Origin of the sequence: Stenotrophomonas sp. GD03958 (assembly GCF_029839005.1) — a bacterium.
GTDB lineage: Bacteria > Pseudomonadota > Gammaproteobacteria > Xanthomonadales > Xanthomonadaceae > Stenotrophomonas > Stenotrophomonas hibiscicola.
Genome location: NZ_JAOBZT010000012.1, coordinates 1 through 55,892, shown reverse-complemented (window position 1 = coordinate 55,892; position 55,892 = coordinate 1). Strand labels below are relative to the sequence as shown.

The 55,892-nt window shown below is 67.1% G+C and carries 54 protein-coding genes, 1 tRNA gene and 2 riboswitches (1 of these 57 running past the window's edge); of the genes, 24 read left to right on the top strand and 31 right to left on the bottom strand.

The annotated features are described in order from the left end of the window. Together cml and N5C25_RS05905 are read right to left on the bottom strand one after the other, a co-directional pair. Nucleotides 1-698, bottom strand: the 5' portion of a protein-coding gene (gene cml, locus N5C25_RS05910) for a CmlA/FloR family chloramphenicol efflux MFS transporter (protein ID WP_279936600.1). It extends 490 nt beyond the left edge of the window; the window shows 698 of its 1,188 coding nt (coding positions 1-698); the start codon lies at nucleotides 696-698; the stop codon falls past the left edge of the window. Nucleotides 699-952: 254 nt separating this feature from the next. After that, on the bottom strand, nucleotides 953-1,405 hold the full coding sequence (locus N5C25_RS05905; RefSeq protein ID WP_279936599.1) for a PA2169 family four-helix-bundle protein: 453 nt from the start codon (nucleotides 1,403-1,405) through the stop codon (nucleotides 953-955). A 472-nt stretch (nucleotides 1,406-1,877) separates the two neighbouring features. On the opposite strand from N5C25_RS05905, the gene N5C25_RS05900 reads away from it, so the two are divergent. Further along, a complete protein-coding gene (locus N5C25_RS05900) occupies nucleotides 1,878-2,519 on the top strand; it encodes a glutathione S-transferase family protein (RefSeq protein WP_279936598.1) in 642 nt (213 codons plus the stop codon). 23 nt (nucleotides 2,520-2,542) lie between these two features. Here N5C25_RS05900 and N5C25_RS05895 read toward each other — a convergent pair whose 3' ends face one another. Together N5C25_RS05895 and N5C25_RS05890 are read right to left on the bottom strand one after the other, a co-directional pair. Continuing rightward, a complete protein-coding gene (locus N5C25_RS05895; protein WP_251102867.1) occupies nucleotides 2,543-2,950 on the bottom strand; it encodes a hypothetical protein in 408 nt (135 codons plus the stop codon). Nucleotides 2,951-2,999: 49 nt separating this feature from the next. Continuing rightward, complete coding sequence (locus N5C25_RS05890; protein WP_021204106.1) at nucleotides 3,000-3,419, bottom strand: H-NS histone family protein; 420 nt, start codon at nucleotides 3,417-3,419, stop codon at nucleotides 3,000-3,002. 118 nt (nucleotides 3,420-3,537) lie between these two features. On the opposite strand from N5C25_RS05890, the gene N5C25_RS05885 reads away from it, so the two are divergent. Next, nucleotides 3,538-3,930, top strand: coding sequence for a DoxX family protein (locus N5C25_RS05885; RefSeq protein ID WP_279936597.1), 393 nt, complete (start codon nucleotides 3,538-3,540; stop codon nucleotides 3,928-3,930). A gap of 18 nt (nucleotides 3,931-3,948) precedes the next feature. Here N5C25_RS05885 and N5C25_RS05880 read toward each other — a convergent pair whose 3' ends face one another. Then, nucleotides 3,949-5,601 carry a serine hydrolase domain-containing protein gene (locus N5C25_RS05880; protein ID WP_262213103.1) on the bottom strand — a complete coding sequence of 551 codons (1,653 nt, stop codon included), beginning with the start codon at nucleotides 5,599-5,601 and terminating at the stop codon, nucleotides 3,949-3,951. Between the two features lie 807 nt (nucleotides 5,602-6,408). On the opposite strand from N5C25_RS05880, the gene N5C25_RS05875 reads away from it, so the two are divergent. After that, nucleotides 6,409-6,936, top strand: a complete 528-nt coding sequence (locus tag N5C25_RS05875) for a hypothetical protein (protein WP_279936596.1) — start codon at nucleotides 6,409-6,411, stop codon at nucleotides 6,934-6,936. Continuing rightward, nucleotides 6,933-7,445: a hypothetical protein gene (locus tag N5C25_RS05870; protein WP_155030172.1), complete on the top strand. Its 513-nt coding sequence runs from the start codon at nucleotides 6,933-6,935 to the stop codon at nucleotides 7,443-7,445. The genes N5C25_RS05875 and N5C25_RS05870 overlap by 4 nt, the downstream gene beginning before the upstream one ends. Nucleotides 7,446-7,553: 108 nt before the next feature. On the opposite strand, the gene N5C25_RS05865 is transcribed toward N5C25_RS05870, so the two are convergent. From N5C25_RS05865 to dtd, 4 genes are all read right to left on the bottom strand, one after another. Beyond that, nucleotides 7,554-7,629: transfer RNA gene (locus tag N5C25_RS05865), tRNA-Ile, on the bottom strand. 124 nt (nucleotides 7,630-7,753) lie between these two features. Further along, nucleotides 7,754-9,127 carry a type II toxin-antitoxin system HipA family toxin YjjJ gene (yjjJ, locus tag N5C25_RS05860; protein ID WP_251102869.1) on the bottom strand — a complete coding sequence of 458 codons (1,374 nt, stop codon included), beginning with the start codon at nucleotides 9,125-9,127 and terminating at the stop codon, nucleotides 7,754-7,756. A 283-nt stretch (nucleotides 9,128-9,410) separates the two neighbouring features. Further along, on the bottom strand, nucleotides 9,411-11,264 hold the full coding sequence (gene rpoD / locus N5C25_RS05855; RefSeq protein ID WP_019660768.1) for an RNA polymerase sigma factor RpoD: 1,854 nt from the start codon (nucleotides 11,262-11,264) through the stop codon (nucleotides 9,411-9,413). A 91-nt stretch (nucleotides 11,265-11,355) separates the two neighbouring features. Further along, entirely contained in the window at nucleotides 11,356-11,796 is a 441-nt protein-coding gene (gene dtd, locus N5C25_RS05850) for a D-aminoacyl-tRNA deacylase (RefSeq protein ID WP_019660769.1), read from the bottom strand. A 60-nt stretch (nucleotides 11,797-11,856) separates the two neighbouring features. Here dtd and N5C25_RS05845 point away from each other — a divergent pair, with 60 nt between their 5' ends. From N5C25_RS05845 to N5C25_RS05830, 4 genes are all read left to right on the top strand, one after another. Beyond that, a complete protein-coding gene (locus N5C25_RS05845; protein ID WP_021203245.1) occupies nucleotides 11,857-12,777 on the top strand; it encodes a lauroyl acyltransferase in 921 nt (306 codons plus the stop codon). A gap of 65 nt (nucleotides 12,778-12,842) precedes the next feature. Continuing rightward, entirely contained in the window at nucleotides 12,843-13,979 is a 1,137-nt protein-coding gene (ribA, locus tag N5C25_RS05840) for a GTP cyclohydrolase II RibA (RefSeq protein WP_019660771.1), read from the top strand. A gap of 75 nt (nucleotides 13,980-14,054) precedes the next feature. After that, nucleotides 14,055-14,555 carry a PH domain-containing protein gene (locus tag N5C25_RS05835; RefSeq protein ID WP_279936595.1) on the top strand — a complete coding sequence of 167 codons (501 nt, stop codon included), beginning with the start codon at nucleotides 14,055-14,057 and terminating at the stop codon, nucleotides 14,553-14,555. After that, the gene (locus tag N5C25_RS05830) at nucleotides 14,552-16,090 is read left to right on the top strand and encodes a PH domain-containing protein (RefSeq protein ID WP_279936594.1); all 1,539 of its coding nucleotides are present in this window, start codon (nucleotides 14,552-14,554) and stop codon (nucleotides 16,088-16,090) included. Before N5C25_RS05835 ends, N5C25_RS05830 begins: the two co-directional genes overlap by 4 nt. Before the next feature lie 130 nt (nucleotides 16,091-16,220). On the opposite strand, the gene N5C25_RS05825 is transcribed toward N5C25_RS05830, so the two are convergent. Further along, nucleotides 16,221-17,279, bottom strand: a complete 1,059-nt coding sequence (locus N5C25_RS05825) for a CDP-glycerol glycerophosphotransferase family protein (protein WP_134730038.1) — start codon at nucleotides 17,277-17,279, stop codon at nucleotides 16,221-16,223. On the opposite strand from N5C25_RS05825, the gene N5C25_RS05820 reads away from it, so the two are divergent. Beyond that, nucleotides 17,278-18,084, top strand: coding sequence for a glycosyltransferase family 2 protein (locus N5C25_RS05820; RefSeq protein WP_021203241.1), 807 nt, complete (start codon nucleotides 17,278-17,280; stop codon nucleotides 18,082-18,084). The genes N5C25_RS05825 and N5C25_RS05820 overlap by 2 nt on opposite strands. A gap of 30 nt (nucleotides 18,085-18,114) precedes the next feature. Here the strand turns inward: N5C25_RS05820 and N5C25_RS05815 are convergent, their stop codons facing one another. From N5C25_RS05815 to def, 5 genes are all read right to left on the bottom strand, one after another. Beyond that, nucleotides 18,115-19,371, bottom strand: a complete 1,257-nt coding sequence (locus N5C25_RS05815; RefSeq protein WP_058978737.1) for an O-antigen ligase — start codon at nucleotides 19,369-19,371, stop codon at nucleotides 18,115-18,117. A gap of 152 nt (nucleotides 19,372-19,523) precedes the next feature. Continuing rightward, nucleotides 19,524-21,233, bottom strand: coding sequence for a glycosyltransferase family 39 protein (locus N5C25_RS05810; protein ID WP_279936593.1), 1,710 nt, complete (start codon nucleotides 21,231-21,233; stop codon nucleotides 19,524-19,526). Between the two features lie 23 nt (nucleotides 21,234-21,256). Then, a complete protein-coding gene (rsmB, locus tag N5C25_RS05805; protein ID WP_019660778.1) occupies nucleotides 21,257-22,588 on the bottom strand; it encodes a 16S rRNA (cytosine(967)-C(5))-methyltransferase RsmB in 1,332 nt (443 codons plus the stop codon). Nucleotides 22,589-22,591: 3 nt separating this feature from the next. Next, complete coding sequence (gene fmt, locus N5C25_RS05800; protein WP_010481179.1) at nucleotides 22,592-23,515, bottom strand: methionyl-tRNA formyltransferase; 924 nt, start codon at nucleotides 23,513-23,515, stop codon at nucleotides 22,592-22,594. Nucleotides 23,516-23,635: 120 nt separating this feature from the next. Continuing rightward, the gene (gene def, locus N5C25_RS05795) at nucleotides 23,636-24,148 is read right to left on the bottom strand and encodes a peptide deformylase (RefSeq protein ID WP_058978741.1); all 513 of its coding nucleotides are present in this window, start codon (nucleotides 24,146-24,148) and stop codon (nucleotides 23,636-23,638) included. 126 nt (nucleotides 24,149-24,274) lie between these two features. Here def and N5C25_RS05790 point away from each other — a divergent pair, with 126 nt between their 5' ends. From N5C25_RS05790 to N5C25_RS05750, 9 genes are all read left to right on the top strand, one after another. Continuing rightward, on the top strand, nucleotides 24,275-25,408 hold the full coding sequence (locus N5C25_RS05790; protein ID WP_279936592.1) for a LysM peptidoglycan-binding domain-containing protein: 1,134 nt from the start codon (nucleotides 24,275-24,277) through the stop codon (nucleotides 25,406-25,408). Between the two features lie 166 nt (nucleotides 25,409-25,574). Further along, complete coding sequence (dprA, locus tag N5C25_RS05785) at nucleotides 25,575-26,702, top strand: DNA-processing protein DprA (RefSeq protein WP_251102875.1); 1,128 nt, start codon at nucleotides 25,575-25,577, stop codon at nucleotides 26,700-26,702. 43 nt (nucleotides 26,703-26,745) lie between these two features. Then, nucleotides 26,746-27,219, top strand: coding sequence for a DUF494 family protein (locus N5C25_RS05780; RefSeq protein ID WP_005411195.1), 474 nt, complete (start codon nucleotides 26,746-26,748; stop codon nucleotides 27,217-27,219). Nucleotides 27,220-27,258: 39 nt separating this feature from the next. After that, complete coding sequence (locus N5C25_RS05775) at nucleotides 27,259-28,011, top strand: pilin (protein ID WP_251102876.1); 753 nt, start codon at nucleotides 27,259-27,261, stop codon at nucleotides 28,009-28,011. 49 nt (nucleotides 28,012-28,060) lie between these two features. Next, on the top strand, nucleotides 28,061-28,993 hold the full coding sequence (locus N5C25_RS05770) for an RDD family protein (RefSeq protein WP_019660784.1): 933 nt from the start codon (nucleotides 28,061-28,063) through the stop codon (nucleotides 28,991-28,993). A 192-nt stretch (nucleotides 28,994-29,185) separates the two neighbouring features. Beyond that, on the top strand, nucleotides 29,186-31,669 hold the full coding sequence (locus N5C25_RS05765; RefSeq protein ID WP_279936591.1) for a DNA topoisomerase I: 2,484 nt from the start codon (nucleotides 29,186-29,188) through the stop codon (nucleotides 31,667-31,669). 97 nt (nucleotides 31,670-31,766) lie between these two features. Next, entirely contained in the window at nucleotides 31,767-32,357 is a 591-nt protein-coding gene (locus N5C25_RS05760) for a Sua5/YciO/YrdC/YwlC family protein (RefSeq protein WP_019660786.1), read from the top strand. Between the two features lie 43 nt (nucleotides 32,358-32,400). Next, complete coding sequence (locus tag N5C25_RS05755; RefSeq protein WP_021203232.1) at nucleotides 32,401-33,078, top strand: DUF4124 domain-containing protein; 678 nt, start codon at nucleotides 32,401-32,403, stop codon at nucleotides 33,076-33,078. A gap of 35 nt (nucleotides 33,079-33,113) precedes the next feature. Further along, a complete protein-coding gene (locus N5C25_RS05750; RefSeq protein ID WP_058978746.1) occupies nucleotides 33,114-33,860 on the top strand; it encodes a hypothetical protein in 747 nt (248 codons plus the stop codon). Nucleotides 33,861-33,954: 94 nt separating this feature from the next. Here the strand turns inward: N5C25_RS05750 and N5C25_RS05745 are convergent, their stop codons facing one another. Next, nucleotides 33,955-34,731, bottom strand: coding sequence for an SDR family oxidoreductase (locus N5C25_RS05745; RefSeq protein WP_021203230.1), 777 nt, complete (start codon nucleotides 34,729-34,731; stop codon nucleotides 33,955-33,957). Between the two features lie 111 nt (nucleotides 34,732-34,842). Here N5C25_RS05745 and N5C25_RS05740 point away from each other — a divergent pair, with 111 nt between their 5' ends. After that, entirely contained in the window at nucleotides 34,843-35,055 is a 213-nt protein-coding gene (locus N5C25_RS05740) for a hypothetical protein (protein WP_279936590.1), read from the top strand. A gap of 112 nt (nucleotides 35,056-35,167) precedes the next feature. Here N5C25_RS05740 and sppA read toward each other — a convergent pair whose 3' ends face one another. The 4 genes from sppA to N5C25_RS05720 form a co-directional block, all read right to left on the bottom strand. Then, nucleotides 35,168-37,090 carry a signal peptide peptidase SppA gene (sppA, locus tag N5C25_RS05735; protein ID WP_279936589.1) on the bottom strand — a complete coding sequence of 641 codons (1,923 nt, stop codon included), beginning with the start codon at nucleotides 37,088-37,090 and terminating at the stop codon, nucleotides 35,168-35,170. Nucleotides 37,091-37,206: 116 nt separating this feature from the next. Further along, nucleotides 37,207-38,571: an MATE family efflux transporter gene (locus N5C25_RS05730; protein WP_155030195.1), complete on the bottom strand. Its 1,365-nt coding sequence runs from the start codon at nucleotides 38,569-38,571 to the stop codon at nucleotides 37,207-37,209. A gap of 206 nt (nucleotides 38,572-38,777) precedes the next feature. After that, a complete protein-coding gene (locus N5C25_RS05725; protein ID WP_058978756.1) occupies nucleotides 38,778-39,353 on the bottom strand; it encodes a DUF3106 domain-containing protein in 576 nt (191 codons plus the stop codon). Beyond that, the gene (locus N5C25_RS05720) at nucleotides 39,346-40,350 is read right to left on the bottom strand and encodes a hypothetical protein (protein ID WP_058978758.1); all 1,005 of its coding nucleotides are present in this window, start codon (nucleotides 40,348-40,350) and stop codon (nucleotides 39,346-39,348) included. Before N5C25_RS05720 ends, N5C25_RS05725 begins: the two co-directional genes overlap by 8 nt. A 412-nt stretch (nucleotides 40,351-40,762) precedes the next feature. Between N5C25_RS05720 and N5C25_RS05715 the strand changes: the two genes are divergently transcribed. Continuing rightward, on the top strand, nucleotides 40,763-42,940 hold the full coding sequence (locus N5C25_RS05715; RefSeq protein ID WP_279936588.1) for a primosomal protein N': 2,178 nt from the start codon (nucleotides 40,763-40,765) through the stop codon (nucleotides 42,938-42,940). Nucleotides 42,941-43,022: 82 nt separating this feature from the next. Here the strand turns inward: N5C25_RS05715 and N5C25_RS05710 are convergent, their stop codons facing one another. Continuing rightward, nucleotides 43,023-43,643 (bottom strand): glutathione S-transferase, encoded by a 621-nt coding sequence (locus tag N5C25_RS05710; protein ID WP_019660796.1) that lies wholly within the window; start codon nucleotides 43,641-43,643, stop codon nucleotides 43,023-43,025. A gap of 79 nt (nucleotides 43,644-43,722) precedes the next feature. Here N5C25_RS05710 and N5C25_RS05705 point away from each other — a divergent pair, with 79 nt between their 5' ends. Beyond that, nucleotides 43,723-43,914, top strand: coding sequence for a hypothetical protein (locus tag N5C25_RS05705; protein ID WP_146256769.1), 192 nt, complete (start codon nucleotides 43,723-43,725; stop codon nucleotides 43,912-43,914). 34 nt (nucleotides 43,915-43,948) lie between these two features. On the opposite strand, the gene N5C25_RS05700 is transcribed toward N5C25_RS05705, so the two are convergent. Next, on the bottom strand, nucleotides 43,949-44,728 hold the full coding sequence (locus tag N5C25_RS05700; protein WP_010481148.1) for an NYN domain-containing protein: 780 nt from the start codon (nucleotides 44,726-44,728) through the stop codon (nucleotides 43,949-43,951). Nucleotides 44,729-44,851: 123 nt separating this feature from the next. Between N5C25_RS05700 and N5C25_RS05695 the strand changes: the two genes are divergently transcribed. Continuing rightward, on the top strand, nucleotides 44,852-46,132 hold the full coding sequence (locus tag N5C25_RS05695) for an NAD(P)/FAD-dependent oxidoreductase (protein ID WP_279936587.1): 1,281 nt from the start codon (nucleotides 44,852-44,854) through the stop codon (nucleotides 46,130-46,132). Nucleotides 46,133-46,232: 100 nt separating this feature from the next. Here N5C25_RS05695 and N5C25_RS05690 read toward each other — a convergent pair whose 3' ends face one another. Beyond that, nucleotides 46,233-46,688, bottom strand: a complete 456-nt coding sequence (locus N5C25_RS05690) for a hypothetical protein (RefSeq protein WP_262213077.1) — start codon at nucleotides 46,686-46,688, stop codon at nucleotides 46,233-46,235. A gap of 181 nt (nucleotides 46,689-46,869) precedes the next feature. After that, complete coding sequence (locus N5C25_RS05685) at nucleotides 46,870-47,145, bottom strand: GIY-YIG nuclease family protein (RefSeq protein WP_019660799.1); 276 nt, start codon at nucleotides 47,143-47,145, stop codon at nucleotides 46,870-46,872. Between the two features lie 40 nt (nucleotides 47,146-47,185). Continuing rightward, a riboswitch (glycine riboswitch) is annotated at nucleotides 47,186-47,275 on the top strand. Nucleotides 47,276-47,288: 13 nt separating this feature from the next. Then, nucleotides 47,289-47,392: riboswitch (glycine riboswitch) on the top strand. Between the two features lie 84 nt (nucleotides 47,393-47,476). Between N5C25_RS05685 and N5C25_RS05680 the strand changes: the two genes are divergently transcribed. Continuing rightward, on the top strand, nucleotides 47,477-48,094 hold the full coding sequence (locus tag N5C25_RS05680; RefSeq protein ID WP_005411215.1) for a trimeric intracellular cation channel family protein: 618 nt from the start codon (nucleotides 47,477-47,479) through the stop codon (nucleotides 48,092-48,094). Between the two features lie 182 nt (nucleotides 48,095-48,276). On the opposite strand, the gene N5C25_RS05675 is transcribed toward N5C25_RS05680, so the two are convergent. The 7 genes from N5C25_RS05675 to N5C25_RS05645 form a co-directional block, all read right to left on the bottom strand. Further along, nucleotides 48,277-49,350 carry a 3-deoxy-7-phosphoheptulonate synthase gene (locus tag N5C25_RS05675; protein ID WP_058978773.1) on the bottom strand — a complete coding sequence of 358 codons (1,074 nt, stop codon included), beginning with the start codon at nucleotides 49,348-49,350 and terminating at the stop codon, nucleotides 48,277-48,279. 258 nt (nucleotides 49,351-49,608) lie between these two features. Next, on the bottom strand, nucleotides 49,609-49,869 hold the full coding sequence (locus N5C25_RS05670; RefSeq protein ID WP_058978775.1) for a hypothetical protein: 261 nt from the start codon (nucleotides 49,867-49,869) through the stop codon (nucleotides 49,609-49,611). Between the two features lie 105 nt (nucleotides 49,870-49,974). Next, nucleotides 49,975-50,313: a DUF6616 family protein gene (locus tag N5C25_RS05665; protein WP_058978777.1), complete on the bottom strand. Its 339-nt coding sequence runs from the start codon at nucleotides 50,311-50,313 to the stop codon at nucleotides 49,975-49,977. A 47-nt stretch (nucleotides 50,314-50,360) separates the two neighbouring features. Beyond that, nucleotides 50,361-51,101, bottom strand: coding sequence for a DNA alkylation repair protein (locus N5C25_RS05660; RefSeq protein WP_058978778.1), 741 nt, complete (start codon nucleotides 51,099-51,101; stop codon nucleotides 50,361-50,363). Next, a complete protein-coding gene (locus tag N5C25_RS05655) occupies nucleotides 51,098-51,598 on the bottom strand; it encodes a MarR family transcriptional regulator (RefSeq protein ID WP_279936586.1) in 501 nt (166 codons plus the stop codon). Before N5C25_RS05655 ends, N5C25_RS05660 begins: the two co-directional genes overlap by 4 nt. A 199-nt stretch (nucleotides 51,599-51,797) precedes the next feature. Further along, on the bottom strand, nucleotides 51,798-53,447 hold the full coding sequence (gene groL, locus N5C25_RS05650) for a chaperonin GroEL (protein WP_005411226.1): 1,650 nt from the start codon (nucleotides 53,445-53,447) through the stop codon (nucleotides 51,798-51,800). 84 nt (nucleotides 53,448-53,531) lie between these two features. After that, entirely contained in the window at nucleotides 53,532-53,819 is a 288-nt protein-coding gene (locus N5C25_RS05645) for a co-chaperone GroES (RefSeq protein WP_005411227.1), read from the bottom strand. A 311-nt stretch (nucleotides 53,820-54,130) separates the two neighbouring features. Here N5C25_RS05645 and N5C25_RS05640 point away from each other — a divergent pair. After that, nucleotides 54,131-55,892, top strand: a 1,762-nt coding sequence (locus N5C25_RS05640) for an endonuclease (RefSeq protein WP_279936585.1), incomplete at its 3' end; no start/stop codon positions are given.

The window sequence follows — 55,892 nt, the reverse complement described above, 5'->3', positions numbered from 1 at the left end:
AAGAACACGAAGAACGTGCCCATGCCCGCGCTGAAGCCCAGCGTGTAGACCCAGAACGCGCCGCTGCCGAGGATGCGTCGTGCCGCCGGTCGCGCCCCGTCATGGCACTGCGGGCGGGTTTCGTGCCAATGCCGCACCGCGCGCAGGCCGGCGATCGTGCCCAGTACGCCGAGCAGAACGAAGATCGCGCGCCAGCCGACGGCACCAGCCAGCAGTGCGCCCAGAACAGGCCCCAGCGCCGGCACGAAGGCCAGCATCGAAGCGAACAACCCATACAGCGAGGCGCCTTCGGGTGTATCGGCATAGACGTCACGGACCGTGGCGAAGGTCGCCACCAATGCCGCCGACGCTCCCACCGCCTGTACGGTTCGCCAGGCCAGAAAAGCGGCGCCGCTGCCGGACAGGGCCAGCGCAAACGACGAAAGCGCGAACAGCAACGCCCCCAGCAACAGGACCGGGCGTCGCCCGATGCGGTCGGACAATGGGCCAAACAGCAACTGGCCCAGCCCGAGCGCCAGCAGGTAACTGCTCAACGTGAGCTGCACCACCGTCGGGGATGTCTGCAGTGCCTGCGGCATCACCGGCACCACAGGAAGATAGATATCCATGGCCAGCGAGGCCAGGAGGTCGAACGGCGCCATCAGCACAATGGCCGACGGCAACGGGTGGGCCCAACGCGGGGCCTTTCGATTGAACATGGGGAGTCTCCGCCCGGAGTGATCCGGCGGCGATCCATCCACTTCGCGTGCATCGCAGGGATGATCACCGCAACAACGTCTGCATCGTTGTTGCGGCTCAGCGAACTGTCTGCGGACCGTTCCCGTTGCTCATGGTGTTGATCGTTGGCGGTGCGGAACCGGTGCAAGTGTAGCAGCGACCGGTTCAGGGTGGCCGGGGCAGCGGTGCCGCCCCGGCCGCGGCGACTCTGGGGAGAGTGGGCCGCCGCTGATCGTCAGGCCGCCTTCATCGCATGCTTGCGCGCGCGCATCACGTTGTGGCACTCCTGCACTTCGGGCAACAGCTGAGTGACTTCCTGGCGCACCGCCGGCGGCAGTTCATTGTCCTTCAGCACATCCTTGAACGCGCCCAGCAGGCGATCCTCGGACTCTTCCAGCTCGGCCACGTAGCCATAGTTGGTATCTCCGAACGCGGCGCGGACCTTGCCGTAGAACTGCTGCATCGAACCCACCACGGTGCCATGCTCGGCCGGCTTGCCGCCGCCGGCAGCCACCGAACCGCTCAGCGCCGCGACGATGCGGCCCTTGACGCCGGCGATACGGGTGAACAAGGCCGACAGCTCGGCATCCTTCACCTTGGTTGCGGCCTCTTCGTAGAACGACTTGCCGTCGCGGGCGATCTCGATCAGGTCGTTGAGGCGGTGTTCGATGGTGGACTGGGTGCTCATGGCCTTGCTCCTGTATCTTCGTTTCAGGGGGAGAAAAGCAGCCTCGACTGCGCTGCCTGCGGATCCACTGTGGACATGCTCGTGTGGTTCGCGGGTGAGCAGCCATTGATATGCACATCACTTCACCCAACCCGCACTGACTGCTTCACGCCACAGTGGCGCGTGGCTCACATCGAGCGGTGCTGGCCAGCCTCACCAGGGAACGAACAGGATGATCAGCACGATCACCACGACCGCGGCGAGCGCTCCCATCAGTACGTTTCTCTGGCGCCAACTGGGCTTCGGTTTTCCGGGGGTATTCATGCCTGCTACCTGTCTCTGCGGATGACCCCGGCAGACTGATGGATCGGCGGCGGTACGTGCGTGCAGGACGCGTGCAGGTGACGTGCAGGGCGCCGCCATCAATGTCGATTTCCGGGACGCCCGCTCGTCAGATCATCAAAGCCCTTCCCTCACCACGCGGACTGCTGCCATGACCGCCATCCTCACCGCCTTCGCCACCTCTCCCGACCGCGGCCAGGGCCTGGCCCGTGACATGCGCGTTCGCTGGGCGCTGGAAGAGCTGGACGTGCCCTATGACGTGCAGCTGCTCAGCTTTGCCGAGCTGAAGCAGCCCACGCACCTGGCACGCAATCCATTCGGGCAGATTCCCACCTGGCAGGAGGGCCACCAGGTCCTGTTTGAATCCGGCGCGATCGTCCTGCACCTGGCCGAACAACATTCCGGCCTGCTCCCGGTTGATCCGGATGCCCGCATGCGCGCGGTCATGTGGCTGTTTGCCGCACTGAACACGGTAGAGCCGCCGATTGTCGAGCGCTCCATGGCCTGGGTGCTGGAGCGCGAGCAGCCGTGGTACGCACAGCGGCTGCCGATGCTGGATGAGCGGGTTCGGGCGCGATTGGCGCAACTGTCAACATGGCTGGCCAACGCGCCGTGGCTGGACGGCGATTTCAGCGTGGGCGACCTGATGATGGTTTCGGTGCTGCTGCGCCTGAAGAGCAGCGGGCTGCTTGACGAGTATCCGCTGCTGGTGGCCTATGTGGCACGGGCAACGCAGCGTCCCGCCTATCAGCGCGCGTTTGCTGCGCAGCTGGCGGTATTCCAGAACGGGTAGTTCCGCGCCATGCGTGGAAACACTCAGCGCAAGCTGCGCCGGCAGGCGGCCTGCACCAGCATCAGCTGCGCCATCAGGATCAGCATCGCGCAGCCGGACAGCAGCCACGGATCGATGTACCACTGCGCGTTGAAACTGAAATCACCAGCGGAAATGCGCTTCCAGCCGTTGAAGTGCTGCATCGCTGCGACCACGAACGCGAAGCCACCGGCTGTGTACGACAACCAGGGCACGATGAGGCTCCCCGGGCGCGCGAACAGCGTGAGCAGGCCGAGCACGCCGATGACCGTGCGCTGCACGCGGCAGTACGGGCAGACATAGGCCATCCCGCTCCATTCCACCGCCCAGGCCAGCAGGCTGACCAGCACGGCCGCGCCTGCCGCGGCGTGCAGGACTTTCGGCGTGATCATCATGCCACTCTCGTGTGCCATCCCGTGCTCCTTGGTTGAAAGACCTAGGCAGGGTAGCAGTGCTGCAGCCTCATCCCTTCTTGATGACGGTCCGCTTGCCGATGGTGCTGGTCTTGCCAGCGGTCGGCCTGGCCAAGCCAGGAATCAGGAAATCGGTGACCTTGTGGCCCATCGACACCTTGGACGCCAACCAGCGCGGCATGCGCCCGCGACCGGTCCAGGTCAGGCGCTTGTATTCCGGGTCGCGATACTTGGGCGCGACTTTGCCGGATTTACGGCGGGCGGGTTTGCGGGCGGTCGCAGGTGTTTCCGAGGCTTGGCCGCCAAAGAGTTCTTCGAGGGTGTATCCGGCTTCGGCGGCGGCGGCCTTCAGCATCCGGCGCACCGCACTGGCCGGACGGCGGCTGGAAATCAGCTGTTTCCGCCGTTCAGCGGCAACCACCAGGGCACCCAGCTCGCGAAGGCTGAGCGATTCAATATCGATCGTCATGCGGGAAAGGTCTACTGCAGCGCGGCAGCTGTCAAGGCGCCCTGCCCGGCGCGTAGACACGGGCTTCACCGCCGGTGGGCTCCGATCGCCTGCGTCGGCCATCTCCGAGGACCTCAACGTGAGCACTTCATCGCATTCGCTCGCCTACCTGCATGCACGCATCCTGCTGATGGCCCTGTTCCTGGTCTCCGGGCTGGGCAAGCTCGGTGATCTCAGTGGTACCCAGGGCTACATGGAGGCAATGGGAGTTCCCGGCATCCTGCTCTGGCCGACCATCGCCTTCGAAATCGGCAGCGGCCTGTGCATCCTGCTCGGCTTCCAGACCCGGCTGGTGGCGGTCGTACTGGCAGGTTTCAGCCTGGTCACCGCTTTCATCTTCCACCACAACTTCGCCGATCAGACCCAGCAGATCATGTTCCTGAAGAACCTGGGCCTGGCCGGTGGCTTCCTGCTGCTGGCCTGCACCGGAGCCGGGCGCTACAGCATTGATGGGCGTGGGCGGCGCGGATAAGCAGGCGGCATGCCGCCATCACCCCTGGCCCACGGGCGGGACGCGCTGCAGACGCAGGTTTCGCCATGTCGGCTGGGAGCTGCGGAAATCCACCGCTTCGCCATCGCTGGTGAACAACAAGCCTGGCTCCACTTCGGTGACCAGGCGGATGCCATCGATGTACAGCCAGCCCTGTCGCTGCTCCAGCACAACGGACATCGACGGTTTTCCCCACTGGTCGATGCGATAGCGCCCCAGCCAGGGTTGCCAATGGGGCGCCTGCGGCCCGGTGGGCCCATCGATGGGATCGTTCTGGTCCAGGCCGTCCTCGCCGTTGCTGCATTCCAGGTGCGCCGGCAGCATGTCCGTCGCCGCATGGTAGCGGTACGTCGCAACTTCTCCATCGGTGTCCACGGTGAACAGTTGGTCGCCGTCGATGGCCGCAAAACGGCCGCCCACAGCTTGCGCCCCACGATGCAGTTGCAGTTCACCGCTTCCGGCAACCACGATCTTCGCCTTGCCGCTGCGCCCGATCCAGCTTCCCGCCATCCGCTGCACCTGGTCCTGGTTCAACCTGATCGGCGCCAGGGAAGACAGGGGCACACGCGGCTGACGAGGCCCGAAACGCGCCGACAACAGCTGATCGAGCAGACGCTCGCCAATGCCGTACCCCGCAGACGTCGCGCGATTGAACATCGCGGCAAATCCAGCGTTTGCCTGCCTGCAGTAGGTGAACACGCACCCGAATCCGAAGCCCCCGCCGCGGTGGTGCAGCAGCCTCACCGATGTACTGCCGTAGAGGCGTTCGCTGCGCATGACACCGAGCCCGTAGTCACCGCCCAGGCCGAAACCATGCATCTCGTCCCAAAGGTGAGGCTCGAGCAGTTGCTGCGCACCGGATCGACCGCCACCGAGCAGGAAGCCAAGATACTTCGCCATGTCGGCGGCACTGGTCCAGACGCCTCCCGACACCACCAGCGGCGTCACCGGCGGTACCTGCGCATGGCCTTCCTGGGTTCCCAATGCCCGCCCCTTGCTTGCCAGGTAGATCGACGCATCGGCCGTACTGTCGTGCATTCCCAGCGGCTCGAAGATCCGGCGCTGCAGCCAGGCCGGATAGCTGATGCCCGCAACCTGCTCAATGACATGACCGGCAAGGTCGAAGCCCAGGTTGGAGTAGCGATAGCGCGTACCCACTGGAAAGCGCAGCCATGTCTGCGAGATGCTGCGGACGTGCGCATCAAAGCCCGGCGACGCCGGTTCGTAGTTGTTGCCCAGTGGCGCCTCGTGCGTGAATCCCGCGCGATTGGCAAGCAGCAGGCGCAGGCTGATGCGCTCCTGTGGATCATGCTCGAAGCGGCTGCGCACCATGAACGACGGCAGATAGCGGGTAATGGGCGCGTCCAGATCAAGGATGCCGTCCTGCACGGCCAACAGCACCGCCACCGCCGCGAAATTCTTCGAGGTGGACTGGATGCTGAACATCGTGCTGGCGTCTACGGCCGCGCTGCCCTGGCCTGATACGTGACCGAAGCCTTCAGTCCAGCGCACCTGTCCGCCTTCGACCAGGCAGACGGCAGCGGCACCGATGCCGCTGCCGTCCATGGCCGAGCGGATCACGCCGCGTTCCGCGTCGATCAGGCTCCCGGTGGTGACGGTTGGCTGCGCCACCGCAGCAACGCCGGTGGGCATGAGCGTGGCCGCCGGAACGGCAGCAGCGTTGGCCAGGAAGGCGCGACGACTGAGCGTACCAGGCATCAGATCACTCCACTTCGGGATGCCGCCATCTTCCCGCCAGCAGAAATGGCGGGGCATGTGTCATTCGGCACAGAGTGCGGTGATCGACAGTGCTGCACCTTCGCCGCCTGCGCAGGCCTCAGCCCGGAGAGAGCGGCAAGCGGATTCCCTGCGCCGCAACAAAGGCGCGGCACTCGCTCCAATAGGCCTGTGGCGGTTCCCGGAGCTCTGGTCGTGACCAGTAGTCGGTGATGTGCAACGGGTCGCCCGGCACCGGGTCCGAAGCGCGCGACGGACCAGAACGTAAACAAGGACTGAATACGAACCAAGGCGGACCGGGGGAGGCTGCACCACTTTTCCGTTCTCTGCGGGCGATGCAGATGTGCACAAGACAATCGAGTCCATCTCTGGGAACTTGCATGCACTCCGTTTCAGTTGCGCGAGCAGCTCTAACGTTGTTGCGTCGCCTACCCGACCCAGTGTTAATCGCAAGGAAACTGCACCACCCTCATGGAATACAGAAGTTCATCGCAGAAATTCGCTGCAGCACTCGTCGTTGCCGTACTCGCCACGGGAGCGGTGGCGGCCCTTCTCCTCCTTCGCCCCACGCCACAGTCCTCGCAAACGGCACCGAATGTTGAACAGGCGGGCGGGCAGCGCAAGGATCCTTCTGCGCCGACACCCTCGGCTGCGTCACCCGCGTTACGGCCTGCCAACAGCACGAGCATGCTGTTTCCTGGTGTTCCGCAGAATCGCGATGGAATGGAACCCAAGGACGATGATCCATTTGATGGGCGTAGCCGCGAGGAGCAACGCTGGCTGGATGAACACGGCTATCCGAATACCGCGCAGTGGGCTTCCTATTCCAGCGCGCCCGATGCGTTGCTGGAACAAGCCGCCCACGGCGGCGACAAGCTTGCGCGCACCATTCTGGACTCGCGAAAGCTGCCCGATCGAACCGCCTTGGACCGGATGATGTCGTCCGCAGTGGACGGCAACTACTTTGCACTGCAACTGCTTGCGACTCATTTCGCATCCACCGGTCGAGCGGGAAACATCAACGCATACGCGGTTTCGCGCGTCCTGGAGATGCGCGCAGACCCTTCCGCCGCGCTTGGCAGGGAAATCATGTTCTCTGCACCGCTCACTATCGAAGAGCGGATGCAGGGGGAGGCCGAAGCGCTTCGTCTGAATGCCACGTTCAACCAGCTCTACCAGGAACGAACCGGCGTCCCGTTCGTTCCCGATTACCGCCCGTTCCCCGTTGACAACTCGCAAGGATGGCAATGAAACCTGCAAGTAAATTCGTCCTGGCCACCGCTGCTTTCACCGTTACCGGTGTTGCTCTGGCCTGCACCGTTCTTCCAATGCTCCCGTTCTCGATATCGGTCGACCTGAAGGATATCGCGGCGGCCAAGCAAGCCGGTGCCTCATCCGCAGATGCGCCCAACCGGGCATTCCTGAAGAAGCTGGATGAGACCGCTGAAAGGACGTTCGGTGCGGATGCATGGCGCAACACGTCCTTCGTCGGCAACGTCATGTACAAAACAAAAATCATGATGATGACCGGCTCAAGCATGATCACCGTCAGCAAGCCGTGCGGGAAGTCGGCAGAAGAGTCAGGCGGCACCGAGGACAGCTTCGCCTCGACACCCCCGTCTGGCGGTGGTGGTGGTGGCAGCACTGGCGGTGGTGGCGGGATCGGCGGCTGGTTCCCTGGTGGTGGCGGGTGCTTCGGCAACTGTCAGCCGCCCCCGCCCGGTCGCGTTGGTCCTATCGAGAATCTGCCACGATCCTGAGGGCACCACAATGAAAGGGCATCGCCGCAAGGTGCTGCCCTTGGCGCCCCTGACGCACCCGCCAGACGCCATCGGGGCGTCGTCACTGGACTTTGCTGGACGTTCAATTGGTGGGCCCACCAGGATTCGAACCTGGAACCAAGGGATTATGAGTCCCCTGCTCTAACCGTTGAGCTATAGGCCCGGCGCAGCGCCACAGTGTAGTGGAGCCTGCGCTCAACCGGCTACCCGCCGGCGCCAAGACACACTGAAAAACCCTCAGCCATCGCTGCGCAACGCCGCGCGCCCAGGCTTGCGCAACAGCTGGCTCACCCAAACCGCGCGCCCATCTCCCGCACCCGCTCGGCGTTCGCCCCCGCCAATGACCGCATTGCTGGCGACTGGATCCGCCCGTCAACAGCCACGCACTGCCAGAATGCTTCAGCCACCGGTGCCGCCCAGCGCAGATGTTGCAGATCACCACTGCCCAGCGGTGCGACCGGCGACAGCGGCTCGTCCGCGCGCAACACGCCCAGCTTTGACGGCGCCAGCGACATCGGCAGCATGTCGTAGACCGGCGCCAACGGCAGCGGGCCGCGATCAACGAAGTGGAAGGCGATGTTGCCGTGGTGCATGTCGCTGTTGCCGATCAGCCGCCCGAACGCGTGGCGTCGGCCCATCGCCTGCACGGTGTCGGCCGTCAGCCAGCCTTGATCACGCAGTTCGGCGCCTGCAACCGGCCACGCTGGGGTGACCTCGCCGGTGAACGCGGACGATAGCGACAGCAGCGAGACCAGGCCTCGCCGCCCCAGCAGATCGGGCGTGCGGTCGAAGCGCTCGATTTCCAGGAAGGTGTGCGTGGGCGACTGCAGCAGTTCACTGGACGCCGCGGCTTGTCCGGACTGGCGAAGGGCCTCAAGCGCCAGATGTTCGCAGACCAGCAGATCGCTCCAGCGCTGGGCGGCGGCGCCTTCATCGGGCTGCGCGAACTTGACCAGCACCGAGCGGCGCCTGCCGTGGACCTCCACGGTGGCGGTGAACTTGGGTTGCTCGCCACCCGGCGAGGAGCCCACGTCCTCTCCGTCCAGCGCAGCACGCGCCCGCTCGCGATACTGTGCAAGACGATCGTCGGCCGCAACCCGATCGATCGGCGCCTGCAACGTCTCCATCGCCGCCTCCACGGCGGCGATACCGAGCAGCAGATCGCCCGCTTCAGTCCCGCCAGCGGTTACCAGGGCCATCAACACATCGTCCGGTTGCCAGCCCTTGAGGTCCTTCGGCAGGCCGAGCGCCTGCCCACGGCCATGGGCGAAGCTGCGACCAAGAAATCCCTGCGGTCGCAGGTCATCCAGGTACCACGGTAAGTCAGGAAAGAAGGCAGCAATGTCACCTTCGGGCGCGCGTCGCAGGTTCGGGCAGTCAGGCCCGGCGTCGACATGGAAGCCGCCTCCTACCAGCGCAATTACCCGCCCCAGCTCCTCCAGCGTCGCATCTTCGCGCAGCCGGTACAGCGGCCATTCGCTGCCTGCCCGGGTGGGCCGCCGCAGCGCATAGGCGGTTGCCCGCGTTCTGCCCATGCGCACCACCTGCGGGCCACTGGCGGCCACCAGCCGGCTGAGCGCCATCCGGTCCACCCCCAGACGCTCGGCCAGCGCCGCAGCTGGTAGCGGCTGGCCGGGGGCCAGCTGAGCGATCAGATCCAATACCTGTAGGCGTTGAGCGCGTGGCATGTGCATTACGTAATACGAAGCCTGTTACGTAATTAGCATCAAAAAAACGGGACTGCAAGCACGATCTTGCATCTATGAGCTTGAAAATAATGGACATATTCACGAAGAGCCAGCTTCGACGCGGATCTTTGTTGCATTATTTGTTACGTAATTATATGGCTCAGCCGAGCAAGGCTGGGCGTTACAGGGATGTGGTGGGCAAAGAAAAACCCCGCCGAAGCGGGGTTTCTCTCAACACATCAGCCATCGCCGGATATCAATCGATATCCAGGAAGCTGCGCAACTGCTCCGAGCGGCTCGGGTGACGCAGCTTGCGCAGGGCCTTCGCTTCGATCTGGCGGATGCGCTCGCGGGTCACGTCGAACTGCTTGCCGACCTCTTCCAGCGTGTGGTCGGTGTTCATGTCGATGCCGAAGCGCATGCGCAGCACCTTGGCTTCCCTCGGGGTGAGGCCGGCCAGCACGTCGCGCACGGTTTCAGACAAGTTGATGTTGGTGGTGTTCTCGATCGGGGACTCCACGTTGGTGTCCTCGATGAAGTCGCCCAGATGGGAATCCTCGTCGTCACCGATCGGGGTTTCCATCGAGATCGGCTCCTTGGCGATCTTCATCACCTTGCGGATCTTGTCTTCCGGCATGTCCATTTCCTTGGCCAGCTCCTCCGGCGTGGCCTCGCGGCCGTACTGCTGGAGCATCTGGCGGGAAATGCGGTTCAACTTGTTGATCGTCTCGATCATGTGCACCGGGATACGGATGGTGCGCGCCTGGTCGGCGATCGAGCGGGTGATCGCCTGGCGGATCCACCAGGTGGCGTAGGTCGAGAACTTGTAGCCGCGGCGGTATTCGAACTTGTCCACCGCCTTCATCAGGCCGATGTTGCCTTCCTGGATCAGGTCCAGGAACTGCAGGCCGCGGTTGGTGTACTTCTTGGCAATCGAGATCACCAGGCGCAGGTTGGCCTCGACCATTTCCTTCTTGGCCTTGCGCGCCTTGGCTTCACCGTAGGCCATGGCACGGCTGATTTCCTTCAGCTCTTCCAGGTCCAGCTGGGTCAGCTTCTCGATGTCGATCGTCGCCTGCTGTTCGGCAATGATCTGGTCCTTCACTTCGCGCAGGGCCGACGACCACTTCTGCTTGCGCTTCAGTGCGTCTTCCACCCATTCCAGGTTGGTCTGGTTGCCTTCCCAGGAACGGATGAAGTCCTTGCGCGGCATGCGCGCGGTGACGGTGGCCAGGTTCAGCACACGGCGCTCATGCGACTTGATGTCGGCCATGGTGTCGCGCAGCTGCTTGGTCAGCACGTCGGTCAGCGGCAGCGGCAGCTTCAGGGTGACGAACACCGCCGACATCTCTTCGCGCAGGCGCGGCAGGTTCTTCTTGTCGCCCTTGGTCGCGGCCTTCTTGAACGCATTGAAGGCATCGCTCAGCGCCTGCATGCGCGCGGCGACTTCCTCCGGGTCCGGACCGGTCGGTGCGGCTTCTTCCTCGCCACCCTCGACATCATCGTCCTCGTCCTCGTCGCCTTCGGCGTCGGCATCGCTGCTGTCATCGGCAGCGACCGCCGGCGGCGCCGGCTCTTCGTCGACCAGATCATTGAACCCGACGATCACTTCGGCCAGGCGCTTCTTGCCTTCCTTGTGGGCTTCGTAGTCGTTCAGCAGCGACTCGACCGACACCGGGAACTGGCCGAGCGCGGCCTGGACCTGGGAGAGGCCTTCCTCGATGCGCTTGGCAATGGCGATTTCGCCTTCGCGGGTCAGCAGCTCGACGGTGCCCATTTCGCGCATGTACATGCGCACCGGGTCGGTGGTACGGCCACCTTCGGTGTCGAGCGCGCTCAGCGCGGCGGCAGCTTCTTCGGCCGCGGTGTCATCGACTTCGCGGTTGCCGGTGTTGCCGTCGTTGAGAAGCAGGGTTTCCACATCCGGCGCAACTTCATGGACATCGATGCCCATGCCGTTGATCATGCCGATGATGTCTTCGATCTGTTCCGGGTCGACCATGTCGTCCGGCAGATGGTCATTGACTTCGGCGTAGGTCAGGTAGCCCTGTTCCAGGCCCTTGCTGATCAGTTGCTTGATTTCGGATTGGGCAGGACGTTCGTTGGCCATGTAGTGCTCGCGCCACCGGCTGGGTAGGAAATAGGGAACGTAGCATTATACCAGCCCGGGGCCCCGCCTGCCGGGCGGTGGTCCCGCAGGCTCAGGGCCGGAGAAGGAAGGTCACAGGACCGTCATTGACCAGGCTAACGACCATATGGGCACCAAACCGGCCTGTTTCCACCCCTGGCGCGTGATTTTCACGGCAGATCTCGACAAATTGATTGAACCCGCGTTCAGCCTCCTCCGGCGCTGCGGCGCTGGTGAAGCTCGGCCGCATGCCCGAACGGGTGTCAGCGGCCAGGGTGAACTGGCTGACCAGCAACAGGCCGCCGCCGGTGTCACGCAGCGACCGGTTCATTTTCCCGGCCTCGTCGGCGAACACCCGGTAGCCCAGCAGGCGCTCGGCCATCCGTCGCAGCTGGGCCTCGGTATCGCCCGGCTCCATGCCCACCAGCGCCAGCAGGCCTGGTCCGATCTGGCCCACGGTTTCATCATCTACATGGACAGCAGCCTGGCTGACACGCTGGATCAGGACGAGCATCTGGGCTTCCAATGAACAGGGCCGGCCACGATAGCAGCGCCCTTGGCTAAACTGGCGCCAATGAATCCGCAACGCAAAGCCCGGCTGGTCCACCGCGCCACCACCCTGTTCGCCCGCCTGCCCTGGCCGCTGCTGCGGGCGTTCGCGCGCACCCTGGCGTGGGCCTGGATCCGTCTCAATGCCCGTGAGAGCCGTGTCACCCGGCGCAACCTCGAACTGGCCTACCCCGACCTGGACAGTGCCGCGCGGGACCGCCTGCATCGCGATCTGCTGCGCTCGACCGCGCTGCAGGCCATCGAGACCCTGCGGCTGTGGAGCCAGAGGCCGGCCGACAACCTGCGCCTGCATCTGAAGCAGCGCCACGGCGAGGCCCTGTATGACGCAGCCCTGGCCAGCGGCAAGGGCGTGATCGTGGCCGCGCCGCACTTCGGCAACTGGGAGCTGCTGAACCAGTGGCTGGCCTCGCGCGGGCAGATCGCCATCGTCTACAAGCCGCCGGAGGACGAGGCCAGCGATGCCTTCCTGCAGCTGGTGCGCGGCGGCCAGAACGTGCAGCAGGTGCGCGCCGAGGGTCCGGCCGTGCGCCAGCTGTTCAAGGTGCTCAAGGACGGCGGTGCCACCGGCATCCTGCCCGACCAGCAGCCCAAAGCCGGCGACGGCGTGTTCGTGCCGTTCTTCGGCGTGCAGGCGCTGACCATGACCCTGGTCAACCGACTGGCCGAGCGCACCGGCGCCACCGTGCTGTACGGCTGGTGCGAGCGCATCGGGCCGGGCATGCAATTCGCCCTGCACATCGAACCGACCGACCCGGCCGTGGCCGACCCGGACCCGCAGGTGGCCGCCACCGCGCTCAACGCCGGCATCGAGCGCATCGCCCGCCGCGACCCGGCGCAGTACCAGTGGACCTACAAGCGCTATACGTTGCGGCCGCCGGGCAGCGGCGAGGAAGACCCGTACGCAACTGAGGAACACCCCCACTGACGGCCGCCTGCGACCACTGGCCGCACCACGTTGAATACGACGCCGTCGCCCCCATAGAGACTGCGATGTCCGCCTCCCCCGGTCCTGCCATGCCTGCTGCTTCTTCCCTGTTCGGCGATCCGGCCGCGATCCGCTGTGAGCGCGCGGTGGCCGAACTGCGCGCCGGTCGCCCGGTGCTGCTCCACGATGGCCACGGCCAGCGCCTGGCGGTGATCGCGCTGGACAGCGCCACGGCCAGCAGCTTCGCTGCCTTCGCCAATGCCGCCCGCGAGCGGCATTACCTGTTCCTGACCGCCACCCGCGCCCGCGTGCTCGGCGTGGAGGCCCCGCAAGGCGCACGCCTGCCGCTGGCCGGCGTTGCCTTCGATGCCCTCCCCTCGCTGGGCTACCTGCGCGAGCCGGGCCCGATGCCCGACGGCTGGACGGCGGGCGATGCCTTCGATGCCGGCGCGGTGGAGCTGGCCCGCCTGGGCCTGTTGCTGCCGGCGATGGTGGCGGTACGCCTGGACGTTGATGACCGCACCTTCGAGGGTGCCGCCGAGGTGGCCCTGTGCGACCTGGCCGAAGGCGCAGCACATGCGGCCCACGACTACGAACTGGTGGCGCGTTCGCCGGTGCCGCTGCGCGACGTCGGCATGACCACCTTCGCGGTGTTCCGCGGCGGCGTGGCCCAGCGCGACCAGGTCGCGATCATCGTCGGCGAACCGGACCTGTCGGCGGTGGTGCCGGTGCGCGTGCACTCCTCATGCCTGACCGGCGACCTGTTCGGTTCGCTCAAGTGCGACTGTGGTGACCAGCTGCGGCGCGGCCTGCGCAAACTGAAGGAGCTGGGCGGCGGCGTGTTGCTGTACCTGGACCAGGAAGGCCGTGGCACCGGCATCGCAGCCAAGATGCGTGCCTACGGCTACCAGCACGACGGCCTGGACACCATCGACGCCGATGCGCAGCTCGGCTTCGGCGCCGACGAGCGCCGCTACGGCAGTGCGGTGGCCATGCTGCACGGCCTTGGCATTTCGCGCGTGGCGCTGCTCAGCAACAACCCGACCAAGGCACAGCGCCTGCGCAATGCCGGCATCGAGGTACTGGACTGCATTCCTGTCACCGGCGAGATCACCGCCGAGAACGAGCACTACCTGCGCACCAAGGCCGATCGCGCAGGACATCTGCTTGACGTGGATGCGCTGATCCAGGCTGCCCAGTAACGCAGCCGACCTGCTACCGTCTGCGCGGTGCGGCTACCGCCGCCACCGCTCGCCCTGCCACCTGACGGAGCCCGCGTGACCGACATCTCCCTGACCGCTCCGCCCGCCGACGCGTGGCAGTCGCTGCCGCGCCGCGCCGCGCGGCTGGCGGCATTGGAAGGCGCTTTCGGCGGCCTGTTTGTGCCAGGCCTGCCGCTGGCGGCCGCATGGTGGTTCTTCGATCTACCCGGCGGCGCGTGGGTCGCCGCCCTCGGGCTGCTGGCAGGGGCTGCATGTGGCGCATGGCTCAGCCACCGCCGCCTGGTCCGCACCCGTTGGCGGCTGGACGCACAGGGTCTGGGCCTGCGGCGAGACCTGATGTGGCAGCTGGAAACCCGTATTCCCATTTCGCGCGTACAACACCTGGACCTGCGCAGGGGCCCGCTGGAACGCCGTGCAGGACTTGCCACGCTGATCGTGCATACCGCCGGCACCCGCATGAGCGCGGTGACCGTGAGCGGCCTGGATGAAACCGACGCCGAGCGCCTGCGCGACACCCTTTCGCACAAGCTCGACCAGGACGCTGACGCCCTGTGAGCCTGCCACCGCCTCTGCCTGCAGCACTGCGCGCCGGTGGCGAGGACCACCGCCTGCACCCGTGGTCATGGCTGTTCGTGCTGCTGATGCAGCTGCGCCACTACTTCCTGCCGCTGGTCGCACTGCTGGTATTCGGTCAGCGCGGCGACCGCGATCCGATGTGGGCGCAGTTGATCCCACTGTCGGCGATCGCCGCGCTGGTCCTGGTCTCGGTGCTGCAGTACCTCAGCTACCGTTACCGCATCGGCAGCGATGCGATCACCGTGCGCAGCGGTCTGCTTGCGCGCAACCGGCGCGAGATTCCGTTCGCCCGCATCCACAACGTGGAAGTGCGGCAGAATCCGCTGCACCGGCTGTTCGGCGTGGCCGAGCTGCGCCTGGAGTCGGCCGGCGGCGTGCGCCCGGAAGCGGAAATGCGAGTGCTGAAGCTGGACCAGGCGCTGGCGCTGGAACGTCTCGTGCGCCAGCGCGGGCAGGCACCGCAGGCCGCCGACGCTGTCCCCGCGCCTGCGGTCACCGTGGCCGACACCGAACACGTCCTGCTGCGCCTGTCCAGCTGGGACGTGATGCGCATGGGCCTGCTCTCCAATCGGGGCTGGGCACTGGCGGTTGCCGCCTTCGGCGTGCTGTTCCAGACCGTGCCGCGGCCGGTGATGGACGAAGCCATCCAACGTGGTGGCCGCGAGGCTTTCGGTTACGCCAGCCACCTGCACCCCGGCGTGGCAGGCGCTTTCCTGCTGCTGGCCGCCGCACTGCTGCTGGGCTGGCTGGCACTGCGTGCGCTGTCGGTGGTGCTGACCCTGCTGCGCTATCACGGCTTCACCCTCAGCGAGCAGGATCGCCGCCTGACCGTCTCGGCCGGCCTGCTCAGCCGCACCCGCAGCAGTGTCGCGCGTCGCCGCATCCAGGCCTGGACGCTGCGCGAAACCACCCTGCATCGGTGGTTCGGCCTGCGCCAGCTGCGCATCGACAGCGCTGCCGGTGGCCCTGCGCGCGATGAGGACCGCGCCCTGCGCGAGCTGGCACCACTGGCCCAGGCGACGCGCTGCGAGCAGCTGGTGCAGCACCTGTTGCCTCAGCTGCAGTGGCCGCCGACGCAATGGCACTCCATTCCGCAGCGTGGCTGGTGGCGGCTGTGTCTGGGAACGCTGCTGCTGGTACCCCTGTTGGCCGCAGCCGCGTACTGGCGCTGGGGGCCATGGGGCCTGCTGGTGCTGGCGTGGCTGCCGGTGGCGCTGCTGGTCGCTCATCGGCAGATGGCACGCATGGCCTGGCACCTGGACGAGCACTACGTGGCAGTGCGTGGCGGTTGGTGGAAGCGCTGGTGGCGCTGGGCCGAACTGGACAAGGTGCAGGGCCTGCGCCTGCTGCGCTCGCCGCTGGACAAGCTGTTGGGCACCAGCAGCCTGCAGCTGGATACTGCCGGCGCGCATGGCGATGTGGCATTGACCCTGCACCATCTGCCGCAGGCACAGGCGCAGCAGGTGATGGATCAGCTGGCTGCGGCGCTGGCGCGGCGCAAGCTGCGCTGGTAGGTAGTGCCGGCCGCTGGCCGGCAACCGCAGACATCCCCGAGCTTGCCGGCCAGCGGCCGGCACTACCGCGAGCGGGGGCGCGCATCCACGCATGGCATGGATCTACTCTAGAGCCGAGCCAATGCTCGGCTTACCGCTGCGACGGGCCCCAATAGCCCAGGTCCCTGCGGATCTGCAGATCACGCATCCAGCTGCCGAACGGCTTGCGCCGCAGCGCGCCCATTTCACCAGACAGGAAATCCTCGGTCGCCGTGATCACGCGCTCACTGGACAAGCCATCGCGGTACGGGTGGATGGCGTCGGCATAGCGCACGATCTCCGCCTGCAGCGCCGCGTCCGGGTGCAGCGCACGCGTCAGCATCGCCTGCAGCTGCGCAGGATCATTGAAGTCGATCATGTGTGGCTTGGGCACGCGGTTGCGGAAGGTCACCACCGGCTTGTGCTGCACGATGAACTCCGAAACGATCGACGAGGTATCCGACACCAGCACGTCGGCGGCGCGCTGCGCGGCCATCACCTGCTCAGGCTCGATGAAGCGGGCATTGGCACCGGCCAGCGCGCGGTAGCGTTCGAACAGGTCCTGCGGGCACTTCGGGTGCAGGGTGAGAAGCCAGTAATGGTCACCGGCGGCGATATCGGCGGCGATCTGCGGGTGCAGGTGCGGCGCTGCGCTCAGGCGCTCGGTGAAGGTCGAACCGAACAGGATCACCGGGCGTCCTCCAGCGGCGGCGCGCAGCGCGGCGCTCTCGCCACCATCGTCGCGGAACAGCGGATCCAGCTTCGGCCAGCCCGTCTCGGCCACCGCGAAGTGGCCCTGCAGGGCCGCGATCTCACGAAACGGCGCGGTGGTGGCCGGCCCCTGCGTGCAGTACAGGTCGAACATGCCGCGCACCCGGAAGTGGCCGCGCGCGCTGTCCCGCTTCTCCACGTTGAAGCCATGGAACAGCTGCACCTTGGCGCCCGAAAGGAACGTCGGCACCCAGTTGGCCGCGCTGAACACCGCCCGCGGACGCAGGGCCAGGGCCTGCTTCAGGCCCACGTTGGGCACCCCCGGCAGGCTGCTGCCGGCCGCGCCGTCCTCGAACCAGGCCGCCACCTCCTGCCCGGATGCGTGCAAGGCCTGCGCCAACGGGGCGAGAATAGGCAGCGCATAGCGCTCCGTCGCAAACAACAGGTACCCGGCCATCATGTCCTCCACGACCGCTCCCATCGAACGGCCTCGCATCTCGGCGTGCATTATCGCGTTCAACGAGGCCGGGCGCATCGGCGACTGCCTGGCCTCGCTGGCGTTCTGCGATGAGATCGTGGTGGTGGACTCGTACTCCACCGATGCCACCGTCGCCATCGCCGAAGCTGCCGGCGCCCGTGTTCTGCAGCGCCGGTTCGACGGTTTCCGCAGCCAGAAGGCATTCTGCGTCGAGCAGGCCCGCCACGACTGGGTACTGTGCCTGGATGCCGACGAACGGATCAGTCCGGAACTGCGCGCGGCCATCGAACAGGCCCGCGACAGTGGCTTCAGCGGCCATGCCGGCTACCGTTTCGCCCGCCTGTCGGAGTATTTCGGCAGGTTCCTGCGCCATGGCAACGCCTACCCGGACCGAGTGTTGCGCCTGTTCGACCGCCGCCAGGGCGGCTGGCGCGGCAAGCGAGAGATCCACGAGGCTGCCAGCGTCGACGGCAGCGTCGGTACCCTGCGCGGCGACCTGGTCCACTATCCCTACCGCTCATTGCAGCAGCAGCTGGCCAAGACCGAGAAATACGCGCGGATGATGGCCGAGCACGAGTTCGCACGCGGCAAGCGGGCCACGCTGGGCAAGCTGGTGCTGGCGCCGGCCTGGCGGTTCTGGCGCGGCTTCCTGTTCCGTGGCGGCTTCCGCGACGGCTGGCATGGACTGGTCTATGCCTACGTACGCGCCAACTACGTGCGCCAGAAAACCATCATGCTGTGGATGCTGGGCAACGGCCAGGCCGTGGCTGACCCGCCGAACCCCTGATCGCCCGGCCCTGTCCGGGGCGCCGCTGGATCACGCCCCGGTGATTGCCCGGTGGCGCGCGCCCTCGACGATCGACAGGCCGGTCAGCAGGCCGACCAGGGTCACGTAGAAACTGGCTGTCATCTGGTGCGCGAACATCGACTGGGTCAGGCCGCACAGTGCGTAGGTGATCACCAGCATGATGCCGGCTGCGGCCGGCCCCCGGAAGGTCGACCGTCCGCTGCGGCGATGCAGGCGCACGAACAACCAGAGCGGGATGCCATACACCGCCAGCAACAGCAGCAGGCCCGGTACGCCCTGGGTCGCTGCCCATTCGGCAACATCGTTGTGCGCATGCCCCAGGTGGCAACGCAACTCTTCCGGGTTCTCACGGCAGACCGGCACGCGCAGCATCGCGCTGTCGAAATGACCGATGCCAACACCCACCAGCGGGTGGTCGAGGAAGGTCTCCCAGGCCACCTGCAGGCGTTCCACGCGGGCACCGGCGGAAGAATCACTGTCGCCCAACTCCATCCGCTGCACGTCACTGTGCAGCTCGCTCAGGCGGACCTGGTGGCGCAGTTCCGGTACCGACAGCAGCAGGGTCGCACCGATCGCCAGCATGCCTGCGAGCACCGACAGGCGCGCCGCGCCGGTGCGCCAGCGCAGGCTCAACGTCAGCACCACCAGCAGCGCCAGCAAGGCGGCGAACACACCGCGGCTGCCGGTCAGCACGATGGTGCCGCAGCCGGCCGCCATGCCGAGGATCACCAGCGACCAGCGCCGCGACGGGCGACAGAACACCAGCAGCACCATCAAAACCATCACGATGTCGGCCAGCACGATGGCGTTGGTGAACAACTGTGCGCGCGGGGCGCCACCCAGCACCTGCCACAGTGACATCGCGAAGGCGGCGAGCAGGCCGGTCAATGATCCGTACCAGAGCCACCGCACGTCGGGACGCAGCGCGCAGACCCACAGCGCGATCCACGGGATCACCACGAACCGCGACCGGTTGTCGACGTCACGCAGGCCCTGCTCGAACAACACTACCGACATTAGGCCGAGCGCCAGCACCGCCAGCATCAGCCAGGCCAGCAATTTCACCGGCTGGCCGGCCATCCCGCGCGCGCGCCACAGCAGCTCCGGCGCCAGCAGCGTGCTCAGCAGTAGCAGCAGGCCATACGGCAACAGGTTGATGGGCAAGGTCAGCACCAGTGCCGGCAGGCAGAACAGGCCCAGTTGGGCCAGCCCATGCGCCACCCGCTGACGTCCGCCGGCGGGAACGCCCAGCGGATCGCCGGCCATGAGGTTCAGGTTGTCCGGTGAAGCTGGCACGTCGGGAAGTATCGCTGCAATCGGCTGGAAAGAACGGGAAGGGGCGGTGCAGGCCATCCCGGCCTGCTGTTTTACTGCCTTTGGCCCCGCTTGGACAGACTGGACAAGCAGGAAGGGGGAGACTAGTCATGTTCCTGCAGACGCCGTTCACGTTCCCGCTCCGCTGCGGTGACCACGCAGGGCACCTTTACCGCCGCCGCCGGCACCAGCCACCAGCGCCGCCGGTTGGCTACGCCGGCCAGTTCAGAGCGGCTGCGGTCGACGCACGACAGCATTGCGTACTCGTGGACCAGCAACCAACGGCGTTCGGGCGCAAGCCGCTGCCAGCGCGTGGCCGCAATCAGCTGCTCGTCCCAGTCCGACTCGAAACCGAAGGTCGCTGCGGGGCGGTCGGCCAGCAGCAGATGCTGCTCCTTCCAGGCCACCAGCCCAAGCTCGGCATCCGGGCCCAGCCGTGTACCAACCGTGCGCATCAGGCCGCGGGCGGAACTGGAATCGTTCAGCAGCGGGTAGCCGACCAGGCTGTACAGCACCCAGACCATCGCCAGGGTCGACACCAGCGCCAGATGCCGGCGACGACCGCAGGCCAGCAGGCTCAATGCGCCCCACACGCCCATCGCCAGGATCGTCCAGGCCAGCGCGTCGACGGCGCCGGGCGCCAGTCCGCGGCTGTGGGTCAGGCGCAGCTCGAAGGCCGGGTCGCCCAGCACCGCCATCGCGCCAGCCAGGACCAGGCCCAGTGACAGCAGGCCGGTGAACACTCCCACCACGGCCTGCACATCGCGCCGCTTCAGCAGCCCCGGCAGCAACGGCGCCAGCGCCAGGCAGAACATCGGCAGTGCCGGCAGGATGTAGACATCGCGCTTGCCGTCGGGGATCGAGAAGAACAGCACCACCATCAACCACCAGGACAGCGGCAGCAGATAGCGCGGATCGCGCCGGCGCAGCCGCCGCAACCAAGCCGGAAGCGCCCACGGCAGCAGCAGGAACGCGGGAATCCACATCGACGGCATGATCGCCAGGAAGTACCACCAGGGCTGGTGGTGGTCCCACGAGTGCGTATAGCGACGCGCCGTCTGCTGGAACAGGATGTCGTCCATGTACGCGCGGTATTCGTCCGAACCGGTGGCAAAACCGGCCAGCAGCATCGGCGCCAGCCACAACGACACCGCCAGCAGGAAGGCCAGCGGCGCCAGCCAGAAGCGGCCATCGCGCGCGTGCAGTGCCACCCGTGGCCATTGCAGTACCGCAGCGGTCACCGCCGGCACGATCATCAGCAGCGCCAGCATGCCCACGCCCTTGGTGATCACGCCGATGCCAGCGAAGAACCAGCCCAGCCACCACCAGCGCCAGCCTGGTCCCAGCAACAGGTGGCGCAGCAGGCCGTAGTTGGCCAGGGTGATGAACAGCAGCAGCAGTGGATCGATCTGCGCCTTCTTCGCCTGGAAGGTGAACTGCAGCGCGAACAGCAGCGCCCAGCCGGCGTAAAGCCCCACCCGCCGTGTCCACAGCCGCCGCCCGAGGTCGACCACGCACCACAGCGTACCCAGTGCCGCCAGCAGCGACGGCAGCAGGAAGGCCACGCGCCACTGCCCGACCAGGCCGTACAGCGTAGCCTGCCACCACATCAGCATCGGCGGCTTGTCCGAATACAACTCGGTACCGCGGTGCGGGAACAGCCAGTGGCCGCTGTCGACCATCTGCTTGGCCACCAGCGCAAAGCGCGGCTCGTCCGATGGCCACGGATCACGAAGGCCCAGCCCGGCCCCCAGCAGCAGCAGGGCCATCGCCACGAACAACCACGTCTCGCGCGACGCGCGGGAATTCAGCATGGGACTCGGAACGTCAGCGGGGGTCAGGCTGTTTTTAGCAGACGCGCGTAAAAGAATCCGTCAGCATCGCTGTCACCCGGCAGTCGCTGGCGCGCGATTCCCTCGCAGTCCAGGCCGAATCGGTCATCCAGCGGCTCTGCCACCGCGTCCGGGTGCCATTTCAGGAACGCCCGCACCTGGTCGATGTTCTCCGCACGCAGGATCGAGCAGGTGGCATACAGCAGCACGCCGCCCGGACGCAGCATCGACCAGCAGGCCTCCAGCAGGCGGGCCTGCACACCGACCAGCGCATCGATATCCTCGGCACGTCGGTGGAACATCACATCCGGCTGCCGCCGGATCACGCCGGTGGCCGAGCACGGGGCATCGAGCAGGATCGCGTCGAACGGCACGCCATCCCACCAGGCACCCGGATCACTGGCATCGGCGGCCAGGGTCTGCGCATGCTCGCCCACGCCAGTGCGAACGTAGGTGTCACGTGCACGGGCCAGGCGGCGCACGTCGATATCCAGCGCCAGCAGGCGCAGGCCGGGGTCGCGCTCCAGCAGGTGCGCCGACTTGCCACCGGGGGCCGCACAGGCGTCCAGAACGCGGGCACCGGCCGCCGGGGCCAGCGCGTCGGCCGCACACTGCGCCGACAGGTCCTGCACCGAGATGGCGCCTTCGGCGAAGCCGGGCAGCTGATTCACGGCAACCGGCGAGGCCAGGCGCAACGCGTCGGCGCTGAGCGGACTGGCTTGCGCGGTAATGCCAGCTTCGGCCAGCGTCGCCAGTGCCTTGTCGCGGCCGCCCTGCTGGCGGTTGGCGCGCAACCACAACGGCGCCGGCTGCAGGCTGGCGGCAAAGATCGCCTCGGCCTGGGCCGGCCAGTCGCGCTCGACGGCATCGGCCAGCCACGCCGGGAAGGCATCGCGCGCGGGCTGTTCCGGGAAACCTTCGCGCTGCGCGCGGCGCAGGATCGCATTGACCAGGCCCGCCTGGCGCTCACGACCCAGGGCACGCGCGGCATCGACCGTGGCCGACAACGCCGCGTGCGCCGGCAACGCCAGCACGTCCAGTTGGGCGAACCCGACCATCAGCAGCGTGCGCAGGTCGGCATCACGCGCCGACAGCGGCTTCTGCATCCACGACTGCAGCGCCGCGTCATAGGTGCTGCGACGACGCAGGACGGCAAAACACAGGGCTTCCAGCAGCGCGCGGTCGCGGCTGTCGGCCAGCTTCGGCAGCGCCCAGGCCAACTCGGCCTTCAGCGAACGGCCACGGGTGAACACCTGTGCCAGCACACGTGCGGCCAGCATGCGCGTGGCCGCGCCCGGCGCCGCCTTGGCGACGGAGAAATCGTTCTGCTTCGACACCGCTTATGCCCCCACGCGCAGATCGCGGCGGGCGTTGAGGTAGTCGGCCGCAGTAATCGCCTTGCCACCTTCCCGCTGCAGCACTCGCAGGCGCAGCGCGCCCTGGCCACAGGCGATGTCGATGCCATCGCGGCTGGCGGCCAGTACGGTGCCCGGTGCTTGGCCGTGGTCCGCCTCCAGCGCCACCGCACCATGGATGCGCACGCGTTCACCGGCCAGCGTCGCCTCGGCGATCGGCCACGGATTGAACGCGCGCACGGTACGCGCCAGCGCGCCGGCGTCCTGCGCCCAATCCAGCTTCGCTTCGGCCTTGTCCAGCTTGTGCGCGTAGGTCACGCCCTGCTCCGGCTGCGGCCGCGCGATCGGCTTGATGCCGGCACGCAGCAGGCCCAGGCCATCGGACAGCACCTGTGCGCCCAGCTCGGCCAGCTTGTCATGCAGCTGGCCACCGGTATCGGTGGCCGCGATCGGCAGTTCCTGGTGCAGCAGCACCGGGCCGGTGTCCAGGCCGGCCTCCATCTGCATCAGGCAGACGCCGGTCTTGGCGTCGCCGGCCTGGATCGCGCGCTGGATCGGCGCGGCACCGCGCCAGCGCGGCAGCAGCGAGGCATGCACGTTCCAGCAGCCGTGGGTCGGAATGGCCAGCACCGCCTTGGGCAGGATCAGGCCATAGGCCACTACCACCATCAGATCCGGCTGCAGGTCGCGCAGCTGCTGCTGGGCGGCCGCGTCCTTCAGCGACTCCGGCTGGTAGACCGGAATGCCACGGGCCACGGCTTCCAGCTTGACCGGCGACGGCGCCAGGCCACGGCCACGGCCGGCCGGACGATCAGGCTGGGTGTAGACGGCCACGACCTCATGATGGCGCGCAGCCGCGCGCAGCGATGACACCGCGAATTCCGGCGTACCGGCAAAGACAATCCTCATGGCTACCCCACTTGCAGGATGGATTCGTGCAGGAAAGAAAACGGCGCCGTCGGCCGGCGCCGTACAGCCCGCGCGTGCCGCGCAGGCGCGGGCCACCCGAAGGGTGGCCCGGATTGGCGATCACGCCACGTGCTTGCGCTGCTTGGCCAGCTTCTTGCGCACCATCTCGCGCTTGAGCGGCGACAGATAGTCGATGAACAGCTTGCCGTCCAGGTGATCCATCTCATGCTGGATGCAGGTGGCCAGCACTTCGCCGGCTTCCATCTGCTGTTCCTGGCCGTTGCGGTCCAGGTATTTCACGGTGATGGTATCGGCACGGGTGACGTCAGCGAAGATGCCCGGAACCGACAGGCAGCCTTCCTGGTACACCCGGCCCCCGTCCTTGGCGACGATCTCCGGGTTGATGAACACATGCGGTTCATTCTTTTCTTCGCTGACGTCGATGACCATGAAGCGCTTGTGCACGTCCACCTGGGTGGCGGCCAGGCCGATGCCCGGGGCGTCGTACATGGTCTGGAACATGTTGTCGATCAGTTCCTGGAAGGCCGGCGTGGTGACTTCGGCGGCTTCGATCAACGCAGCCTTGGTACGCAGGCGCGGATCGGGGAACTCGAGAATGGGGAGAAGGGCCATGGCTGTTTCCGGATAGGGGGCCGGCACGCCGGCATACGTCGCAGATTCTAGCTCCAACGCTTGCCTTGCGCCCCGGTTTCTGGACTATAGTGCGCGGACCTGTTGGGGAATCAGGGCTTCACACCTATGTTGCTTCGTTTTCGTACGGTCGTCGCCGCGGCGATGCTGACCGTGGCTGCCTATGCTACCGCCGTGGAAGTGAATGGCGGGCACCCGGACACCTATGTGGTCCGAAAAGGGGATACGTTGTGGGATATCGCCGCACGTTTCCTGCAGAAGCCGTGGCTGTGGCCGGAGATCTGGCAGGCCAATCCGCAGATCGCCAATCCGCACCTGATCTATCCCGGTGACGTGCTCAGCCTGGCCTATCTGGACCGGGTGACCGTCGCTGCCAAGCCCGGCCCGCGCCAGGAAGCCCCGATCGATGCCATTCCGCTGGCCCAGGTCGAGCCGTTCCTGAAGCAGCTGAGCGTGGTCGACAGCATCGAGCAACTGCCCTACGTGGCCGGCCTGGAGGAAGAACGCCTGCGCGTCACCAGCGGCAGCGCGGTGTACGTACGCCTGGCCGACGCCCAGCTGGGCCAGCGCTGGGCCGTGGTCCGCCCGACCGTGCGCTATGCCCAGCCCAAGCCGACCGAGGACCTGACCGCCAACGGCGACGTCACCCCGGGCAGCGGCAACCTGTGGCGGGCCTACAACGCCCCCAACCACCGCCGCGGCGTGCTCGGCTATGAGCTGGCCCAGGTCGCCACCGGCACCATCACCCATGTCGCCGGCGGCAAGGTGGAGGCGTCCACCCTGGTGCTGGACAAGAACGAGGGCGGCCGCGAGGTACGTGCGGGCGACCGCCTGGTCCCGGTCGAGGCCAGGCCCTACGACCTGCAGTTCATCCCCCATGTCCCGACCGCCGGTGTCGAGGGCGTCGACGTGCGCGTGCTGGCCGTTGCCGACATGTTCACCGCTGGTGGGCCGCGCGACGTGATCGCGATCTCCGCAGGCCGCGCGCAGGGCGTGGACAACGGCACCGTGTTCTCGCTGTGGCGCCCGGGCCGCCACGTGGCGCACCGCATGAAGTACCCGAACTCCTCGCGCATGGATGATTCGCTCAGCACCGGCGCCGGCCGCGTCTCGCTGCCGGACGAATACGCCGCACACGCCATGGTGTTCCGTACCTTCGACAACGTCAGCTACGCACTGGTGATGCAGGGCGTGAAGCCGGTGCGCGTGGGATACAACGCACTGCACCCGGATGCGCGGTAGAGTCGACTGTTAGTCGACTGCTCTTCACCGCCCCCCGAAAGCGCCCGCGCTGCGCGCGGTAGTCGACTGACAGTCGACTCTACAGGGGCGGTCTCCGGCAAAGTCTGACAGCCACATGCGAAGGCGCCCTAGGGCGCCTTTGTTGCATGCGCTCGATAGTGGGAGGATGACCAACCAAGCTGACGAGGCGCTGCTGCGCCTGTTGATGGCAGGCGGCGCGCTGGCACCACGGCGGGCCCTGCTGCAGGCCGCAGGCAGGGCGGAAATCGCGATCGCGCAGGGTGCCGCGAACTGGCGCGCGCACGGTTGCACGCCAGAGCAGTGCGCCGCACTGGACCGCCCCGACGCCCGGGCCTTGGCCGTGGCACGGCGCTGGCTGGAAGACGACAACCAGCACCTGCTGGCCTTCACCGATCCGGCCTTCCCCCCGCCCCTGCTGGATGTCCCCAATCCCCCCCTTGCGCTGTTCATCGCCGGCGACCCCGGCCGGGCCTGGCGCCCATCGGTTGCGCTGGTCGGCAGCCGCTCGCCAACGCCGGGCGGACGCGCGCTGGCAGCCCGGTTTGCCGGCTGCTTCGTCGACGCCGGGCTGGCGGTGACCAGCGGCCTGGCGGCGGGCATCGATGCCGCCGCCCACCAGGCCACGCTGGACGCGGGGGGCTGCACCGTGGCGGTGATCGGCACCGGACCGGACCGCGCCTATCCGGACAGCCACGCCCGGCTGCAGGCGCGCATCGCCGCCGAAGGCGTGGTGCTCAGCGAGTACCTGCCCGGCACGCCCGCACGCCCCGGCCACTTTCCTGCCCGCAACCGGCTGGTAGCCGGGCTGGCCCTGGCCACGGTGGTGGTCGAGGCCGCCCAACGCTCGGGTGCCCTGATCACCGCACGCCTGGCCGCCGAGGCCGGCCGCGAGGTCTGCGCCCTGCCCGGCTCGGTGCTCAATCCGCGCGCTGCGGGCTGCCACAGGCTGATCCGCGAGGGTGCCGCACTGGTCGAGCGCCCGGAGGAGGTCCTCGAACTGCTGGCCCCCGCCCTCCGCCAGCAGCTGCCGGGCTTGCAATCACGGCTGGCCACCCCCACTGAACAGGCACCGCCTGCACGCCTGCCGGCGCACTGGGCCGACGACCCTGACTACCAGTGCTTGTGGCGGGCGCTGGAGCACAACCCAAGCAGTATGGATTCACTGATCACACGCTGTGGATTGACGGCGCCCCAGGTGTCCTCCATGCTGCTGGCCATGGAACTGGCGGGAATCGTGGTGTGCGTACACGGCCGCTACTGTCGAACTCCCTAGTTTCTTCACCTCCACAGCGTCGCGCGACGCAGGCCGAGGGGCAATGAAAGAGAGCATCCTGGATGTACTGCTGTACCTGTTTGAACACTATTTCAGCGAAGATGCGGACCTGATCCGTGACCGCGATTCGCTTCAGAACGGCCTGATCCAGGCCGGTTTCAGCCCAACCGAGATCAACAAGGCGTTCGACTGGCTCGATGCCCTGGCCGCGCAGCGGCCGAGCGTGGCCCAGGCTCGGGTCGATGGCCCCGTGCGCGTGTACCACGGCCCCGAGCTGGACAAGCTGGACGTGGAATGCCGCGGGTTCCTGCTGTACCTGGAACAGCACGGCATCCTCGATGCCGACCAGCGCGAGCTGGTGCTGGACCGGGCAATGGCCCTGGACCAGGACGAACTGGACCTGGACGACCTGAAGTGGGTCGTGCTGATGGTACTGTTCAACCAGCCCGGCTCCGAGGCGGCGTATGCCTGGATGGAGACGCAGATGTTCATGGACGAGCCAGAACCCCTGCACTGACCGTACACTTGGGGGCATAGCGCATTCAGGAGCGTCCCCGTGAGCGAGTGGTTCCATGCAGAAGGCAACCGGCAGCAAGGCCCGCTGCCGGCGGAACAGTTGGTCGAGTTGTTCCGCAACAACCAGATCTCCCTGGACACCCTGGTCTGGCGCGACGGCCTGCCGCAATGGCAGCCGTTGCGCACCGTGGTCGACGAGCTCGGCCTGATCGTGCCGGCGCTGGACGCCGCTGCACCGCCCGTGGAACCCGAACCGGAGCCGGCAGCACCGCCTCCGCCGCAGCCACCGGTGCTGCGACCGTCCACGCCCTACACCACCAGCGCAGCGGCCAGCGCCCTGCCGACGCCGAAGAAGAAGCTGTCCGGCTGCGCCCTGACCGCCATCATCGGCGGCGGCCTGCTGCTGGTGCTGGTACCGATCGTGGCCATCCTGGCCGCCATCGCGCTGCCCGCCTACAACGACTACACCCTTCGCGCCAAGGTCGCCGGCGCAGTGACCGCACTGCAGCCGCTGAAGGACCAGGTGCAGCATTTCGCCGATGACGAAGGCCGCTGCCCGGGTGGCAACGACGCGGGCTTCCCGGCCCCGGGTGATTTCGCCCATGCAGGGCTGTCAGCGGTGAACATCGGTCGCTTCAACAACGGCCACTGCGGCATCGAAGCCACCCTGGCGCTGCCCGGCAAGAGCCTCGATGGCGATCTGCTGTGGCTGGAATACGATCGCGACAGCGGCCGCTGGGAATGCAGCGGCGAGAGCAACGACAAGTACCTGCCGCCGTCGTGCCGCGGCTGAACCGCGCGCACGCCAGCACCTCCAAGGATGATTCAACAGGGAACATGCAATGACTGAGTGGTACTACGCCGAAGGACAGCAACGCCAGGGCCCGCTGCCGGTCCAGGAGATCCGCCAGCGCTTCCAGCGCGGCCAGCTCAACCTGGACACCCTGGTCTGGCGGGAGGGCATGGCCCAGTGGGCTGCGCTGCGGCAGATGGTCGACGAGCTCGGCCTGCAGACGCTGGCTGATGCCAGCACTGCCAGCAGCAGCGGCGGGTTCGACCTGCGCAGCGACTACGCCGCCATCGACAGCGGCACCGCACCGCTGCCCGGCACCGGCGCGCTCAGCAGCTCGCCTTACAGCGCTCCAGCGGCCACCAGCAGCGGTGGCCACGCGCAGCCGGTGGTTGGCGGTGAAGTGGTCTACGCAGGCTTCTGGAAGCGTGTGGCGGCCTACATGATCGATTACTTCGTGCTGGTCGTCCCCGGCAGCATCATCGGTGCCATTCTTGGTGCGATACTCGGCGCCAGCATGGGCGCGGTGGGCAGCGGCGAATCGGCCATCGAGATCGTTGCCCAGCTGGCCAGCGCCCTGATCAACCTCGGCATCGGCATGGCCTACTACACCTGGTTCCATGCCTCGCAGGGCGGCGCCACGCTGGGCAAGATGGCAGTCGGTATCAAGGTGGTGCGCGGCAACGGCGAACGCCTGACCAAGGCCCGCGCATTTGGTCGCTACTGGGCCATGCTGCTGAGCAGCTTCACGCTCGGCATCGGTTTCCTGATGGCCGCCTTCACCGAACGCAAGCAGGGCCTGCACGACATGGTCTGCGACACCCTCGTGGTCGACCGCTGGGCCTACACCGACCAGCCGCAGCTGCAGCGCCGGGAGCTGGGCACGGTAACCGTACTGGTGCTCGTGCTGACCGGCCTGCTGTCTCTGGTCGGCCTGGCCCTGCTGGTGTTCGCGGTAGGCTTCATCGCCAAGATGGCCTCGTGAACGGCCATCCTCACGCCTGGCTGCTTGACACGGGCCGGCCGGGCGTGATTCCTCTAATAAGGTGAAACCTGAACGCCCGGCACATTACCGGGCGTTCAGTTTATGGATTTGCCCGTGGCCGCTTCACTAATGCGGCCGTTTGCTCCACCCTAGCGGCCCCTTCTCCCGGTCCGCCCACAGACCTCTCCCGACATGCCCAAGCACCTGCTCATCGTCGAATCGCCAGCCAAGGCCAAGACGATCAACAAATACCTCGGCAAGGACTACACCGTCCTGGCCTCGTATGGGCATGTGCGTGACCTGATCCCGAAGGAAGGCGCGGTCGACCCGGACAACGGGTTCGCCATGCACTACGACGTGATCGACAAGAACGAAAAGCATGTCGATGCGATCGCCAAGGCCGCCAAGGGTGCCGACGACATCCTGCTGGCAACCGACCCGGATCGCGAAGGTGAAGCGATCAGCTGGCACATCGCCGAGATCCTGAAGGAACGCGGGCTGGTCAAGGACAAGCCGATGCAGCGCGTGGTGTTCACCGAGATCACCCCGCGCGCCATCAAGGAAGCGATCAGCCAGCCGCGCGCGATCGCCAGCGACCTGGTCGATGCCCAGCAGGCGCGCCGCGCGCTGGACTACCTGGTCGGCTTCAACCTGTCGCCGGTGCTGTGGCGCAAGGTCCAGCGCGGCCTGTCCGCAGGCCGCGTGCAGAGCCCGGCGCTGCGCATGATCGTCGAGCGCGAGGAAGAGATCGAAGCCTTCGTCGCCCGCGAATACTGGTCGATCGCGGCCGAATGCGCGCACCCGTCGCAGCACTTCAACGCCAAGCTGGTCAAGCTGGACGGGCAGAAGTTCGAGCAGTTCACCATCACCGACGGTGACACCGCCGAAGCCGCCCGCCTGCGTATCCAGCAGGCCGCGCAGGGCTCGTTGCATGTCACCGACGTCGCCAGCAAGGAGCGCAAGCGCCGTCCGGCGCCACCGTTCACCACCTCGACCCTGCAGCAGGAAGCCTCGCGCAAGCTCGGCTTCACCACCCGCAAGACCATGCAGGTTGCGCAGAAGCTGTATGAGGGCGTGGCCATCGGCGACGAAGGCACCGTCGGCCTGATTTCGTACATGCGTACCGACTCGGTGAACCTGTCGCAGGACGCGCTGGCGGAAATCCGCGACGTGATCGCCCGCGACTACGGCATCGCCTCCCTGCCGGACCAGCCCAACACCTACCAGACCAAGTCGAAGAACGCCCAGGAAGCGCACGAAGCGGTGCGCCCGACCTCGGCCCTGCGCACCCCGGCCCAGGTCGCACGCTTCCTCACCGACGACGAGCGCCGCCTGTACGAACTGATCTGGAAGCGCGCCGTCGCCTGCCAGATGATCCCGGCCACGCTCAATACCGTCAGCGTCGACCTGTCGGCCGGCAGCGAGCACGTGTTCCGTGCCAGCGGCACCACGGTGGTGGTGCCCGGCTTCCTGGCCGTGTACGAGGAAGGCAAGGACAGCAAGAGCGCCGAGGACGAGGACGAAGGCCGCAAGCTGCCGGCGATGAAGCCGGGCGACCGCGTGCCGCTGGAACGCATCCAGGCCGAACAGCATTTCACCCAGCCGCCGCCGCGCTACACCGAAGCGGCGCTGGTGAAGGCGCTGGAAGAGTACGGCATCGGTCGTCCCTCGACCTACGCCTCGATCATCCAGACCCTGCTGTTCCGCAAGTACGTGGAAATGGAAGGCCGCAGCTTCCGCCCGTCCGACGTCGGCCGCGCGGTGTCCAAGTTCCTGTCCAGCCACTTCACCCAGTACGTGGACTACGACTTCACGGCCAAGCTCGAAGACGAGCTTGATGCCGTTTCGCGTGGCGAAGAAGAGTGGATTCCGCTGATGGCCCGCTTCTGGGAGCCGTTCAAGGAACTGGTGGAAGACAAGAAGGAATCGGTCGACCGCGCCGAGGCCAGCGGCGCGCGCGAGCTTGGCACCGATCCGAAGACAGGCAAGCCGGTCAGCGTGCGTCTGGGCCGCTTCGGGCCGTATGCCGCCATCGGCAGCACCGCCGAGGACGCGGAGGAGAAGCCGAAGTTCGCCTCGCTGCGCCCTGGCCAGTCGATGCACACCATCTCCCTGGAAGACGCGCTGGAGCTGTTCCTGATGCCGCGCGCGCTGGGTGAGGACAAGGGCGAGCCGGTCAGCGTCGGGATCGGCCGCTTCGGGCCGTTCGCCAAGCGTGGCAGCACCTACGCCTCGCTGAAGAAGGAAGACGACCCGTACACCATCGACCTGGCCCGTGCCGTGTTCCTGATCGAAGAGAAGGAAGAGATCGCGCGCAACCGGATCATCAAGGAATTCGAGGGCAGCGACATCCAGGTGCTGAACGGCCGCTTCGGCCCGTACATCAGCGACGGCAAGATGAACGGCAAGATCCCCAAGGACCGCGAGCCGGCATCGCTGACCCTGGCCGAAGTGCAGCAGCTGATGGAAGAAACCGGCAAGCCGGTGCGCAAGGGCTTCGGCGCCAAGAAAGCGGCAGCGAAAAAGGCACCGGCCCAGAAGGCGGCAGTGAAGAAGGAAGCGGCGCCGAAGAAGGCTGCTGCCAAGAAGGCGCCGGCAAAGAAGGCGGTGAAGAAGGCCGCCGCAAAGAAGGCCCCGGCGAAGAAAGCCGTCAAGAAGGCCGCTGCGAAGAAGTAGATCCACGCCATGCGTGGATGAGGGGCAAGGTGTGCGGACCAACGGTCCGCACCTACCGTCCGCGCCGACCACCCCTTCTGCACGCAGCAGGGGGATAATGGAGGCCCACGCCGGGCCGGTCGCCGCCATGAAAGAACTCACCCTGGACTCTGCTGTCGCCACGCTCCGCGCCGGCGGCGTGATCGCCTACCCGACCGAAGCGGTCTGGGGCCTGGGCTGTGATCCCTCGCAGGAAGCGGCAGTGCACATGGTGCTGCGGCTGAAGCAGCGACCGATCGAGAAAGGCATGATCCTGGTCGCGGCCGAGCTGGCGCAGCTGGAAGGCTGGGTGCGCCTGCAGGCGCTGCCCGACGCCCGCCAGCGCGCGGTACTGGCCAGCTGGCCCGGCGCCAACACCTGGATCCTGCCCGCTGGCCCGCGCGCGCAGCCCTGGGTCACCGGCGAACACAGCGGCATTGCGGTGCGCATCAGCGCGCACCCGCTGGTGGCCGAACTCTGCCGCGCCTGGGGCGGCCCGCTGGTCTCCACCAGCGCCAATCTGGCCGGCGAACCACCGGCGCGCAGCCGCGAAGAGCTGGATCCGCGCCTGCTGCGCCTGCTCGACGGCATCCTTGACGGACAGACCGGTGGCCTGGCCCAACCCACCCCCATACGCGACGCGCTCAGCGGCAACGTGCTGCGCTCCTGAGCCGCCGATTGCACTGCCGCGGACAATCACGCACGCTGCCGCCATGAGCCTGCTGCGCGCCACCTTCAGCCTGTGCCTGCTGCTGCCGTGGACGGCGTCCGCAGCCGAAGACGTGCGGGTGTACCGCTGCGTTTCCAGCAACGGGGCGGTGGCCCTGCAGGACACGCCCTGCAACAGCGGCCGCCAGCAGGTTCGCGACCTGCAGCGCCCGCGCGATCCCGCTCCACGGGTGGTGCGCAGTGATGCCCCGCCTGCGCCGCCCGGCGAAACCCCGGTCATCCGCGAGCGCGAAGTCCGCCACGTCTACATCCAGCCGCCGCAGCCGATGTACGAATGCGTGAGCGATGATGGCCGACGCTATACCAGCGACAACAACGAAGGCAATCCGCGCTGGGTGCCGTTGTGGACCAGTGTCTGGCTGCCACACGCCCATCACGGCCCGGCCTACCCCGGACCGCGCCCGGCCACCGGCACGCCGATCGGCGAAGGCGCGGGTTATCGTCCCCCCTCGATCGGCATGGGCGTGCAGGTTCCGGCCGGCAGCGTGCTGGTCCGCGACAGCTGCCATGCGTTGCCGCCGCAGGAAGTCTGTGCGCGACTGCGTGATCGCCGCTGGGAACTGGATCGCCGGTACAACAGTGCGCTGCAGAGTGAACGCACCGCCATCAGCAACGAACAGCGCGGCATCGATGCGCGCCTGTCGCGCGATTGCGAACGCTGACCGCAGCAAGCCGCCGCAGCCTGTACGCTGTACGCATGAACCGAGTGATCTGGCTGCTCCTGGTGCTGCTGCCTGGAAGCGCATTGGCCGAAGAGGGCGTGATCTACCGCTGTACCTCCAGCAGCAGTGACATCCCTACCCTGCAGCGCACGCCGTGTCCCACTGGCAGCAAGCAGCAGGTGCTGCGCATACCCGGCAAGGGCAACGCGCAGCCGGCCGCCGCTGCCCCTGTGGTCGCTGAACCTGCCCCCACCCCGGTGGAAACACCCGCGCCGCTGCCGGCCAACCCGGGTGTTGCGCCTGCGGCCCCAGCGAAGGCACGACGCGCGGACGAAGGACGCACGATCATGGAAGCAGGCATGGTCGAACACGAAGGAGACGACCAGATCCTTGACAGCGCGACGCTGCGTCGCGATGCCGAGGCCCGTGCTGCTGGAAGTGACGGTTCACCGAAGCCGCCGCTTCCTCCTATCTTCCAGTGCACCGACAGCCAGGGCGGCGGCTACCTGTACGAGTACGAGGCTGCGCCAGGTCGCTGCGAGCTGATGACAGTACAGGGCCTTGGCGGAGTGACGCCGGTGAATGCCGCCAGCTGTGAAGTGGTGCGCGATCAGTGCGAAGCGCTTCCCGAAGCGCAGCGCTGCGGTGCCTGGCAGCAGCGCTTCCGCGATGCCCGCGGCCGGGAGCGCTTCGCCGCGCCCGAGAACCGCGACAGCGCGCGCAAGGACCGCGAGCGGTTGCAGGGTGTGCTGGAGGCCAGCAACTGCCCGGTGCCGGGGTGACCGCCATCCGGTAGTGCCGGCCGCTGGCCGGCAACTGCAATCAACTGAATATCCTGTGGTTGCCGGCCAGCGGCCGGCACTACCCTTCCGAAGATCAGAACCCGTAGCGCAGGAAGCCGCCGTCCACCGCGATGCACTCGCCGGTAACGTAGCTGGCTGCCGGCAGGCACAGGAAGCCCACGGCCGCAGCCACCTCCTCCGGCTCGCCGATGCGGCGCATCGGCGTGCGATCGATCACTTCCTCGTAGTAATCCGGGTCCGACAACGGGCCGGACGTGCGCCGGGTACGGATGTACCACGGTGCCACTGCGTTGACGCGGATGCCATCTTCGGCCCACTCGACGGCCAGGTTGCGGGTCATCTGGTGCATCGCCGCCTTGGTCATGCCGTAGACCACGCCACTGCGCACATGGGTCAGGCCGGACACGCTGCCGACGTTGACGATGGACGACGACGCGTGGCGTGCCAGCAGCGGATGTGCGTAGCGCGACAGCTCGAACGCCGAGAACAGGTTGGTCTCGAAGATCTTGCGCCACTCGTCTTCGGAGTACTCGGTGGCCGCCTTGGTGACGTTGCCGCCGGCGTTGTTGACCAGGATATGCAGGCCATCGCTGTGGTCCTCCACCCAGTCCAGGATCTGGCGGCGGTCCTCGTCGTCGGAAACATCGGCGGCCAGCGCATGCACCTGCATCTGCGGATACACATCCAGCAACTCGTCGCGCGCGGTCTCCAGCATGTCGATATCGCGGCCGACGATCATCAGGTCCGCGCCGAAGCCGGCCAGTTCGTGCGCGATGGCCAGGCCGATACCGGCGCTGGCACCGGTGATCAGGGCGGTCTGCCCGTCCAGGCGCCACCGTTGCTGGGTCATGTGTCCTCCGGGGCCGCGCCCGCTGCATTTCGATGCGGCAAGGATACGCGCTCACGGCGGCCCTCTGCCGAGGATGCGACACTGCACGTACGCCCACTGCGGAGAGCCGCCATGCGCATCCTGACCCTGTTCTCGTCCCTGCTGGCCGGCGTGCTGCTGGTGGCCTGCCAGCGGCCGCCGACGCCGAACCCGGAGAAGCCACCGGTGCCCAAAGCGATGTCGCGTGCGATGCAGGAACCGCTGGACCGCGCCAAGGGCGCGCAGAAAGCGGTGGAAGAGGCCGCTGGGGGCGAGCGCAAGGCCGAGGCCGACGCGACGCAGTGACCTGTGGGGTCAGAACCCTTTGCGGGCAAAGGGATCCGACCCCACCAACGAGAACGCCCGGCCGAAGCCGGGCGTTTACAGTAGATCCACGCCATGCGTGGATGTGCTCCGGTCAGAACCCGCAGAAGCAGTACGCCAGCGCCTTCACCGGTGCGCCATTGCCCTTTTCGCGGGCCGCGTTCTCGACAAAGCGCAGCTGCGTATCCACTTCCGGCATCGTGCGCGCCAGCAGCATCCGCGCCATGCCCGAATCGGACAGCATCCAGGCACCGGCACGACTGCCAGCGAAACCGCTGACGAACTGCGCGAACGGCGTGGCTGCCTTCTCGATGTAGCGCACGCGATAGGCATCGGACTTGCCCAGCTTGGCGCGGCTGGCCGCATCGGCCACCGCATCCTTCAGGCCACCGAAGGCATCGACCAGGCCGCGTTCCTTGGCCTGTGCACCGCTCCACACGCGGCCGCGGGCCACCTCGTCCACGGCCTCGACCGGCTTCTTGCGCGCGTCGGCGACGCGACCGGTGAAGTCGGCGTAGCCTTTGTTGATCACCGACTGGATGACCTGTCCCACGGCCGGATCCATCGGCCGGGTGACATCGAACGCACCGGCGAAGCGGGTGGTGCCGACGCCATCGGTGTGCACGCCGATCTTGTCCAGCGCGCGGCTGAAGTTCGGCACCATGCCGAAGATGCCGATCGAACCGGTGATCGTCGACGGATCGGCGTAGATGCGATCGGCGTTCATGCTGATCCAGTAGCCACCGGAGGCGGCCAGGTCGCCCATCGATACCACCACCGGCTTGCCGGCGGCCTGCAGGGCGACCACTTCACGGCGGATCTGCTCGGAAGCGAACACTTCTCCGCCCGGCGAATCCACGCGCAGCACGACCGCCTTGACATCGTCGTCGTCGCGCGCGGCACGCAGCAGCGCCGACGTCGATTCGCCACCGATGCGGCCGGCCGGCAGGTCACCGCCGCTGATCTCGCCGGACGCCACCACCACTGCCACCTGCGGACGGTTGTCGACCGGGTTGCGGCGCGCATCAAGCTGGCCCAGGTAGGTGCCGAAGTCGACGTTGCGGAAGCCACCGTCGGCATCTTCGTCGGCCACGCCGCGCTCGATCATCAGGTCCTCGAACTCTTCGCGGGTCTTCAGCGCGGTCACCAGCTTCTGCTGCAGGGCGAACTTGGCCAGATCACCACCAGCAGCAGCGATGCCTTCCGGCAGCGTATCGATGCCGGCAGCCAGCTGTGCCGGATCCAGGCGACGGGCCTTGGCGATGTCGCCCAGGTAGCGCTGCCATACGTCGTTCATCCAGAACAGGTCGGCTTCCTTGGAGGCCGGCGACGCCGCGTCGAGCACGTACGGCTCGGCTGCGGACTTGTACTCACCCACCTTGAACAGGTGCACGTCCACGCCCAGCTTGTCCTGCAGGCCGGTGCGGAAGTACTGGCGGTAGCGGCCCAGGCCCTCAAGCACCACCGAACCCATCGGGTCCAGGTAGACCTCGTCGGCCTGTGCGGCCAGCAGGTACTGCGACTGGCCCATGCTCTCGCTGTAGGCCACCAGCTGCTTGCCGGAGGCACGCAGGTCCTGCAGTGCCGCAGCCACTTCACGCAGCGAGGCGAAGCCCGAGGGCTGCAGCTTGTCCAGCTCCAGCACCACGCGCTCGATCTTCTTGTCTTCCTTGGCCGACTCGATCACCCGCAGCAGGTCGCGCAGCTGGATCTCTTCGGCACCGTTGTCGCCCACCGCCTTGGCCAGTGCGCGGCTGACCGGATCGGCGCTGAACTGCTCGACCAGCCGGCCTTCCGGCGCGATCACCAGGGTGGTGCGGTCCTGCAGCGACTTGCTGGCACCGGCGCCCATGCCTGCGGCGATGACGAACATCACCAGCAGCAGGAACAGCAGGCCGAAGAACACCAGGTTGAGGATCAACCGGCGGGTGAAGTTCATGACGTCCCACAGCCCGATGAAGAAACTGGCGACGGGGTTGCGACGCGCCGGGGGCAGCGGGGGCACGGGGTGATTCATGGAACGCTCCGGATGGCTTCTTGCCGTGGTGCCAGCATAGCCGGTGCCGCGTGATGCGGCATCGGACACAAGTCAGGGGATCGCCCGCCACGGGTGGCCGGGGCGGGGGCGGAAGTTCAGGACAGCATCGACTGGCCGATGCGCAGGCTGCTGCGCCGCAGGCGCCAGCCCATCAGGATGGCAGCGGCGGTGAGGCCCACGATCAGGCCGATCCACATACCCTGCGGGCCCATGCCCAGGCCCAGGCCGAGCCCGGCGCCCAGCGGCATGCCCAGGCCCCAGTACGCGAACATGGCGATGAACATCGGCACGCGGGTGTCCTTCAGGCCGCGCAGCGCGCCGGCCGACAGTACCTGGATGCCATCCGGGAACTGGAAGGTGGCCGCATACAACAGCAGGGTGGAGGCCAGGCCGGCCACCGCCAGGTCGTTGGTGTAGACACCGACGATGGCATCGTGGCCGAACAGCAGTACCGCCGCCGACAATGTCTGCGTACCCATGATGATCGCGTAGCCGGCCCAGGCCGCGCGCCGCACGCCGAAGCCATCGCCGCGGCCGACCGCATGGCCGACACGCACGGTAGTGGCCTCGGCCACGCCCATCGGAATCATGAAGCACAGCTGGGCGACGTTGATCGCGATCTGGTGCGCAGCCGCTTCATTGGCACCTAGGCGGCCGATCAGCAGCGCGGTGACGATGAACAGGCCGCCTTCCATCAGTACGGTGATGCCGATCGGCAGGCCGGTGCGCAGCAGGTCCCAGATCGCCTTCCAGCGCGGCCCTTCGAAGTGCGAGAACAGCTGCAGATGGGCAAAGCGCCTGGTCCGCCACAGATACAGGGCGAATGCGGTTGCCTGCAGCCACATCATCACCGCCGAGGCGATCCCCAGGCCTTCGGCGCCCAGTTCCGGGAAACCGAGCTTGCCATTGGCCAGCACATAGCCCAGCGGCGCCAGCACCAGCAGGCCACCGAAGCCAAGCAGCATGGTGGGCAGTGTCCAGTGCATGCCTTCGCTGAGGTAGCGCATGCAGAAGTACAGGGTCAGCGCCGGGCCGCCCCAGCGCACCGCATGCAGGAACGCAGTCGCCCCCGGCACGATGTCCGGTGCGATGCCGAAGGCCGGCAGCAGCGGCGGCACCACCGTAAGGAAGGTGAACATGATCAGGCCCAGGCCCAACGCCAGCCACAGCGCCTGTCGGAACAGCGGGCCGATCTCGCGCTCGCGGCCAGCGCCGTGCAGCTGCGACACCGAGGCGGTGAGCGAGATCAGGGTGCCGATCGGGATCAGCATCGGCAGCCACAGCAGGGCGGTACCGATGGTCACCGCAGCCAGCGTCGCGGTGGCGTGGTGGCCGGCAATCACGTTGTCGACGAAGGAGATCAGACCGGTGGACACATGGCCCAGCACAAGCGGCAGGGCGAGCAGACCGGTAGCGCCGACTTCCTTGCTGAAGCGCGGCGTGGAGGTTGCAGTAGACATAAGGTGCTTGACGCGAACTACGGTTGCGCGCGAAGGGCACAGGCACCGGGTTGCGGCCGGTCATCTTACGCGCCCGGCGCGCGCATTCCCATGACAGGGGGTGAATGCTGGGTTCCGGCTGCCCCAAGCAAAAAGGGGACGGAGGGGATTAAGTCGTATCTGGCCAGTCAGTGCCGAATGCGACTTAATCCCCTCCGTCCCCTTTTTTACTGGCCCGCTTGGCGCTTGAGCCAGCTGTCGCGTTCGGCGGCCGGCACCGCAAGGAAGGCGCTGCGCACGGCGTCGCGCTCCTGCGGCGGCGTACGCTGCGCGACCAGGGCCAGCTGGGCCAGCTGCGCCGGGCTGAGCTGACGCAGCACGGCCAGCGCGGTCTCGCGCTGCTCCGGAGGCACAAAGCCGAACAAGCCATGCAGCTTTGGGAATTCCAGGCCCAGTTGCGGGCCCAGCCGCCACCCGTCGCGGAACGCCTGGTCCTGATCGCCGAACTGCTGTCGCAGACGCTGCTGCTGGTCCGCAGGCAGCGCATTGAATCGCGCAGCGGCCTGGCGGATGCGCTCGCGCTCTCCTTCCGGCAACGCGCGCCAGGCGGCGTAGTCGGCACGGCGCTGGCGCTGCTGCTGCGGATCGAGCTGGGCAAAGCCAGCCGGTGCCGCGGTCGAAGCCGGCGGCGCGGCCGGGGTGGCCGGCGATGGCGGCGGCAATGGCACGTTCAACGATTGCGGCGCCGCAGACAGGGACAGCGGCAAGGCCAGCAACAGGCTGGCGAACACGGACTTATTCATCGGCGGCGGCGGTTTCCAGCGTGGCACTGGCCGGCTCCGGTCGGCTCGGCTTGGCTTGCGATTCGTCCACCGGCAGCGGACCGCCCGCGGCGGTCCATGCGTACAGGTCAGCATCGGCAACCAGCGGGTAGTCGCGATCGGCCAGCATCGCTGCGTCGTCATTGGCTTGGGCATGCGTTGCATCCGGCGTGGCGTCGACCTTGCTCGGTGGCAGGGCTTCCACCGTCACCGGACCGGCCTCGCCCACGACGCCTTCCGGCAGCGGCGCATCGTTGCCGAAGGAACGTCCCTGCAGGTAGCGCCAACCCAGCGCAGCGGCCAGCAGCACCGCCACGGTTACCAGCAGGATCAGCGGACCACGCCAGCGCGGCTTGGCGTCCGTACGACGGCGCTTGCCATGGGCGGCCGCGCGCTCGTCCCGCTGCGGTGCTCGCCAGCTGGAGGTCGGCGCTTCATTGTGGGCGGCGGGTGCCGCCGGCTGCTGAAGCTGCTGCAGGCGCGTGGCCGGCAGTTCACGGATACGCGCCTGTACCTGTTCGGCCAACTGGCGCCAGGCCGCGGCATCGGGCTGGCCCTGGGCATCGCGCGGGCAGGCATCGGCCAGCAGGTGCTGGTAGCCGGCCTCGTCCTGGTCGAGCACGCGCGTGGCGATGCTCTCGTCCAGGCTGCCGCCTACCCGCAGCAGCAGCGCCAGGCGCGGCAGCGGCGACATCGCAGCCAGCGCGGCCAACGGTGGCGCCCATTGGCCACCCACGGGCTCGCGCAGGGCCTGGCGCTGGCCCAGCAGGGTCCAGAAGCGGGTCGGCCACTGCGCCATCGGCAGGTCGCTGGCAACGGCCGCGAACGCGCGCATCACTGCCACCAGGGTCTGTTCGGCGCGCGCGGCATCGCCGCACTGCAGCTCAGCCACCACCAGGGCGCGGCGCTCGACGCCACGCAGGAACGCCGACAGCGCGCCGGCCGCGGTCGAGGAAACAGGGGCGGGCACAGCCGTCATCGGTCACTCCAAAGGTCTGGGGGAATGATAGCGGCAGGCAATCGACGCCCGTAGGACTTGCGCCCACGGATACTTCGTGCTGCAGGTTGTGCACAGCACCACGCTCCCGGCGCGGGAAACTGCGGCAAGCAGCTGAATTCACTCTGTTTCAGCAATGTTTCACACTTAAACTGTTGATTTTGAATAGTTTTTAAGTGTGGCTATTTTTTGACCAACCCAAGCGTGAGCTCGTCGCCATCGGCCTCCTGCGTTCCCGTCGACCGGTAACGCACAACGTTATCCACAGAACATGTGGATAAGCCTGAATCTCCAATGGACACCGATATTTAGGTGACATTTATGATTCAACGGGCGCCGCTCCGCCGTCTCCCACCCCGCCATTCGCGCGCGCACGGCCCGGTACACTGGCCCGATGCTTTCACCGATTCCGACCCTGCAGGTCGCCCTGCCCGTCCCCCTGCCCCGTCTGTTCGACTACCTGTCGCCGGAGGGCGATGGCCCCACGGTTGCGGTCGGCTGCCGCCTGAAGGTGCCGTTCGGCAACCGCGAGCTGGTCGGGGTGGTGGTGGGGCACGGCCAGACCGACGACGGCCAGGGACTGCGCCAGGCGTTGGCCTGGTGCGACCCGCAGCCGCTGCTGCAGGGGGAGCTGTGGCAGAGCCTGCAATGGCTGGCGCGTTACACCCACGCACCGCTGGGCGAGGTACTGAGCACCGCCCTGCCAGGACCGCTGCGTCATGGCGAAGCCCTGCCCGACACCCACCACTGGGGCTGGCAGTTGACCCCCGAAGGCCATGCCCAGCGCGGGAAGCTGCGCGCCGGCAGCCGCCCGCGGCAGTTGGCCGAACTGCTGGCCGGGGCCGTGGTGGATGAGGATGTACTGGGCGAACGCATGGAGGACTGGCGCACCGCCGCGCGCAGCCTGGCCAAGCGTGCGCTGGCCGAGCGCGTGGCGATGACGGTGGCACCGCAGCATGCGCAGCCGCTGCCCGGCCCCACCCTCAACCCGGACCAGGCCGAAGCGGTGGCCGCCATCAACGCCGCCGAAGGCTTCCAGCCCTTCCTGCTGGATGGCGTGACCGGCAGCGGCAAGACCGAGGTGTACCTGCAGGCCATCATCCACTGCCTGGCGCAGGGCAGGCAGGCGCTGGTGCTGGTGCCGGAAATCGGTCTGACCCCGCAGACCCTGGCACGCTTCCGCGGCCGCCTTGGCATCGCCGTGCACGCATTGCATTCGGGGTTGAACGACAACGAGCGCGCGCGCGTCTGGGCTAAGGCTTCGCGCGGCGAGGCACGGGTCATCGTCGGCACCCGCTCGGCGGTGTTCACGCCATTGCCGCAGGCCGGGCTGCTGATCATCGACGAGGAACACGACGGCAGCTACAAGCAGCAGGACGGCATCCGCTATCACGCGCGCGATTTCGCTCTGGTCCGGGCCAAGGCGCTCGGCATTCCGGTGCTGCTCGGCAGTGCCACCCCTTCGCTGGAAACGCTGCATAACGCCTACGCCGGGCGCTACACCCACCTGCGCCTGAAGCAGCGTGCCGGTGATGCGCGGCCACCGCGTGTGCGCATCCTCGATGTGCGCAAGCGGCCGCTGCACGATGGCCTCTCGGCTGATGTGCTGGCCGGCATCGACGAGCACCTGCAGCGCGGCCAGCAGGTGCTGGTGTTCAAGAACCGGCGTGGCTACGCGCCGGTACTGCTGTGCCACGACTGCGGCTGGACCGCACCGTGCAACCGCTGCGATGCGCCGATGACCGTGCATGGCGGCGGCCGCCGCCTGCAGTGCCATCACTGCGGCGCGCGACAACCGGCACCGCTGGCATGCCCGGCCTGCGGCAGCCTGGCGCTGCAACCGCAGGGCATCGGCACCGAACGCCTGGAAGAGCATCTCACCGCGGCCTTCGCCGACGTCCCTGTGGTGCGCATCGACCGCGGCACCACGTCACGTCGCGATGCACTGGAACAGCAGCTGGCGAGACTGGGAGACCAGCCCGGCATCCTGGTCGGCACGCAGATACTGGCCAAGGGCCACGACCTGCCGAAGCTGACCCTTGTGGTGGTGGTGGGCATCGACGAAGGCCTGTTCTCCGCTGACTTCCGCGCCAGCGAGAAACTCGCGCAACAGCTGATCCAGGTGGCCGGTCGCGCCGGGCGCGCACGTGACCCCGGCGAGGTCTGGCTGCAGACCCATCACCCCGGGCATCCGTTGCTGGAAACCCTGGTCAGCGGTGGTTACCACCCGTTCGCGCAGGCGGAGTTGAACCAGCGGCAAGCCGCAGGATTCCCGCCATTCGCGCACCTGGCGCTGATGCGCGCCGAAGCGCAGCAGGTGGAGCATGCCAATGCGTTCCTGCTGGCCGCACGACAGTTGCTGGGCGAGCAGGACGTGGTCGAGGCCTACGGGCCGATGCCAGCACCGATGCCACGCCGCGCCGGCTACCAGCGTACGCAGCTGCTGCTGTCTGCCATGCAGCGGCCGCCACTGCATGGCGTGCTTTCGCAGCTGGTGCCGCAGCTGTACGCGCTGCCGGAAGCACGCAAGGTGCGCTGGTCGCTGGATGTGGATCCAACGGACCTGTATTGATCCCGTAGAGCACTGCCGAGCATGGCTCGGCACTACCGTAGAGCCGAGCCATGCTCGGCTGCGTTTCAGCACCGGGCAGTGCTTACGTCAGCGGCGACATCACGCCGCGCTGGTAGGCCGGCCGCTCGCGCAGGCGGGCGTACCACTCGGCCAGGTGCGGCAGTTCAGGCCGCTGGATCGGCAGCTCGTACCAGGCGTAGATCAGCGAGCCCAGCGGAATGTCACCCATCGCGAACTTGTCGCCCGACAGCCACGGCTGTTTGGCCAGCGTGGCATCGGCCATCGCCAGGTAATCGCCGGCGCGCACGATCGCGGCATTGATCCGCGATTCGTCCCGGTCGGCCGGGGCGGTGCGCATGATGCCCCAGATCAGGTCGCTGTACAGCGGCGCCATCCGCGAGGTGCTCCAGTCCATCCACTTCTCGGCCTGGGCACGCTCCATCGGGTCTTCGGCGTACAGCGTGCCCAATGCGTAGCGTGCGCTCAGATAGCGCACGATGGCGTTCGATTCCCACAGCGGCAGGCCATGGTCTTCGATCACCGGCACCAGGCTATTGGGATTCATCGCCTGGTACTCCGGCGTCTGCGTGCCGCCGTGGCTGCCACCGACTTCGATGGATTCATACGGCAGGCCGATCTCCTCGGCGCACCACAGCACCTTGCGGACGTTACTGGAATTGCGGCGGCCCCAGATCTTCAACATTGCGGATTTCCTTGCCTGCAGCAGTGCGCCACGGTGGCGCGGAAACGCTACGATACGCCCATCCACAGGGAGAGACGACGTGACTGCATGGGATGCTTTGAACTACGTTCTGCTGGCAGCAGGGCTGGGGATGCTGGTGCTGGGCTACCGCCGCTCCAATCGCAATCTGCTGCTGTGTGCGGGCCTGTTGCTGCTGGCCTTCAACGGCATTGAGGATTTCGCCACCGGGTTCGCCGACGGCTATGCGAATTCGGAAGCACGGGTGATCTGATTCGTTTGGGTGATGTGCCGGCCAGCGGCCGGCACTACCGGTTCTTCTTCGGCAGCGCGCGCACGTAGGACGACTTGCCGTCCTTCTTCAGTTCGAACAGGCCGATCGCTGCCAGCAGGTCACTGAGCTTCCCGTAACCATAGTTGCGCGGATCGAACGAGGCCTGGTTGCCGATCTGGCTGCCAACCGGCCCCAGATGCGACCAGCCGTCCTCGCCCTCGGCTGAGGACACCGCGCGGCGCAGCATCTTCACCAGCCGGGTATCGCTGCGCATTTCCGCACCGCTCTTGCGTGGCCGGGCATCGTCGTTGGCCACAGGCTCGTTCGATGCCTGTTCGCTGGAAGCCTGTTCGGTATCCGGCACGCTGGCATGGGTCTGGCCCAGTGCTTCCAGGTAGGTGAATTTCGAGCACGCGTTGACGAACGGCTCGGGCGTTTTCTTCTCGCCGAAGCCGTACACCTTCACGCCATCGGTCAGCAGACGCATCACCATCGGAGTGAAATCGGCATCGCTGGAGACGATGGCGAAGCCATCAAGGTTGCGTGCGTAGAGCAGGTCCATGGCATCGATCACCATCGCCATGTCCGAGGCATTCTTGCCCTTGCTGTAGGCAAACTGCTGGATCGGGCGGATCGCATATTCGTGCAGCACCGCTTCCCAGCCCTTCAACCGCGGGCTCTTCCAGTTGCCATAGGCGCGGCGCACGTTGGCCACGCCGTAGCGGGCGACTTCAGCCAGGACCTCGTCGATCTTCGAGGCCGGCGCATTGTCGGCGTCGATCAACAGGGCGATGCGCTTTTCCGGTTCGCTCATGGGCTCCTCACGGGCGGCTGCCTGAACCCGAGTATCGCCGATCCGGGCAGGCGCTGACGTGACAGGTGGCCGCCGTGCGAAGATGCCAGGCGCTTCCCCCGATGCCCCCACTGGAGTGAGTCGATGAGTCGCGAGCGCGTTCCCCACCTGGTCGTTGTCGGCGGCGGTTTTGCCGGTCTCTGGGCCACCCGTGCCCTGGCCCGCGAGCGCATACGCATCACCCTGGTCGACCGCCGCAACCATCACCTGTTCCAGCCGCTGCTGTACCAGGTGGCCACCGCCGGCCTGTCCGCACCGGATATCGCCGCACCGCTGCGCCACATCCTCGGCCACCAGCGCAATGTGGAAGTCCGCCTCGGCGAAGTGGTGGCCATCGACAAGCAGGCGCGGCAGATCCGCATGGCCGATGGCAGCACGCTGGACTACGACAGCCTGCTGCTGGCCACCGGTGCCACCCACGCCTACTTCGGCAACGACCAATGGGCCGATGATGCGCCCGGCCTGAAGACGCTGGACGATGCCATCGCGCTGCGCCGCAAGCTGCTGCTGGCGTTCGAGCGTGCCGAGGCCGAACCGGACCCGGCAAAGAAGGCGGCGTGGCTGAGTTTCGCCGTCGTCGGTGGTGGTCCCACCGGCGTCGAACTGGCCGGCACCCTGGCCGAGATCGCGCGCCACACGCTGCGCAACGAGTTCCGCCACATTGATCCGGCCAGTGCGAAAGTGCGGCTGATCGAGGCCGGGCCGCGCGTGCTGTCCTCGTTCCCGGAAGTGCTTTCGCTGAAGGCGCGTCGGCAGCTGGAGAAGCTGGGCGTGGAAGTGCTGACCGGTACCCCGGTGAGCGACATCGACAGCCAGGGCTTCACGCTCGGTGACCAGTTCGTGCCAGCACGCACCGTGGTCTGGGCCGCCGGCGTGGCCGCTTCACCGCTGGCGCGCACGCTGGACGTGCCGCTGGACCGCGCGGGCCGCGTGCCGGTGCAACCGGACCTGACCCTGCCCGATCACCCGGAGCTGTTCGTGGCCGGCGACCTGGCCGCACTGAGCCAGGCCGACGGCAAGCCGGTACCCGGCGTGGCACCCGCTGCCAAGCAGATGGGCAAGTACGTGGCCGAGGTGATCCGCGCGCGCCTGCACGGCACGCCCGAACCCGGCCCGTTCAAGTACGCGGACTACGGCAACCTGGCCACCATCGGCCGCATGGCCGCGATCGTGCACCTGGGCCGGCTGCAGCTGTCGGGCGTGCTGGCGTGGTGGTTCTGGCTGGCCGCGCACGTGTTCTTCCTGATCGGCTTCCGCAACCGCATCGTGGTGCTGCTGAACTGGGCGGTGGCGTACTGGAGCTACCAGCGCAGCGCGCGCATCATCTTCGGTGATGACCAGGAAGACCGTCGGCCGAGGCGGTAGGACTGCACTCGCGCCTCCCCGACCGGTGCGGTAGATCCACGCCATGCGTGGATGACTGTCTGTGCATGCCGCATGGAGCTCAGCCACGCACGGCGTGGCTCTACTTCCTCATCGGGGCGCCCGGCACCCACCGTTTCGACCCGGTCCGGCAGAAGTCCTCCTTCCTCGCGGTGTCGGCAATCTGCGCGGTACTCCAATGCCGGGTGATCCAGATCGTCAATGCGGTACTACTGAGATGCCAGCGCAGCATGCCGCGCTGTGGTTGCCGCCACAGGTGGCGTCGGGCAATCCAGAAGGCCTCCCGCTCCACTTCCGGCACCTTCTTCTTCATCACGTCCTTGTCGAAGAACTGCGCGGCGAAACGCCAGGGATTCATCGGCTGGTATCCCGCGCGTGGTTCACTGCTGCACGCAGCCATACCACTGGGCGCGCGGTCGGCCGGCTTCGACCGACCGCCTGCCAATGCCAGCCCGAGCAGGTACAGCAGGCCAGGCAACAGCGCGATGCCGGCGACCAGCACGACGACGGAGATCCATGCTTTGCCGGCGGCGCGCATCGTTCACGGCGCCTTCGGTTTCGGGTACCACAGCGACGACAATGACCGACGGTCGTGCTGAAAAGCAAAGGTGGACATCCGGGTCTCCAGCGCTTGGCGCGGAGCGATCATCGCATGGCCCGGCAGCCCATCCACGCATGGCGTGAATCTACAGAACCCGGAGCCGAGCGTGGGCTCGGCTCTACAGAAGCGCAGGGTCCGGGGCCTGCAGCCAGGCCAGCTTGCGTTCGCGCGGCTGCTGCTTGAGCTGCCATTCGGCCCGTGACGCGGCGGCCCGGTCCGGGTACTGGCGCACGGCCAGCACGCGCAGCGGCGGGCGGGCCCGGGTGTAGCGCGCGCCCTTGCCGGCCTGGTGGGCGGCGAAACGCGCATCCACATCTGTGCTGATGCCCGCGTAGTAGCTCCCGTCGCGGCATTCGAGCAGATACAGGAACCAGGGGCGGAGGGACGGGGCCATGCCCGGATTATGCCGTGCTGCACTGCAGCGGATATACTGGCGCCCGAATGCAGGAGAGAGGCGCCGCGCTGGCGCCCGCCGAAGGCGCAGGCTCCCATGATCGCTCAGGCCGGTGGGCTGGAATCCCACCAACCATGCATTCGACTCGCCGAGCTGGAGAGAGGTCACCGGGCACGCCCGGGACGATCCGCCGAAGGGGCACGCGGCCTACGCCGCTGAACTCTCAGGCAAAAGGACAGCGGGAGCGGCACCGGTCATCGTCATCCCGTCATTGCGCAGGCAGTGGCGGTAGTCGCGCATGGCCGGCCCCACCGCGCCCGGAGCCTGTCGCATGCTGCTGTCCATCATCTACCTGATTGCCATTTCCGCCGAGGCCATGACTGGCGCACTGTCCGCAGGCCGCCGCCGCATGGACCTGTTCGGTGTGGTCATGATCGCCTGCGTCACCGCCCTCGGCGGCGGATCACTGCGCGACATCCTGCTCGGCCACTATCCGCTGGGCTGGGTGAAGCATCCCGAGTACCTGGGGTTCACCGTATGCGCGGCGCTGATCGCCACTTGGGTGGCACGCTGGATGCACCACTTCCGCCGCACCTTCCTGGTACTCGACGGCCTGGGCCTGATCGCCTTCACCCTGATCGGCTGCTCGATCGCGCGCGAAGCCGGCCATGCGATGCCGATCGTGCTGATCGCCGGCATGCTGACCGGCGCGTTCGGCGGCGTGCTGCGCGACATCCTCTGCAACGAGGTGCCGCTGATCTTCCAGAAGGAGCTCTACGCGATCATCGCGCTGCTGACCGGCGCGGCGTATCTGTTGCTGCTGCACTGGGGCGTGGCCGACGCCACCGCGATCCTGTGCTGCCTCGGCGGCGGCTTCGCACTGCGCCTGCTGGCGATCCACTACCGCTGGGAAATGCCGAAGTTCGTGTACCACGACGAAGTGCATTGAGGTTCGCGCGGCCGAATCCGCACCACCCCGGCGATGGACCTGGCGCTGCCGCTCACGCGCAGCGCCAGGCGCATCGCCGGTGCAGATGGGCCGGTCTCCAACTCCGGCCGGCCCTGATCGCGGCCGCACCCCCGCAGGCGCTGGCCACCATCCACACACGTGCCGCCATCAGGCGGCTTCATTCACGCTGCTTCGGACACCTTCACTTCACGACGGGCACGCACGGCCGCAGCCAGTCGCTCCAGCACCGTCACGGTGGTGTCCCAGTCGATGCACCCATCGGTGATGCTCTGGCCGTAGACCAGCGGCTGGCCTTCCACCAGTTCCTGGCGGCCACCGACCAGATGGCTCTCGATCATCACGCCCACGATGCGCTGTTCGCCGTCTTCCAGCTGAACAGCAATGTCCTCGATCACCTTCGGCTGGTTCTCCGGGTTCTTCAGGCTGTTGGCATGGCTGGCATCGATCATCAGGCGCGCCGGCAGCTTGGCCTTGGCCAGCGCCTGGCAGGCGTCGGCAACACTGGCTGCGTCGTAGTTCGGCTGCTTGCCCCCACGCAGGATCACATGGCAATCGGGGTTGCCGGTGGTCGACACGATGGCAGTGCCGCCCTGCTTGGTGACCGACAGGAAGTGGTGCGGATTGGACGCAGCACCTACGGCGTCAGCGGCAATCTTCACGTTGCCATCGGTGCCGTTCTTGAAGCCGACCGGGCACGACAGCCCCGACGCAAGTTCGCGATGCACCTGGCTTTCCGTGGTGCGTGCGCCGATCGCGCCCCATGCCACCAGGTCGGCGATGTACTGCGGCGAGATCACGTCGAGGAATTCAACACCCGCCGGCAGGCCAAGCTTGTTGATGTCGCGCAGCAGGCCACGGGCGATGCGCAGGCCCTTGTCGATCCTGAAGCTGCCATCCAGGTCCGGGTCATTGATCAGGCCCTTCCAGCCCACCGTGGTGCGTGGCTTCTCGAAATACACGCGCATGACGATTTCCAGCTCGCCTGCCAGCGCGTCGCGCAGTGGCTTCAGGCGCTGGGCGTACTCGATGGCGGCGTTCGGGTCGTGGATCGAGCACGGGCCCACCACCACCGCCAGGCGGTCATCGCGGCCGTGCAGGATCTGGTGCAGCGCTGCGCGCGAGGCGCTGACGGTGCCGGAGGCTTCATCGTCACAGGGCAGCATCGCCAGCAGCTGGGCAGGCGGTGTCAGCGGTTCGATGGTGCGGATACGCAGGTCGTCGGTGTGCGGGGGCATTGCAGGAGATCTCCGGAACGTTGGGGGTCCCCAGCGTGGCGGCATGAAAAAAGCCGCCAGGTTCGCTGGCGGCTTTCGGGAATGCGTCTGAAGCTTTCTTCAGGGTGAGCGCAGTCCTTCCTCCGCCAGTGGCTTCGGAAAGTAATACCAGTAAAAACGGGTAGCGGCTGCGTTCATGGGATCTATTGATAGCACAGCTTTTGCGCAGTGCAAAATGTTTCATCCGCAACTGGGACGCTGCCCGAGCGCAGCGGCGGCCTATCGGCTGCCATGCACTTCAACGTCCAGCAGCAGGCCTTCGTGGATATCGGCCCAGCGCTCCAGCACCCGATCCAGCTCCTGCCGGGCCTCGTCCAGCTGCTCGGGGTTGAGCAGGGAGCGTGCGGTGTAGAGGTCGGAGACCAATCGACGCAGGGCCGATTCCGGGATGGCCACCGACGGGTTCTCCTGCCCCGGCAACTGCAATGCCGGGCACTCGCCAAGCGGACCGAACAGCGTGACCTCGAGCTTGCTCTGCATGATCAACGTCCCTGCGGATGGACATGGGCAACGCACTGTTTACCGTGTATCGGTGACAGGCGCATGTGCCGCCCATGCCGGGGATCGCAGGCCGCCGCCGTACCACTACAGCGCGGCCAGGTCGGCCAGATGCTGGCCCATGCTGTCCACCTCACCGATGGCATGGGTGGTGGTGAAGTAATCATGCCAGCCGGTGGCGGCGATCCCGGCCACCAGCGTGTCGGCCGCTTCGCGGCTGGCGCAGTGCCAGACCGCATAGAACTGCTCGCCGGTGCCACACGGCACGTCCGTAGCGATGCGGCCCATGGCCACCGGCCTGATGCATTCCGGGTCGAAACGCTGCATGCCCTCACCGATGCGGGCGAAGAAGGCGGTGCGTTGTCCGGGCGAGAGCGCCGTCCAGGCGGGGGTGGCGGTGTAGAGCTCGATAAAGGTGTGGGCCATTGCGGTTCTTCCTTGAGGTTCATGGGATTGCCGGCCAGCGGCCGCCATTACCGCAGTGATCGCATGGCGCGTTTGCGGATGTAGGCGTTGGCATCGCTGTGGTGCTCGCGTTGCCAACGTGCGCACAGCCCACGCAGCCATTGCGGCTGCGTCTTGCCGGCATCGTTGAGCCAATTGCCGACGGAGTCCTGCACATAGCGCTCGGGGTCGTCGGCCAGCGCGTCCAGCAACGGCACTGCGTGTTGAGGCTGCTGCTTGAACAGCGCGATATGCGTAGCCCAGACGCCCCGGGGACGCAGCGCCTCGCAGGCGAAACGGCGCAGGTACGGCGATACTTCCTGCGTCCACGGTTGCAGGTACCCAAGCGCCTGCAGCGGTGCAGCAACGATGTCCGTGCGCAGTGCCAGCCAGGCCCATTCGCGCACGCCGAAGTGTGGGTCATCGGCCAGCGTTCGTATCGCCTGCAGCTTCCCTGCCAGGGGCGTGCCGGCGTCACTGCCGATCAGGTAGCAGGCCCAGCCACGCACCGTATCGGAGGCGTGGCCCCGCCACTGCGCGGGATCGCCCTGTCCGCTGTCGCGCAGCAGGCGGGCGGCCAATGCCATGCGCTGGGTGATGCCCTTGCCTGCGGCGTCGCGCATGCGTTGCAGTGCGTCCGGTTCGAGCACAGGTGCCACGACGTGCAGCAGTTCGGCGAAATCCACCGCCAGGCACTCGGCCAGGTGGGTGGCGGCGACGCGACCGGTGCTGAGCGCACGCAGGCGTTCGGCCGCAATGGGCGCGCTCATGCAGCGGATTCCCGCCCGGCATCGGTGTGCTGCCAGACCTTGTGCAGCAACCGTGAAAGCTGCTGCTGTTCGTCGGCCTCCAACCCGTTGAACAGGCCCCCGATCCACTGCGTGTGCTGCTCGAACAGCGCCTCGGCGAGGCGTGTCCCCTGTGCGGTCAACACGATCCGCAGGCGGCGGCCATCTTCGGCATCGCTGTGGCGCTGCAGCAGGCCTTCGCGCTGCAGGCCGTCGAGCAGGCCACTGATGGTGGCGCGGGTCACGCCGGCACGCTCGGCCAGCTCATGCGGCGGCAGCGAGCCACCGGCCCCGTGCAGCAGGAACAACGCGATGAAGCGGCCTTCGCTGAGGCCATGCGGTGCCAGCCGTGCGGCGCAGTCGTGGTCGATGGCGGCAGACAGTGACAGCAGTTGGAAGCACAGGCGCAGCTGGGGCAGGTTTACCTCGCCGCGGCGCGCAGCTTCCTTGAGCAGAGCGGTGTGTTTTGCTTCCAGCATGCCGGCCACCATGTGATTAGGTGCCTAATCATAATCGATTTTCGCCCATGGAACCACGCTGTGCGGAGCATGCGGGGCCGGGTCCGGCCAAGCCCGCGCATCGCCCAAAAAGAAAAACCCCGCCTTGCGGCGGGGTTCTTCTCTACAACGGGAAGGTATGCCGACCCAGGGCCGGCATCCCAATGCCAGGGGCGAGGACTTAGAAGTCCATGCCGCCCATGCCACCCATGCCGCCCATGCCACCGGCGCCGCCCATGGCCGGCTCGTCCTTCTTCGGAGCTTCGGCCACCATGGCTTCGGTGGTGATCATCAGGCCAGCGATCGAGGCGGCGTTCTGCAGCGCCGAACGGGTCACCTTGGTCGGGTCCAGGATGCCGAACTGCAGCATGTCGCCGAACTCGCCGGTGGCCGCGTTGTAGCCGAAGCTGCCGGTGCCTTCCTTGACCTTGTTGATGATGACCGACGGCTCGTCACCGGCGTTGGCAACGATCTCGCGCAGCGGGGCTTCCATCGCACGCAGGGCAATCTGGATGCCGTGGTTCTGGTCTTCGTTGGCGCCCTTCAGACCGGCCAGCGCGGTGATCGCGCGGACCAGGGCAACACCGCCGCCCGGAACCACGCCTTCTTCAACGGCCGCACGGGTGGCGTGCAGGGCGTCGTCGACGCGGTCCTTCTTTTCCTTCATTTCGATTTCGGTCGAGGCGCCGACCTTGATCACGGCAACACCGCCGGCCAGCTTGGCCACGCGTTCCTGCAGCTTCTCGCGGTCGTAATCCGAGGAGGTGTCCTGGATCTGGGTCTTGATCTGCGCCACACGGGCATCAACGTTGGCCTTGTCGCCGACGCCGTCGATGATGGTGGTGTTCTCCTTGGAAACCTGCACCTTCTTGGCGCGGCCCAGGTCCTTGATGGTGGCCTTCTCCAGCGACAGGCCGACTTCTTCGGAGATCACGGTGCCGCCGGTCAGCACGGCCATGTCTTCCAGCATCGCCTTGCGACGGTCGCCGAAGCCCGGGGCCTTGACGGCCACGACCTTGACGATGCCACGGATGGTGTTGACCACCAGGGTCGCCAGCGCTTCGCCTTCGACTTCCTCGGCCACGATCAGCAGCGGCTTGCCGGCCTTGGCGACGCCTTCCAGCACCGGCAGCAGGTCGCGGACGTTGGAGATCTTCTTGTCGTGCAGCAGGATGAACGGGTCATCCAGGTCAGCGGTCTGCGACTGCTGGTTGTTGATGAAGTACGGGGACAGGTAGCCGCGGTCGAACTGCATGCCCTTGACCACGTCCAGCTCGTTGTCCAGGCCCGAGCCTTCTTCAACGGTGATGACGCCTTCCTTGCCGACTTCCTTCATCGCGTCAGCAATGATCTGGCCGATCGACTCGTCCGAGTTGGCCGAGATGGTACCGACCTGGGCAATCGCCTTGTCGTCGGCGGTCGGCTTGGAGATGTTCTTCAGCTCGGCGACGGCGGCCGAAACGGCCTTGTCGATACCGCGCTTGAGGTCCATCGGGTTCATGCCGGCGGCCACGGCCTTGGCACCTTCGCGGATCAGGGCCTGGGCCAGCACGGTGGCGGTGGTGGTGCCGTCGCCGGCGTCGTCGTTGGTGCGCGAAGCAACTTCCTTCACCATCTGCGCGCCCATGTTCTCGAACTTGTCAGCCAGTTCGATTTCCTTGGCGACGGAGACGCCGTCCTTGGTGATGGTCGGAGCGCCGAAGCTCTTTTCCAGCACGACGTTGCGGCCCTTCGGGCCGAGCGTGGCCTTGACGGCATTGGCGAGAACGTTGACGCCGCGCACCATGCGCGAACGGGCATCTTCACCGAAACGGATATCCTTGGCAGCCATGTGCAGTTACCTCATCTGGTAGCGCCGGGCCATGCCCGGCGGCTGGGTGTTGGAATCAGGGGATGGAACAGGTCGCGCCGGGGCTCAGCCGATGACGGCGAGCACGTCGTCCTCGCGCAGGACCTTGTATTCGACGCCTTCGCTCTTGTACGAGCTGCCGGCGTACTGGCCGTAGATGACCTTGTCGCCGACCTTCAGCGACGGCGCGCGCACGTTGCCGTTGTCCAGCGGCTTGCCCGGGCCGACGGCCACGACCTCACCCTTGGTGGACTTTTCCTTGGCCGAGTCGGGGATGACGATGCCACCGGCGGAGATTTCGTCGGCTTCGATCGGCTTGACCACAACGCGGTCGTGCAGCGGCTTGATGCTCATAGGAGACCTCTTAAGTGATTGATTGGTCTAAAAAAGTCCGGCGATGTTAGCACTCGCCCCGGGCGAGTGCCAGAACCGCACGTGAAGAAACCCGACAACGTCGGGAGCAGGGCAGAGATGGAGCCCCGCCGCCCCCTTTCAAGGGCCGAATGAAAAAATTTTTCCACCCGCGCGCCTCGGCCAGGGCGTCGGTCCAGATCAATTTCGGTGACAAGCGTCGCACTGTCAGACATCTGACGTTCATTTACGACAAAGTGTCACTGGATCGGCCTTAGGCTCGGTCCGGCATTCCCAATCACAAGGAGGAGTCGATGCGATTGCTGTCCCCGCTTGCCGCTGCCTGCCTGCTGGCGCTGGCCGCTGCGCCGGCCCAGGCCGAGGTCTTCATCAACGAACTGCACTACGACGACAGCACCGCCGCCGGTGACGTCGGCGAAGCGATCGAGGTCGTAGCCACTGCCGGTGAGGACCTGTCCGGCTACCGCCTGTACCTCTACAACGGCAGCAATCCGTCCGCCGCCACCGTCTATGCCAACAACCCGGTCCCGGCCGGCACCGCCGCCGGCTGCGGCAGCGCCACCATCGCCGTGGTCAGTTACCCGACCAACGGGATCCAGAACGGCCCGACCGACGGCATCGCCCTGGTCGATGCCAGTGGCAAAGTGGTCCAGTTCCTCAGCTATGAGGGCGCCATCACCGCCTCCGGTGGCCCTGCCGCCGGCATGACCAGCCAGAACATCCCGGTGGCCGAGACCAACAGCACCGCGCCGGGCACCTCGTTGCAGCTGACCGGCAGCGGCAGCCAGTACACCCACTTCACCTGGGCCGAATCGGCCGGCCAGACCTTCGGCAGCTGCAACAACGGCCAGACTTTCAGCGGCGGTGGCACGCCAGGCCCGAACACGCCGCCGTCGGTGTCCACCACCACCCCGGCGCAGGGCAGCAGCACCTTCCCGGCTGCGGCCGATCTGGAAGTGGTGTTCAGCGAAACCGTGAACCTGGCCAGCGGCGCGTTCGCGCTGAGCTGCGGCACCTCCGGCAGCGTGCCGCTGACCTTCCCGGCCAGCGGCCGCAGCGTGAAGCTGTCCACCAACACCGCGCTGGTGGCCGGTGAAGCCTGCCGCTTCGACATCCGCGCCGCGCGCATCACCGACCTGCTGGGCGCGCACCCGGCCGCCGACAGCCGCATCGCCTTCACCGTGGCCAGCACCGGCGGCAATCCGGACCCGGGCAACCCGGGCGTGCCGGCCGGCTACTACTCCAGGGTCAACACCAGCAGCCCCAGCCAGCTGCGCTGCTCGCTGCACGCCACCATCAAGGGCCATACCGCCTACCCGTACAGCGGCTCGGGCACCAATACCTGGACCATCCTGGAAATCGCCGACGAGGATCCGAACAACCCGAACCGCATCCTCGATGCCTACCGCAACCGCAGCTACGCCAAGGTCAGTGATCGTGCGGGCACCGGCAGCGGCCTGACCTACAACCGCGAGCACACCTGGCCGAACTCGCTGGGCTTTGCCAGCACCACCGGCGACAAGGGCCTGCCCTACGCGCCGTACACCGATACCCACATGCTGTACCTGACCGACGCGCAGTGGAACGCCGACCGCGGCAACAAGCCGTTCGGCAAGTGCGATGCCAGCTGCGGTGAGCGTGCCACCGAAGCCAACAATGGGCAGGGCGGCGGCAGTGGTGGCTATCCGGGCAACTCCAACTGGGTGCGCACGCCGGACGGCAACACCGGCACGTTCGAGGTGTGGGGCAAGCGCAAGGGCGACATGGCGCGCGCGGTGATGTACATGGCGATCCGCTATGAGGGTGGCAAGGATGCGGCCACCGGTCAGTCCGAGCCGGACCTGGAGCTGACCGACGACCGCAGCAGGATCGTCAAGACCAGCAGTTCGCCGGCCTACATGGGCCTGCTGTCGACGCTGATCGACTGGCACCTGTCCGATCCGCCGGATGATGCCGAGCGTGCCCGCAATGACGTGGTCTACAGCTTCCAGGGCAATCGCAACCCGTTCATCGACCACCCCGAATGGGCGACCCCGGCCCTGTTCACCTCGGCCA

Bases quoted from the DNA above. Each gene is read 5' to 3' on its own strand.
- N5C25_RS05810 (WP_279936593.1), bottom strand. From the start codon at position 21,233: ATGCTGAATTCCCGCGCGTCGCGCGAGACGTGGTTGTTCGTGGCGATG.
- ribA (WP_019660771.1), top strand. From the start codon at position 12,843: ATGTCCGCCTCCCCCGGTCCTGCCATGCCTGCTGCTTCTTCCCTGTTC.
- groL (WP_005411226.1), bottom strand. From the start codon at position 53,447: ATGGCTGCCAAGGATATCCGTTTCGGTGAAGATGCCCGTTCGCGCATG.
- N5C25_RS05680 (WP_005411215.1), top strand. From the start codon at position 47,477: ATGCTGCTGTCCATCATCTACCTGATTGCCATTTCCGCCGAGGCCATG.
- N5C25_RS05655 (WP_279936586.1), bottom strand. From the start codon at position 51,598: ATGCTGGAAGCAAAACACACCGCTCTGCTCAAGGAAGCTGCGCGCCGC.
- dtd (WP_019660769.1), bottom strand. From the start codon at position 11,796: ATGCTCGTCCTGATCCAGCGTGTCAGCCAGGCTGCTGTCCATGTAGAT.
- def (WP_058978741.1), bottom strand. From the start codon at position 24,148: ATGGCCCTTCTCCCCATTCTCGAGTTCCCCGATCCGCGCCTGCGTACC.
- N5C25_RS05905 (WP_279936599.1), bottom strand. From the start codon at position 1,405: ATGAGCACCCAGTCCACCATCGAACACCGCCTCAACGACCTGATCGAG.
- N5C25_RS05765 (WP_279936591.1), top strand. From the start codon at position 29,186: ATGCCCAAGCACCTGCTCATCGTCGAATCGCCAGCCAAGGCCAAGACG.
- N5C25_RS05825 (WP_134730038.1), bottom strand. From the start codon at position 17,279: ATGATGGCCGGGTACCTGTTGTTTGCGACGGAGCGCTATGCGCTGCCT.
- N5C25_RS05760 (WP_019660786.1), top strand. From the start codon at position 31,767: ATGGAGGCCCACGCCGGGCCGGTCGCCGCCATGAAAGAACTCACCCTG.
- N5C25_RS05895 (WP_251102867.1), bottom strand. From the start codon at position 2,950: ATGGCACACGAGAGTGGCATGATGATCACGCCGAAAGTCCTGCACGCC.
- N5C25_RS05770 (WP_019660784.1), top strand. From the start codon at position 28,061: ATGACTGAGTGGTACTACGCCGAAGGACAGCAACGCCAGGGCCCGCTG.
- N5C25_RS05745 (WP_021203230.1), bottom strand. From the start codon at position 34,731: ATGACCCAGCAACGGTGGCGCCTGGACGGGCAGACCGCCCTGATCACC.
- N5C25_RS05670 (WP_058978775.1), bottom strand. From the start codon at position 49,869: ATGCAGAGCAAGCTCGAGGTCACGCTGTTCGGTCCGCTTGGCGAGTGC.
- N5C25_RS05715 (WP_279936588.1), top strand. From the start codon at position 40,763: ATGCTTTCACCGATTCCGACCCTGCAGGTCGCCCTGCCCGTCCCCCTG.
- dprA (WP_251102875.1), top strand. From the start codon at position 25,575: ATGACCAACCAAGCTGACGAGGCGCTGCTGCGCCTGTTGATGGCAGGC.
- fmt (WP_010481179.1), bottom strand. From the start codon at position 23,515: ATGAGGATTGTCTTTGCCGGTACGCCGGAATTCGCGGTGTCATCGCTG.
- N5C25_RS05880 (WP_262213103.1), bottom strand. From the start codon at position 5,601: ATGCCCACCGGCGTTGCTGCGGTGGCGCAGCCAACCGTCACCACCGGG.
- N5C25_RS05660 (WP_058978778.1), bottom strand. From the start codon at position 51,101: ATGAGCGCGCCCATTGCGGCCGAACGCCTGCGTGCGCTCAGCACCGGT.
- N5C25_RS05740 (WP_279936590.1), top strand. From the start codon at position 34,843: ATGCGCATCCTGACCCTGTTCTCGTCCCTGCTGGCCGGCGTGCTGCTG.
- rpoD (WP_019660768.1), bottom strand. From the start codon at position 11,264: ATGGCCAACGAACGTCCTGCCCAATCCGAAATCAAGCAACTGATCAGC.
- N5C25_RS05900 (WP_279936598.1), top strand. From the start codon at position 1,878: ATGACCGCCATCCTCACCGCCTTCGCCACCTCTCCCGACCGCGGCCAG.
- N5C25_RS05690 (WP_262213077.1), bottom strand. From the start codon at position 46,688: ATGCGCGCCGCCGGCAAAGCATGGATCTCCGTCGTCGTGCTGGTCGCC.
- N5C25_RS05710 (WP_019660796.1), bottom strand. From the start codon at position 43,643: ATGTTGAAGATCTGGGGCCGCCGCAATTCCAGTAACGTCCGCAAGGTG.
- N5C25_RS05750 (WP_058978746.1), top strand. From the start codon at position 33,114: ATGAACCGAGTGATCTGGCTGCTCCTGGTGCTGCTGCCTGGAAGCGCA.
- N5C25_RS05700 (WP_010481148.1), bottom strand. From the start codon at position 44,728: ATGAGCGAACCGGAAAAGCGCATCGCCCTGTTGATCGACGCCGACAAT.
- N5C25_RS05665 (WP_058978777.1), bottom strand. From the start codon at position 50,313: ATGGCCCACACCTTTATCGAGCTCTACACCGCCACCCCCGCCTGGACG.
- N5C25_RS05890 (WP_021204106.1), bottom strand. From the start codon at position 3,419: ATGACGATCGATATTGAATCGCTCAGCCTTCGCGAGCTGGGTGCCCTG.
- N5C25_RS05720 (WP_058978758.1), bottom strand. From the start codon at position 40,350: ATGACGGCTGTGCCCGCCCCTGTTTCCTCGACCGCGGCCGGCGCGCTG.
- sppA (WP_279936589.1), bottom strand. From the start codon at position 37,090: ATGAATCACCCCGTGCCCCCGCTGCCCCCGGCGCGTCGCAACCCCGTC.
- N5C25_RS05820 (WP_021203241.1), top strand. From the start codon at position 17,278: ATGTCCTCCACGACCGCTCCCATCGAACGGCCTCGCATCTCGGCGTGC.
- N5C25_RS05780 (WP_005411195.1), top strand. From the start codon at position 26,746: ATGAAAGAGAGCATCCTGGATGTACTGCTGTACCTGTTTGAACACTAT.
- N5C25_RS05845 (WP_021203245.1), top strand. From the start codon at position 11,857: ATGAATCCGCAACGCAAAGCCCGGCTGGTCCACCGCGCCACCACCCTG.
- N5C25_RS05755 (WP_021203232.1), top strand. From the start codon at position 32,401: ATGAGCCTGCTGCGCGCCACCTTCAGCCTGTGCCTGCTGCTGCCGTGG.
- N5C25_RS05875 (WP_279936596.1), top strand. From the start codon at position 6,409: ATGGAACCCAAGGACGATGATCCATTTGATGGGCGTAGCCGCGAGGAG.
- N5C25_RS05815 (WP_058978737.1), bottom strand. From the start codon at position 19,371: ATGGCCGGCGATCCGCTGGGCGTTCCCGCCGGCGGACGTCAGCGGGTG.
- N5C25_RS05790 (WP_279936592.1), top strand. From the start codon at position 24,275: ATGTTGCTTCGTTTTCGTACGGTCGTCGCCGCGGCGATGCTGACCGTG.
- N5C25_RS05725 (WP_058978756.1), bottom strand. From the start codon at position 39,353: ATGAATAAGTCCGTGTTCGCCAGCCTGTTGCTGGCCTTGCCGCTGTCC.
- N5C25_RS05645 (WP_005411227.1), bottom strand. From the start codon at position 53,819: ATGAGCATCAAGCCGCTGCACGACCGCGTTGTGGTCAAGCCGATCGAA.
- N5C25_RS05685 (WP_019660799.1), bottom strand. From the start codon at position 47,145: ATGGCCCCGTCCCTCCGCCCCTGGTTCCTGTATCTGCTCGAATGCCGC.
- N5C25_RS05730 (WP_155030195.1), bottom strand. From the start codon at position 38,571: ATGTCTACTGCAACCTCCACGCCGCGCTTCAGCAAGGAAGTCGGCGCT.
- N5C25_RS05695 (WP_279936587.1), top strand. From the start codon at position 44,852: ATGAGTCGCGAGCGCGTTCCCCACCTGGTCGTTGTCGGCGGCGGTTTT.
- N5C25_RS05675 (WP_058978773.1), bottom strand. From the start codon at position 49,350: ATGCCCCCGCACACCGACGACCTGCGTATCCGCACCATCGAACCGCTG.
- N5C25_RS05870 (WP_155030172.1), top strand. From the start codon at position 6,933: ATGAAACCTGCAAGTAAATTCGTCCTGGCCACCGCTGCTTTCACCGTT.